Below are 57,671 nucleotides of genomic sequence, written 5' to 3' on the forward strand. Positions count from 1 at the left end.
AGAAGCCACACCGCGATGGTGCCGTATTGCATAGCACCTTAAAACAGCGCTTTTTTAGTAAAGGCGCGCGCCAATTAATTAAAGATTATGTGATATTTCCGTTACTTGCTGGGCCATTATTTTTGTGGGTATTAGCGGGTAACTTAGTAGCAAATTTAATTCGTAACTTATGGACGTCGACCATTATATTTTGTGGTCACTTTACTGAGCAAACCGAAACCTTTAAAGAACAAGACTGTGTAAACGAAAGCCAAGGGCAGTGGTATTACCGCCAAGTATTGGGCTCGTCAAATATTAAAGGGCCGCGTTGGTTTCATGTATTAACCGGGCATTTGAGTTTTCAAATTGAGCATCACTTATTTCCAGATATGCCTTCGTCGCGTTATCAAGAAGTGGCACCGCAAGTACAAGCAGTATTGCAAAAACAAGGCATTGCCTACAATACGGGAGGGTTTTTTAGTCAATATGCCTCGGTGTTAAAGCGTATATTTCGGTATTCTTTTAAATAATGATTAATAAAGTAGCTGTAACGGTAATGCCTGCATTAAATAATCGGTTAGCGTAAAGGCGTTAGCTGATTATTGCATTAAAGTGTTGTAAATGGCTTTTTTGATTAAATAACCACCACTACATGCAAAAAACTCTTCTAATTAATTTAAAAACAGGCTGTTTTGCTATGGTTAAGTAGTAGTTGGTTGTCATACAATGGAGAAAAATAGACCACACAAGAGAGATTAAAATGGCCGCATTTGGTACTGTGTTTATGCCGCAGATGATTCAAGCTCGTTTTTCTGATAATAAATGGAGCGAAAGCTCAATTGTCCCTTCTGATAAGCTTGAACTGCATCCTGGCGCTCACGTTTTACATTATTCAAGCACATGTTTTGAAGGCTTAAAAGCCTTTCGCCATGAAGATGGCTCAGTCTATATTTTTAGAATGGATGCAAACATTGCGCGCATGCAGCAGAGTTCTGAATTGCTTAGTTTACCAAGTGTTGATGGCGAGATGCTAAAAACCATGATTATTGATATTGTGCGCCAATATGCAGATGAAACGCCTTTACCACCGGGCTCTATGTATATTCGCCCAACGCATATTGGTACTGAAGCCGCAATTGGTAAAGCCGCTGCGCCTTCAATGAGCTCATTGCTATATACCTTGTTATCGCCAGTAGGTGATTACTTTAGTGGCGGTGCAACGGCACTGCGCGTATTACTTGAAGAAGATGGTATGCGCTGTGCGCCGCACATGGGCATGATAAAAAGTGGTGGCAACTACGCCAGTGCACTAGGACCAATTTCAGCAGCACGTACTAAGCATCAGGCTGATCAAATTTTATTTTGTCCAGGTGGCGACGTACAAGAAACCGGTGCAGCTAACTTTATTTTAATTGATGGCAACGAAATTATTACTAAAGCGCTCGATAGCACATTTTTACATGGTGTTACCCGTAATAGTATTTTAACCATAGCTAAAGACTTAGGTATGACGGTAAGCGAGCGTAACTTTAGTGTTACTGAGCTTTTAGAGCGCGCAGCTAAACCGGGCACTGAAGCAGCACTTTCGGGTACTGCGGCAGTATTAACACCAGTGGGCACGTTTATTCATAATGATAAAGAATACCAAGTTGGTAACGGCGAAGCTGGCCCAACTACGGCGCGCCTGCGCCAAGCATTGAACGATATTCAATGGGGTAAAACTGCAGATACACACGGTTGGTTAACTAAAATTTAGTTTTTAATTTAACCCACTAAAAAGCCACCTAATTAACTTTAATTAGGTGGCTTTTGTATTTTTGCTATTTAATTAGCGCTTAGGTTAAATAGCTTTAAACCTTAGCGGATTAAAATCTCATTTCTATTTTGCCGTAAACGTAGCGGCCATTAAAACCAAATGGCGAAAAGCTTGAGTACGAAAATAAACGTGAGAATGTAGTTACGTCATCAACTAGGTCGCGGGTTGGATCTGGGTATACATCAAAAATATTATTAGCACCTAAGCTTACCGATACATTGTCAGTTACTGCGTAGGCTACATCTAAATCGGTGATCCATTTAGGTTTTAAAACTTCGTTACGCTGTGCAATATCCGATGGATCTTGGGTTTCGCCGTAGCGAGTATTTCGTAAGGTGGCGCGCCAATCATCCATAGTCCAAACCGCGCTTAAGTTATATTTATTACGCGGGGTACTTACTTCAAAGCGACGTAGTTCGTTACCAGAAAATAAGTTGTCTTGATCAAACCCAGCGCCTTGCAGCTCTGCAGGTGGGGCAATAATGTCTGTTACTTGGTTTTTGCCATAGTTAAAGCCTAAATTAAATGCTACATCGCCGTAGTTATCTGTAATTAGGTTATATGATGCAACCACATCAACACCGCGAGTTTTACTATCAATAGCGTTTAAGAAAAATCGTCCTTGATTAGCCCCTGTACCTTCGAGTAAATCGGCAATAGCAGCGCCAGATAAGTTATTCGACAGTACAATACGGTCATCAATAAGTATTTGATAGTAATCTACCGATAAGCTGAAATTAAAGTCGGTTGACCAAGTAAAGCCTATTCCATAGTTGGTGGCTTCTTCGGCATCTAGGCCAGGTGATCCGAGTGCTTTTGCAACGTTACTGCTGGGTGCAAAAGTACCGGTTTGTGTGGGTTCACCATCAACAAATACAGTAGCAACTGAAGTAAAATGTTGTTGCTGTAGCGAAGGCGCTCTAAAACCGGTTGATACTGAGGCGCGCAGCGCTAAATCTTCGGTTAGTGTATAACGTGTGGCAATTTTACCGTTTAAGGTATCACCAAAGTCAGAGTAATCTTCGTAACGCGCTGCAACGGTTAAGTTCCAGTTGTCGGTAATGTAGGCTTCTAAATCTACGTATAAGCTTACATTATGGCGGCTGTTATCGCTTGCCGATTCAGGGGTAAAACCAGGGAACACTTGCGAGCCTGCTGAACCAAATGGGCCGTTCACTGGATCGGTTACTGCACCACCAGGGCCAAATGTGCCTTGGGCATAAGAGGCTTCTTCGCCTGCTTGAATTTCGTAGCCTTCGCGGCGGTACTCAGCACCTACAGCAATGTTTAAGCCGCTGGCTAAAAAGTCGACATCAACCTCGCGGCTAAAATCAACATTAAGCGTAAGTTGGTCGTAGGTAAGTGTACCGGCATCAAAACGTGTTTGGCTGCTTGGCCCATACGAGGTATTTACGCTATCTATTACACCAAATTCAAAGTCATCTAGCCCGTATACGGCAGATACATCGTAATTCCACTCACTCACAAAGCCTTTAACGCCCAATGCGAGAGAAAAGTCATTTATATCAGAGGTGATAACCGGTAAAAAGCCGTCGGGGTAAATTTCGGTGACGTTACGATCATCTTGCGCGCGGCGGTAAAAACCTCCACCTTCGCCTTCACGTTTACTATAAGAGCCAAAAGAATACAGTTCAGCGTTATTTGTTAGCTCATATCCTGCGTTATAAAAAACAGAAAAGTCTTCTACATTACCATTACCAAAATTATGATTGTAGCGATCCCAGGTTAACTCGCGTGGATCGAGTGCGCCATTTACGGAGCCATCATCTAAACGAGCGTAGTTTTCACGTTGGTCGTAGTCAGAGCGATTGGTTGAATGACGATCGCGATATTCGGTAGATATATTTAAAAAACCATTATCGCCTAGCTCAAATCCCATATTGCCTTGCAGTGTTAACGTTTGACCATCGGTTAATGAACGGTCGCTCCCTTCGTTAAAGGCTAAATTACCATTGGCATCTTCTGATACCGATTTAAGTTCAGGCACGCCATCCATTTCGGTCATGTTTGCGCCATATATAGCCGATACAGAACCGCCACTACTGGCACTTTTAAGTACAATATTAATAACACCGGCTATTGCGTCGGATCCATATTGTGCAGCAGCGCCATCACGCAGTACCTCAATTCGGGCAATAGCATTGGCCGGAATAGCATTTAAATCAACCGATGATGAGCCTCGACCCGTTGAGCCATTTAAATTAAGTAGCGCATTACTATGACGGCGCTTACCATTAACAAGGACTAAGGTATGATCGGGTGCTAAACCACGCAGTTGAGCTGGGCGTACATGGTCACTACCATCGGTAAGTGATGCTTGCGGAAAGTTAAAGCTAGGCAGTAAGCTACTAAGCAGGGCGTTGGTTTCGGTTTGGCCTGAGTTTTTAAGCGAATCGGCACCAATAATATCAATTGGAACTGGGCTGTCCTCTACAGTTCGGCCTAGTCGGCGCGAGCCAATAACACTAATTTGTTCAATATTTGCCTCGGCTTGGGTGTCTTGCTCAGCAGCAGATGCGTACATAGAGCCCAGTAATGCCGCCGATACGCTTAGCGCGCACACAGTGAGTGGCGTTGATTTTTGCAGTTTTAATAATAATTTATTATTCATGTTGATTCCCTCATTCAAAAACGCAGTAAATTAGTTCAGTTAAATTTGCAGTAACAATTGAGCTAATTAAAATTACAGCTTTTAACATATACCCAAGCAGCAAAGGCAGTCAATTGAATAACATTCAATAAACATAATGTTTACTTGAAAGTGAGGGATTAATGATAGAAATTTATTTTATTAGCTATAACTCACTACATTGTTTACTAGATATAACTCACCACTTTATTTTTCCAATGAGCATATCTTTAAACATAACCCAGTCGCCCCACAAACTGTAAAAAGGGTGCTTGAAGGTAGCGGGTCTGTTTTTTTCAAAAAAGAAATGCCCAACCCAGGCAAAACCATAGCCAATTACAGGTAACAACCACAATAAAGGGTATTGCGATTTAAGCACCGCTACGCCAATAACAAAAAGTACTAAAGTGCTGCCAATAAAGTGCAAGCGTCGGCACGTAATATTGCGATGCTCTGTTAAGTAGTAGGGGTAAAATGCTTTAAAGCTATTAAATTTAGGGCTGGGCATGTACTGCTCTTATTTATTAATGCTGTGTAATCTTATTAAAGCCTAAGTTTACACTTGTTTACAGCGACAAGTGGTATTGAACGTATCTAGGTAGACAAACTTGCTTAAAGTTAATAACTTAGGCCTACTATTAAAAATCAATAATAATGGAACGATAAATGTTTAAACAAACCCTAGCATGTGCTGTTCTTGTAGCACTTAGTGGCTGTTCAGAGCCAGCTAATACCGCAACTAATAAAGAAGCTAAAGCACCTATGAGCCAAGCAAATTCAGTAAACTACCCTGTAACTAAAAAGGGTAATGTAGTAGATAACTACTTTGGCGAAACACTGGCCGACCCATATCGCTGGTTAGAAGATGATATGAGCGCAGAGACTGCCAATTGGGTTAAAGCACAAAACAAGGTAACCTTTTCGTATTTAGAGCAAATTCCTTATCGCGATAAGTTAAAGCAGCGTCTTGAAAAGTTAATGAATTACGAAAAAATAGGCGCTCCCTTTACCGAGGGCGATTACACCTATTTTTATAAAAACGATGGCCTGCAAAACCAGTATGTTTTATACCGCAGTAAAGAGGGCGGTGACGTTGAGGTGTTTTTAGATCCAAACACGTTTAGCGACGATGGCACTACGTCTATGTCGGGGTTGTCGTTTTCAAAAGATGGCTCATTACTCGCGTATCAAATATCGGAAGGCGGCAGTGATTGGCGCAAAATTATTATTATAGACACGCAAACTAAAGAGCAAGTGGAGCAGGCTTTAGTTGATGTGAAATTTAGTGGCATAGACTGGTTAGGCAACGAGGGTTTTTATTATTCTAGCTACGATAAACCTGAAGGCAGTGAGTTGTCGGCTAAAACCGATCAACATAAAGTGTACTATCACACTTTAGGATCAGATCAAGCAACCGATAAGCTGGTATTTGGCGCAACCGATGAGCAAAAACATCGTTATGTAGGAGCAGATGTAACGCATGATGGCCGTTATTTACTTATTTCGGCTAGTACTTCTACTTCGGGTAATAAGCTATTTATTAAAGACTTAACTCAAAAAGACAGCGAGTTTGTGACTATTGTAGGAAACACAGACTCAGATACATCGGTTATTGATAACGAAGGTAGTAAGCTGTTTTTAGTGACTAACTTAAATGCCCCAAATCAAAAAGTAGTGACGGTAGATGCAGCTGATCCTGGCCCGCAAAACTGGCAAGACTTTATTCCCGAAACCAAAAATGTATTAAAACTGACTAAAGGCGGCGATACCTTTTTTGCAAATTACATGGTTGATGCTATTTCAAAAGTGAAACAGTACAACAAAAAGGGAGAGCTAATTCGCGATATTACCTTGCCGGGTGTGGGCACAGCGGGTGGCTTTAGTGGCAAAAAAGAGCAAACAACGCTGTATTACTCTTTTACCAATTACAAAACCCCAGGAACGACCTATACGTTTGATGTAACTACAGGGGAGTCGGGTGTTTATCGTAAATCTGGCGTTGATTTTAATAGTGACGATTACACCTCTGAGCAAGTGTTTTATAACTCAAAAGACGGCACTAAAGTACCTATGATAATTACCTACAAAAACGGTATAAAGTTAGATGGTTCAAACCCAACTATTTTATACGGTTATGGCGGGTTTAATATTAGCTTAACGCCAAGCTTTAGCCCAACTACTGCCGCGTGGCTTGAACAAGGCGGCGTGTATACGGTGGCCAATATTCGCGGTGGTGGTGAGTATGGGAAAGAGTGGCACAATGCAGGCACTAAATTACAAAAACAAAATGTATTTGATGACTTTATTGCCGCAGCTGAGTATTTACAAAGCAAAAAGTACACATCTAAACAGCGTTTAGCTCTGCGTGGTGGCTCAAATGGTGGCTTATTGGTAGGCGCAGTTATGACCCAGCGACCTGACTTGTTTCAAGTGGCGCTGCCGGCTGTAGGCGTACTCGATATGCTGCGTTACCATACATTTACTGCAGGCGCAGGCTGGGCGTACGATTATGGAACCAGTGAGCAAAGCAAAGAAATGTTTACTTATATAAAAAACTATTCACCGCTGCATAATGTAAAAGCGGGCATAGAATACCCTGCAACTATGATAACAACAGGGGATCATGACGATAGAGTAGTGCCTTCGCACTCATTTAAATTTGCTGCGCAGTTACAAGCTAAACAAGCCGGTGCAAACCCTACTCTTATTCGTATTGAAACAAACGCCGGACATGGTGCAGGCACACCAACGAGTAAAATTATTGATTTGTACGCCGATATGTATGGCTTTACGCTTTATAACATGGGAGTTAAGTCACTTTAATTACGACCTTTTAAAAGTGAAGTAACCACAAAAAAACCGAGTAAATAAACTTACTCGGTTTTTTATTAATCGTTTATAAGCCACTCATTATTGAACGGGTGAAAACAGCCGTTGATAGGTTTTATAGGCGTATTCATCACTCATACCACTGAGGTAATCGCAAATAATACGCATACCTTGGTTTTGTTTTTGCGCCTCTATGTACTGGGCTTGCGTGGTTTCGGGTAATAACCGCAGCGGATCGCTGGCAAAAGCGGTAAATAATTCAATCAGTAGGTTTTGCCCTTTAAACTCAATTTGTTGCATTTTAGGGTTGCGAATTAAGCGCTGAAACACAAAGTGTTTAAGTATTTGCAGTACACTCTCGTACTGAGTTTCTAGCTTGGCTGTGTATTTTAAAATAGGGCATTCGAACGCTTCGTTTTGCACATCTAAATGAATATGAATGATAAAGGTATTAACCAGTTCGCCTATGGCATCTTTGCGCTCAAAATCATGCTTTGAAAACAGTCGTAAAGTGAGTGATTCAAGCATATCGTTTAACCAGCTAAAGTTAAGCGCCTGCAGTTGTGGTAAAGCATGGGTTTGCCAATCATCAAGAGTAAGTACTTTGGTGGCTATGGCATCTTCTAGGTCGTGTACCGCATAGGCTATATCGTCGGCGTGCTCCATTATGGCGCTATCGAGCGACTTATAGCTGGTTTTAGCGCGGTACTTATCTATTACCATGTGGTTACTTAACAAGCTTTTATCGTTTTGACTCAAGGGCTCTACTATCCAATTGAATATAGCCGCATCGTCGTTATATAAGCCTTTAGCTGGTCGCCAATCGTCTGCTTTAATAAATGCACGCTCAGGGTTTACTTTAGGGATAGTGTGCCAAAGCTTATTTATAAATGCAGGGTATTTTATAAAGCCCAATAAGGTGCGGCGGGTAAGGTTCATACCATGGCCGTCGCTGTATGGTTCAAGCTTGGCAACAATACGCAGCGTTTGCGCGTTGCCTTCAAAACCACCGTGATCGCGCATCATATAATTAAGTGCAATTTCGCCGCCATGACCAAACGGCGGGTGGCCAATGTCGTGTGCTAAGCATAGGGTTTCTAGTAATCCGGTTGACGGAAAATGGCTAAATTCGCTGTGTTGTACTTTTAAATGGCGCAGTATGCCGGTGCCAATTTGCGACACTTCTAATGAGTGAGTAAGGCGAGTACGGTAAAAGTCGTTTAAGCCAATACCCATAATTTGGGTTTTAGCTTGCAGACGCCTAAACGCAGCAGCATGAATAATACGTGAGCGATCAACCTGCCACGGTGAGCGATTATCATTAGGGCGGTGTTTATATTGTTCTATAATTCGGCTTTGCCACTGTTTGTCCATACTACTGACTCGTAATTAGTTAATAACGTTAGAATATACCCATGAACTATAAATTGCGAGTGCACACGTTGTACGGTATTTGCGCAGTTAGTGAAAGTTCGCCTTTATAAAGTGGCTTAGGTATAATAACGCTTCGTATGTATGTGCATTACCCATACATAATTTAAAGTTTTATTGAGAGAGTACATGTTAAAAAACATTATAAAGTTTATATTAGCCGCACTTTTTATTTGGGCACTGGCGTTTCCTTTTTTACAAAGTGACGAGAGTGGTTCAGATGAGCAAACAAGTTCAGAGCAATCTAAAAAGCAAAAGAAAAAAGAAAAACCGCTGCACAGTGTAACGCTACCAAAGTTTTCTGAGTTTGCGGATGTAAAAGATAAAAAGCGGGCATTTTTTAACTTTATTAAACCGCATGTAGAAGCCGAAAATAAAAAGATTTTACAACAACGCGCTAATTTAGAAATTGCTCGAATGATGCTTGAAAACGACTTACCGTTAGATGAAAAACAAAGCAATGATATTGTTAAAATATTAAAGTCGTACGACCTACCCACAACAATAGATAGCTTTACGCTTAAACAAGCACTTCGCCGTGTAGACGTGATCCCTAAAGAACTAGCCCTAATGCAAGCTGCTAATGAGTCTGCGTGGGGAACATCGCGATTTGCACGTATTGGCCTGAACTTTTTTGGCCAGTGGTGTTATTCAAAAGGCTGCGGTATGGTCCCTGGTAGACGCGATACCGGTGCTGCACATGAAGTGGCTGCGTTTAAGTCAGTGCGTGCTGCGGTTAGTTCTTACTTTAAAAATATAAACACCCATAATGCTTATAAAGAGCTGCGATCTATTCGCGAAAACTTACGTTTAGAACAACAACCCATAGCAGCAACATTATTAACGCAGGGTTTAATGTCGTATTCAGAACGTGGTGAAGCGTATATAGAAGAGCTAAACACTATGATTAACCAAAATAGAGCCTACTTTGATGAATAAAAGTGTATTAAATATAGTTACAGTATTGTCGTTAACACTACTGAGTGTTACCGCATTAAATGCCTCTGCTAGAGAGTTTGTAATGTCGTACGATGGCTTTTACGATCGCTTAAAAGTGGTTAATAAAGGTGATTTTCAATATGCGCGAGTTAATTTTTATATTAGCGATATTGGCACTAACGAAGCCTGTGCAATTAAAAGTGGCACAATTTTAACCGAAAATAACGAATACCCGCTCAATTACACCGAACAAGCGCAATTATTACTGCCTTTTGATAAGCAACTTGATACAGATAAAGCGGTTATTGTGGTGCAACCGCAAAATCCGGTACATGACTGTCAGTTAAAATTACAAATAGAAGCGAATGAACTTGAAGGTTTAAGCTTTACTAAACAGTCGTTATTTATTATACACACTGAACTTGACGAACTGTTGGCTGATTTATCGGGATTTTTTGTTAGCAAATTAATGTGGTTTTTATTACCAGAACAAAAAGGCGTAGTTGTTACCTTTAAAAAGCCAATGCATTTTGATGATGAAAGCATTGAGTGTAAAAAATCAGTGTGCTATTTCGCTGTTGCAGACAATTGGCAAGACGATACCAAAGAATTAGCTGATATAGCAGATGTTATAAAAGTAACACCTTGGATAACTAAATAAATATAATTTTATAAAAAATTATTTAAAGCGGCTTTTGCCGCTTTTTTATTTAGTAACCTTAACTCTGGTTAAGAGATTTACTAACGTATTGAATCATAGTTATATTTAGCTTTATTTTCTCTAGCCAGAGATTTTCAGTGAATTCAAAGCAGTTAGCGCTGAAAATAGCTGCTTGAGATAGGTTTATTATCCGCAGTTGAGGTTATTTAGTAACCTTAACTCTGGTTAAGTATTATATTGCGGACGTGTTGGCTTGCGAGAAGAGGGTGTGATCGTATTGGCTAACTACTTTGTCGCGGCCTGTTTCTTTTGCAAGGTATAGGTGTTTGTCGGCGTGTAATAATAGCTCTTTTAAATTTAGCTGGTTAATAGTGGTACTACTAACACCGGCACTAACAGACAGAGGAATGGATTGATCATTACAATAAAATGGTTGCTGACGAATATTAAAGCTTAATTGCTCTGCCAAGGTATTTGCTTGCTCAAGCGTATAACCATTAAGCAATACTGCAAACTCTTCTCCCCCAATTCGCGCTGTTATGCCAATATTCATAAATAATTGGCTGATATGTTGCGCTATCCATTTTAATGCTTGGTCGCCTACATCATGGCCATATTTATCGTTTACACGCTTAAAAAAATCTATATCTAACATAATTAAAGCAAGGGTATGATTTTTATCGGCTGTATTGGCTTTAATGTTTTTACAGGTAGAGAAAAATCCGCGGCGATTTAATAATTGCGTTAACGAATCATTGTTTGCCAAGTTAATCAGCTTAGATTCTGAATTTGCAAAAATAATAAAAGGCAAAATTAAAGCACAGAGTGTGGTAATAAAAAGGTGCGCTATTAATAGGATGTGTAACTGGGGCTTAAAGTCATCATTATTTGAGGTTATAAAGGGGAGCAACAATAAAATAACTTGTCCTAACATCACTAAGCTATGTGTTACTAAGCCTATTATAAGTAATCGTTGCTGTAATTTAGCAACGCAGTGTGTTTTTAATAAAATAAAAGCGCCGTATAAAAATAAAATGGCAACCATAAAGCTTGTTAATATTTGGCTTAAAACATGATTGTATACAAACACGAGTAATAAAGCGCACAAGCCATAAAGGTAAGCCAAAGGCGTTAAGTTTATTACAGCTTTGTTGTTAAACTTATTTAAGCCGATTACAAGTAATAGTGGGCTCAGTATAATAAATAGGTTTGCAAGGTAGTGAGTTAGCCATGGGAGGTTTAGCTGTTCTTTAAAGCTCACAAGTAAAATAGCAGTGGCAAACGAGATACAAGCACCACCAAATAACAAAAAGCTAGTTGTTTTTTTGTGCAGGTAAAAAGAAATAAACAGTATACCTATCAGTAAGTTGAAAATAAAAGATAGGCTAGTTATAGTTGGTAAGTGCAGCATGTTGTAAGTACTCTTAAATATAAAGTGGCAGAGCAATTCGCTGCGTCCGTGTATTATATACTGTTATAAAATTTTAAAAATCGTTGTAAAGCATTGTATTTATAACTAAATAAGTATTTATAAATGCTGAATGACTGTGCTTATACTAAACTCTCTAATGCCGAATCTATGTCAGAAAAGTGAAATCGGTAGTTATGCTCTAATGCTTTTTGGGGTAAAACATATTGTCCGGTAATGAGCAGATCAGCCATTTCGCCCATTAACAGCTTTAACACAAGCGCTGGCATAGGAATTAGAGCAGGACGAGATAACGCTTTACCTAAACTTTTGCTAAATACTTTACTACTTACAGGGTTTGGTGCCGTTGCATTAATAGGCCCAGTCATATTTTTATGTTTTATAATAAATAATATTAACTGCGTCATATCGTCAATATGGATCCACGACATACCTTGCTCGCCATTGGCAATAGGGCCGCCTAAACAGAGCTTAAACGCCGGTAGCATTTTGCTCAAAGCACCGCCTTTTTTTGCTAATACTATACCTGTGCGCAGTAAACACACGCGTGTACTAGTTGATTGAGCTGCTAATGCTGCGTTTTCCCAGTCTTTACAAAGCTGGTGGCTAAACTCATCGTGGGGTTTATTATTTTCTTCATCAATTGGGGTAATGCCTTGGCGACCATAAAAACCAACAGCGCTGCCTGATATAAACGTATGCGGTGGGGTATTGGATGCAGCGATTGCTGCAGATATTTGTTTTGTTAGCTCAATGCGGCTATCGCGAATAATCGATTTTTGCTTATCACTCCAGCGTTTATTTACAATGGGCTCACCTGCGAGGTTAATTACTACATCAACATTATTAAAATCAACCGCTTCTATGTTGGTAACTGCATTTATTTTATGCCCTAAAAGTACGTTTGCTTTTGTGGGGTTACGGCTTAGCACAGTAACACTATGATGATGGGTTAAAAAAGGACAAAGGTGTTGGCCAATTAAGCCAGTAGCTCCAGTAATAAAAATATGCATAACACAGCCTTATTTTTTAATTGCTAGCAAGTGTTTAAAATTTATACTCGCTAGTGCTTGGTTTTGCAAATTTATACGTGTAATGCAGTTTTATGATCACTTAGTAAATATTTCATTTTATTAGCTTTTGCCTTACACTAAAGCCTAATAAAAAATAATAAGGATCATAATATTGGCAAGTTTAACAGGGGTAAATAAAAGCTTAATTATTTTTGCTGCACTAGTTATTGTGCTCGCAGGGATCAAGTCGGCCAGCGCTATTATTATTCCCTTTATTTTAGCGGCATTTATTGCAATTATTTGCAGCCCGCTAATTAAATTTTTTGCTCGCTATCGTATTCCTAAAGGCATTGCTGTTATTTTTGTGGTGCTTATTATTGTAGGGCTAGGAGTCAGCCTTGGCGGCTTGGTAGGGCAGTCAGTTAACGATTTTTCGCAGCAACTTCCGCAGTTTAAAGTTAAATTAAAAGAAGAGTTTGTTTGGCTGGTTGATATAGCGTCGCAGTACAATATTTTAATTAATAAAGACCAAATATTATCTATGTTTGATCCAGGTAAACTGGTTGATGTTGCCACCAATATGCTCGCCAGCTTAGGAGGGGTAATGGCGAATATGTTTTTAATTATTTTAACCGTGGTTTTTATGCTATTTGAAGGGCCGTCACTTAATCATAAAATACATTCGGCGCTTAACGATCCTGATAAAAAAATGAAACAAATTAATCGCTTTTTAGACTCAATTAACTCTTATTTAGCCATTAAAACCTTAGTAAGCTTAGGAACGGGTATATTAGCTGCTGCTTTACTGTGGTTTTTAGATGTCGATTATTTTGTATTGTGGGGTGTATTAGCCTTTATGTTTAATTACATTCCAAATATCGGTTCAATTATTGCTGCTGTACCTGCGGTATTATTAGCACTTATAACGCAAGGCCCTTTAGTTGCTGGTTTAGTGGGAGCCGGATATTTAGTTATTAATACTGTGATGGGTAATATAGTAGAGCCTAAATTTTTAGGTAAAGGGCTTGGGCTTTCTACCTTAGTGGTGTTTTTGTCTTTGATATTTTGGGGCTGGTTATTAGGCTCTGTAGGTATGTTGCTGTCGGTACCTTTAACTATGATAGTTAAAATAGGGCTTGAGGCAAGTGACGAAGGCCGCTGGGTGGCAACATTACTAGGTACAGGCGAAGAGCTTACTGAAAACTAATTTATAGCAAAGTAGTATACTACTTTGCTATAAGCATAACTTTACGGCTATTAAACTTTTAAAGCATTAATAGCCGTATCTGCTGCGTTTATTGTACCTTCTAAATATCCTGCCTCTTGCTGCGCAAATTCACTGCCAACAAAATGAATATTTAAGTTAGCTAACTGTGAGCTTAGCCCCGAGTAGTTAAACTCTGGGTGTTGTGAAGGCCCTGTTTTATCATTTTCATTTGCTACATAGGGGTCAGCTGCCCAGTCTTTAATAAAATACCCCGTTGCCGCGTATACTTCATCGCCATAAAAATAAGCAAGTTGCTCTATACACGCTTGTTTTAATTGCTCAGTGCTTACTGTACTGCGCGTTGAATAAGGTACACCAATAAAGCCAAATAGGGCGGGGTGGCCATTATGACTGGCGCTTGCATCGTGAACTTCTACTAATGGCCCAACACGGCTAAAGCATTGCCCAGATAAGTTTTTATCACGCCAAAAAGCATGTTCAAAAGTTGCTATAAATTTAGCTTGGCCTGCCATCCATGTAGGCACTGCAGTTAAGCGATTTATAAGTGTTTGGTCAGCCCAAAGATCAGGAGTTAAGTGTTGGGTTATCATACGTGGGGGGAGCGCTGCAATTAGTTGCTTTGCGCTAAATTGCTTAACTTTGCCATTGTGGTTAGCGGTTATATGCCAGGTATTTTGTTGTTTATGTAATTTAACAACGTGATGCTCTGTTAGGATTGAAGCCGGATTAAGCTGCTCATACAAGGCTTTAATTAAGCTGTACATGCCGCCTGTTAATCTTAGTAGGTGCATTTCGCCTGCACCTGCTATTTGTTGCGGCTTTAGCGTTTGCGCTGCCTGATATAACACATCGCCTTGTATATATTGTGCAAATACAGGTAAGCATAATAACGAGATAAGTTGTTGAATTTTAGGTTGATGATCAAAAATCCAAGTAGGGCCTAAATCAAAGCTAATAGCACTATTGTGAGTGTCATGTGCTGCTTCAATTCGCCCGCCTAACTGTGGTTTGCTTCTAATAATAGGTGGGGAATATTGCGTTGCTGTAGCAGGTATGCACTATACAACCCAGCTAAGCCGCCGCCAATAATAATAACGGGTTCATTTGTAGTGGGTTTGCTCATAGTAACCTTTTATACCTTTGTGGTTTGCATTGTAAGGCGCTGGACTATTTATTAGTATCGCTACTTATGTCGATATCAATAGCGCAGCACTTATTTTGAATATTAAAGAGGCCGCTTTAAGTCTAAAGTAAATTGCTCTACTAGTGATAACTCGCAGGTTTTATAGGTTATTGCAGCAGTTAAAGCATTAGGCAACTTTAATGAGTAGCGCCATTGGCAACTATGCTTAATATAATTTTCGTTACTGGCAATGCTTTTTATAAACAGCTGTAAAATTTGCGTATTGCCAGTTTCAAATTCTAATTTATTTAACTCAAATTTGCGCTTTTGGATCCAAGTGTTTTGCAGTTGTTTAGCTGTATTTAACTGATCATCTAGGCACTGAATGTAACGCTTAGTAACCTCTGGCGTTGCTTGAGCAGGTAATTTACATGTTTGCTGGGCAAAGCTTACCGAGCTAAAAAATAATAAAGTTAAGCTTAATAAATAAATTATAGAGTTACTTTTTTTCATGGTAATTAAACTCTAGCATAAACTTGGCCCCGCCTAATTGCTCAGACTTAGAAATGGTGAGTAAGCCACGATACGACTTAACTAAGTCAGATACGATTGCCATACCCACACCATGGCCACTTTCGTAGGTATCTAAGCGTGTGCCTCTGGTAAGCAGAGATTCGCGTTTGTCTTGTGGTACACCTGGGCCGTCGTCGCTAATACTAATACACAGGGTTTTACCTTGCGCTACTTTAATGGTTACTTGCGAGCGACATGCTTTACAGGCGTTATCAATTAAATTACCAAGTAATTCCATTAGGTCGGTTTTATCACCTAAAAAGTAATCTTTTTTACCTACTTTACAGTCAAAAATAATATCTTTATCGCGGTATACTTTACCCATAGCACTTAAAATAGAGTCTAAAACAGGTTTAATAACGGTTTGTTTTTTCCAAGTGTCGGAAGCACCTGTAGCAGCACGCTTTAATTGATGCTCGATCATCACATTGATGCGATCTAGTTGTTCTTGTGCATCGGCATCATTTGCCAATGGACTCGACTTTAGTACTGCCAATGGTGTTTTAAGTGCGTGGGCTAAGTCGCTTAATGACGCTCTGTAGCGCTCTTTTTGGCGTTGTTGCGACTCAAGTAATAAGTTTAAATCAGCTTTTATTGTTTGTAACTCTACTGGGTACAAGCCTTTTATTTCTTGTATATCGCCAGACTCTATCGCTTTAATTTCTTTATCTAGGCGCTGTAGTGGCCGGGCACTCCAAATAAAACCAATTGCCATTAACCCAGCAATTGCTATTCCCATTATAAACATCCAGTCAACCAGTGTTTGTTTAAAGCCATCCATAAGCTTTACTAACGCGTCGTTACGTTTGAGTAAAATAAAGCGTGCTTGCTCAGACTGATCAATATTATTGAGAATAACGGTTAAGCTTAATTGCCAATAGCTGGTGTTATTATACTCCACACGCCTAAAGTCAGCGGCGCCGGCTTTGGGCTCAATATATTCTGGCGTAAAATTAACATTCACCGCCGACTCAGAATACCAAATAGGTACATCATCGCGGTATATCATTGCGTAGGTGTCTGAATTTAAATTATTAAGTTCGGGGGTTAAAATAGTGCTGGGCATAATAATGCCGCGCTCTGTAAAGTCGACTTCAGAAATTAGGGAGTACAGATGGGCTTCGAGGTTTTTTTCTGTTGCATCAACCAAAGAGGCATAATAAGCGGTGCCTATAGAGTAAAACAAAATAGGCAGGGCGACTAACAAAACAAAGACAAGGATAAATCCTTGCCTTATTTTTAACGATATTTGCGGTGCTACCACTGGCTTTTAAGCCTGTAGCCGCGTCCTCGTAGTGTTTCTACAGGATTTAGTACGCCTTCAGGATCTAATTTTTTACGTAAACGCAGTACAAATACTTCAATTACGTTCGAATCAAGGTCAAAGTCTTGGTCGTAAATATGCTCAGTAAGCTCTGATTTAGAAATTACCTTTTGCGGATTAACCATGAGGTATTCTAGTACTTTGTATTCGTATGCAGTTAAGCTTAACTCTTTATCGTCAACCCACACTTGCTGCGAGCGAGTATGAATTTTAATTGGTCCTGCTGTCATTTCTGGGTTTGCTTTACCTGCGCTGCGGCGAATTAGTGCATTACAACGGGCAATTAGCTCCTCAACATGAAATGGTTTTGTTAGGTAGTCATCAGCACCGGCATCTAAGCCTTCTACTTTGTCTTGCCAACGATCGCGCGCTGTTAGTATTAAAATAGGAATGGTAATGCCTTGGGCACGGGCTTTATTAATAAGCTCAATCCCGTCTATTTTAGGTAAACCTAAGTCAACCACAGCCATGTCTAAAGGGTACTCAGTGATATGAAAAAGACCCGCTTCACCATCGTGGCATAAATCTACGCTGTAACGTTCTTTTTCTAGAGCATTACGCAGGTTATCTGCTAAGTGTAAATCATCTTCTATAACTAAAATTCGCATCAATCAATCCTTTTTCACTTCGCCAGTTTTTTTATTTATTTTTAAATCTACGACGTGGCCGTCAGATTTTAAAATTCGTACAGTATAAAAATTTATTTTTTCGGTAATTTTTAATGTCGTACCGTCAGTGGTTTCTTTTGCAAGTACTACCGCTTTCTTTTTGCTTATCTCAACGCTATTAACCTTAGTTATTGTATTAGCTTGCAGCGTATTAGCAAAACAAATACAAGCGAAAAAGTTGAGGATTAATAATACGCGCATGACGGGACTCCTAGATCAGAACTACTCAGTTTAGTAAACCGAGTTACCAAAATTCAATTAAATACTTAATAAGAATTTTACGGCAACAGTTTAGTTATTAACGAGTGAACAAACCCTGAATTTTATACTGAGATCATTCAGGGTTAGGTTCATGTGTTATTAAGCAGGGAATACTTTTTTATACGGTTTAACAATTGAGTTTTCGTATACGCCAGCCGCAACATAAGGGTCGGCCGCTGCCCATTCTCGGGCGGCTTCTAAAGAGTCAAACTGAGCAATTACCAGTGAACCGGTAAAACCTGCATCACTTGGATCTTCATTATCGATAGCCGGAAGCGGGCCTGCAGTCAGTAAACGGTTTTGCGAATCAAGTTCACTTAAGCGTGCAAGGTGCGCTGGTCGGGCCTCTTTACGCAGTGCTAAGCTGTTTTCAACATCGATTGAATAAATCATGTACAACATACAGAATCTCATAAAATTTGTTAAATTTATTTAAGTGTATACTAGCATAGCGTTGAAAAATGGTGAATTAAAAGTGTTTGCAGCTTTGTTTACAGTGAGAATATTTTTTTACTGTGTAATTGCTTGAAAAGCGTTGTGTAACACTGGTAGAGTCCCATGGATAAGATAAATAATAACAAGGTTTATACATGAGTGAGAATAGAGAGCATTTTAGCTCCCGCCTAGGGTTTATATTAGCAGCGGCGGGCTCTGCTGTGGGCATTGGTAATTTAGTGGGCTTTCCTGTTTCTGCAACAAAAAACGGTGGTGGCGCATTTTTGCTCGTCTATGCCTTGTTTGTCGCATTTATTTGTTTACCCGTAATGATGGCTGAAATGGCCATGGGCCGTAAAGCGCAAAAAGATCCCCTAGGCTCATACAAAATATTGGGTAACAATGACACAAAATGGAAGTTGGCTGGTTTTTTAGCTGTATTTACTCCTTTTATGATAGCGGTTTTTTATATGGTTATTACCGTATGGATTTTTGGCTATTTAATGCAAACCGCACTTGGTAATTTAGATTCGTTGGCAAACCCTGGACACTTTGGGTTGTTTATTAATAGCTACACAGTATTTGCTTATATGGCAGCTGTGGTACTTGTTGTTAACTTAATTTTGTTAGGTGGCGTAAAGCAAGGAATAGAAAAAGCGGCTAAATTTTTAATGCCGGCATTATTTGTCATGTTAATTGTGTTAGTGGGTTATGTATTAACGCTAGATAACGCGATGGCAGGTGTTAAGTATTATATTATTCCTGATTTTTCTAAAATGAATGCCAGTGTGTTAAATGGTGCGTTAGCGCAAGCATTTTTTTCATTATCGCTTGGTATGGGTATTTTAATGACGTATGCGTCTTATATATCTAAAAAGGACGACATTGTAGGCAGTGCAAAAATGGTCGCGATTACCGACTCATTGGTTGCGTTTGTTGCAGGTTTAATGGTGTTACCGGCTATTTTTAGCTTTGATCCTAATACAGATCCAGCCACGCTTTCTGATTCATCAGTATCGATGATATTTGTATACCTACCTAAAATACTGTTAGCACTGCAACATGATATTGGTTACTTTGGTGCATCGGCAGTGGCGTTTTTATTCTTTTTATTAGTATTTTTTGCTGCAATTACATCACTCGTGTCTATTGTAGAAGTACCTACAGCAACATTAAGCGATCGCAAAGGCATAAGCCGTAAAAAAGCATTGGGTATTTTAACCTTAGCTACGGGCGTACTTACAATTTTATGTACTATGTCGTTTGGTATGATAGATAGCTTAACGTCGTTTACTGGTTACGGCGGTGAAAGTAAGAGCTTTTTTGATGTGGTTTACGATGTATTTTACGACACCATCTTACCGTTTAACGGTTTAATGGTGTGTTTATTTGTAATGTACCGCTGGAAAAAAGCAAATTTAAGTAAAGAGTTGAGCATAGGCTCGCCTAATTATGCAGGCAGCTTTATGGAAAAGTATGTTAACTTTTCGCTTTCAACGTTTATTCCAATTATTTTAGCGACTATATTTATAAACACAGTTGCAACTAAGTTTTTTGGATTGAAATTATTTGGTTTTTAAAAACTGATTAATATTAATTAAGCCGCGTATTTCGCGGCTTTTTTATGTCTGTAATAAATGTACAGCTAATATCAATTGTATTAACGCTGCAGGGTTGACTTGCGTCCTTGTAAGCCTTAGCCTCCCTGACTTTATTTTATATTATGGTTAAATTCCCACGCTTAACTAATTCATTTTGCGTGTATTTAGGAGCATTCAATGAATAAAGCACAACTAGTTACCGCTATGGCTCAAAAAAGTGAGTTAACTAAAAAAGACGCACAAGCAGCACTTACCAGTTTACAAAAAGTAATTACTAAGTCGCTTGCAGAAGGGGATCAAGTACAAATAAACGGTTTTGGTACTTTTGCATTAAGCTATTACCCTGCACGCACTGGGCGTAATCCACAAACCGGTGCTAGTATTGAAATTGAAGGGGCTAATAAAGCGGTGTTTAAAGCTTCTAAAACGTTAAAAGACCTTCTTTAATTTCATTCTCTGTTAAACACTTTTTTATAAAAACGAAAAAGGGCATTTTTAAAATGCCCTTTTTTAATTTCCGTTGGAACTAATTAAAGCGCTGTAGCAGCTTTCATTTTAGTTACAAAGGCTTTTAATTCCGCTGTCATGGTAGGTAAGTCATCAAGGTTTGCTTCGATAATTTTAACCACTGCCGAGCCCGAAATAGCCCCCGCAGCACCGGCATTTAATGCAGCTTTTACATCATCAGGCGTTGAAATACCAAAACCTAATAGCGCAGGTGCGCTATGGTATTCTTTTAATTTAGTTACAATGTTGCCCGCTGGCATTTGCGCTTTTTCGTCAGTACCGGTAACTCCCGCACGCGACAGTAAATAAGTGTAACCTCTGCCATAGGATGCGCATGCGCGAAGCGTGTCGTCATCAGCATTAGGGGTGGCAATAAAGATAGGGTCTACACCGTTTGCCATGGCTGCCTTTCTAAATGTTTTTGACTCATGCAGTGGCACATCGGCCACTAAAATAGAGTCTACGCCGGCGGCTTTAGCATCTTTATAAAAGGTGTCTATACCGCGCTTAAAAACTAAGTTTGAATACAGTAATAAACCAATTGGAATATCTGCATTGTACTGGCGTATTTGTTTAATAATATCAAAGCAGTCTTGGGTGTTAATGTGTACATTAAGGGCGCGAATATTTGCTTTTTGAATGACTGGTCCATCAGCAATTGGATCTGAAAACGGAATACCTAACTCTAGGGCGTCGGCGCCGCCATCAATTAAACTTTTAATAATAGCAATACTTTGCTCTTTACCGGGGTCGCCAATAGTTACAAAGGGTACAAATGCCCCGTGTTTTTGCTCATTTAGGGCTGCAAACATTTTACCGTAGCGATCTGTTTTTACTTGGCTCATATTTGACCTCCTTGCGACAATACATTGTGAACGTGGGCTAAGTCTTTATCGCCTCGGCCACTTAAATTAACCACTATAATGCTTTCATCAGTTAGCGCTTCTGCATATTTAAGTGCATAAGCGAGGGCGTGGCTAGATTCGAGCGCCGGAATAATACCTTCATTTTTGGCAAGCGACTGAAAAGCGTCTAGTGCTTCGGTGTCGGTAATGGCTACATATTGTGCACGACCTGTTTCGTGTAAAAATGCATGTTGCGGCCCAACAGCTGGGTAATCAAGGCCGGCAGATACAGAATACGACTCTTCTATTTGGCCGTCGTCATTTTGCATAATATAGGTGTAAGTACCGTGCAATATACCTTTAGTGCCTTTACAAATGGTGGCACCGTGCTCGTGTGTATCTAAACCTTTACCAGCAGGCTCAACACCAATGAGCTTTACACTTGGCTCGTTAATAAAATCACTAAACATACCAATGGCATTAGAACCGCCGCCAACACAGGCAATAACGGCATCAGGTAGGCGACCTTCAGCTTTTAGTACTTGTTGTTTTGCTTCTTCACCAATAATTTTTTGGTATTCACGCACAATAGTTGGGAATGGGTGTGGGCCCGCTGCAGTACCAAGTAGGTAGTGCGCATCTTGATAATTTGCTGACCAGTCACGTAGTGCTTCGTTTACAGCATCTTTTAATGTGCCTGAACCCGCTGTTACCGGAATCACAGTCGCGCCCATTAGCTCCATTCTAAATACGTTTGGTTGCTGGCGTTCAACGTCTTTTGCACCCATGTAAATACGGCATTTTAAACCCAGCAGAGCACAAGCAAGTGCTGTAGCAACACCATGTTGGCCTGCACCTGTTTCGGCAATAACCTCTGTTTTACCCATACGTTTAGTTAATAACGCTTGGCCAAGTACTTGGTTAGTTTTGTGCGCGCCACCGTGCAGTAAATCTTCACGCTTTAAATACAGTTTAACCTTTGGGTTTTTAATTAAATTACGCGTTAAAGTAAGTGGTGTAGGGCGACCCGCATACTCGTTAAGTAATTTTGAAAGCTCAGCCTGAAACTGTGGATCTTTTTGTGCTTTGTTAAATTCGTTTTCTAACTGCTTAAGCGCAGGGACAAGTAGCTCGGGTACAAACATACCGCCAAACTCGCCAAAATAAGCTGGATTTTTCATTTTAACCTCAATAATTTCTAATACTTGTAAATGCGTTTTGTAACTTGTTAGGGCACTTTTTACCCGGAGACTGTTCCACTCCAGAATTAAGGTCTAGCCCTAAGGCGCCTTGAAAAAGTGCCTCTTTAATGTTCTCAGGATTTAAGCCTCCAGCAAGCATAAAGGGGGTGGTGGCATCACGTAGCACCGACCAATCAAATGTTTTACCTGTACCGCCAGCTTGGGTGTTGCTGTGGGTGTCGTACAAAATGCGATCAACACCATGTACTGGAGTCGGCAATGCATCTTTTATTGCCTGTGCTTTCCAAATTTCGCAGTCGCTAGGTAGTTGTGTACGCAAGGTGGTAATGTAATCGTCACTTTCTTGACCGTGTAATTGCACAGCCGCCAATTTTAACACACTTGCGTACTGGGCTACTTGCTCTATAGGCGCATCTACAAATACCCCAACAAAGTTAAGCGGTGCACTTTGGCTAAGCTCTATGGCGCAGTCTAAGTCGACATAACGAGGCGACTTAGGATGAAAAATTAACCCGCCATATACGGCGCCACTTTCATACGCTGCAAGCGCATCTTGGCTGCGCGTTAAGCCACATACTTTGTTATCGCCTAATATAACTCTTTTGCAGGCTTGTTCTAAATCGCGTTCGCTCATAAGTGAGCTGCCAATTAAAAAGCCATCGCAAAGTGGCGCTAATCGTTTTACGTCTTGGTGGGTGTAAATACCCGACTCCGAAATAACGACTTTATTAGCCGGAATAAGTTTACGTAGCTTTTCGGTGGTGGCTAAATCTGTACTTAAATCGCGTAAGTCTCGGTTGTTAATGCCAATTATTTTAGCATTAAGGGCAAGCGCACGGTGTACTTCTGCTTCGTTACTTACCTCAGTTAGCACCGACATATTTAACGAGTCAGCAACGCTATGCAATGCTTTATAGCTTTCATCGTCAAGTACTGAGAGCATTAATAATATAGCGTCGCCGCCATAAATACGCGCCATATATACTTGATACTCGTCTATAAAAAAATCTTTGCAAATAAGAGGCTGCTCTACTTGGCTACGTACAAACTCTAAGTAATCAAAGCTGCCTTGAAAATACTTGGTGTCGGTTAGCACGCTCATACAGCTGGCATACTTTTTATAAACCGAGGTTATTTCAGTTAAATTAAAAGGTTCTCTAATAAGCCCTTTAGACGGCGATGCTTTTTTACATTCTAAAATAAACTGAATGCCAGGGGCTGCAAGTGCTTTATAAAAGCTGCGAGTTGTTGGCACCGCAAGGTGCTTAAAGCTATCTAGTGGGCGAGCGGCTTTGCGCTCAATTAGTTCTAATTTTTTATCAGCAACAATTTTGTCTAATACATTAGCCATTACTTACCTCAATAATTGCATTTAGTGTGTTCATGGCTTGCCCTGAACTTAATAACGTGTGTACTTGTTGTGCGCCGTCTTTTAGCGATTGCGCTTTACCACTTAGGTATAACAGTGCGGCCACATTAACAATAATAGCGGCATTATGCGCTTCATCACCCTTACCTTGCAAAATAGCAAGAGAGACATTAGCGTTGTATTGTGGGCCTTCACCGGTTAGTTGTTCAAGTGAATAGTTTGCAAGGTCAAAGTCACTTGGGTTAAGCGTATACTCGCTAATGTTGCCATTATTTAACTCAACCACAGTAGTTGGGCCGTGCAGAGCAATTTCGTCGGTGCCAGAGCCATGTACTATCATTGCGCGCTTGGTGCCTAGGGTTCTTAATGTTTGTGCCATAGGTAGGCATAAATTGGGGTTGTATACCCCGAGTAACTGTACTTCAGGCGCCGCTGGATTTACCAAAGGCCCTAAAATATTAAAAATAGTGCGTGTTTTAAGGGCAGTACGTACTCCCATTGCGTGGCGTACGCCTGGGTGGTACTGAGGTGCAAACAAAAAAGTAAAGCCTGTTTGTTCTAAGCAATTTGCCGCTTGTGCTGGCGTCATTTCAATATTGATGCCCAATGCTTTGAGCAAATCGGCAGAGCCTGAGTTACTCGAGACACTGCGATTACCGTGTTTTACCATATTAATACCTGCCGCGGCTGCAACAATAGCAGCGGTAGTGCTAATATTAATTGTATTAGAGCCATCGCCACCGGTGCCGCAGCAATCAGCAAGTTGGTTACGGGTAGTATTAAAGGCAAGCGCATTTTCTCGCATAGACGCCGCAGCGCCAGCTATTTCATCGCTGATTTCGCCTTTTGATTTTAACGCTATAAGCAGTGCGCTAAGCTCAATATCACTCATGTTACCTTGCATTATTTCATCAAACAGCGCTTTAGATTGCGTGTAGCTTAATGATTGGTTGCTTATCAGTTGCTCAATTGCAGTTTGAATGCTCGCATTGTGCATATTAGCACTGAGAACATTAATGTTTTGCTTGGTTTGTATACTCATTATGTTCTCCTTTATTGGCTAGCGGTTAAGTAGGCAATGCTTTGCTGTAATAGCTGCGCGCCGTTTGGGGTTAAAATAGACTCAGGATGAAACTGATACCCTAAAACATTGTCATCATGATGATAAATAGCCATAGGAATATCTTGGTATTGGGCAATTACTGCAATATTATCAGGCACTTTAGTGGCCATTAAAGAGTGATAACGCGCTACGGGCATAGTGCTGCCCATACCGTTAAATACTGGGTGTTCACCTAAATCAATTATTGACGATTTGCCGTGTACGGTTTCCCCAGCATGGCCAATTACGCCGCCATAACTTTGGGTTAAAGCTTGCTGGCCTAAACAAATACCCAGCATAGGGAAGTGACCTTTGGTAAGCGCTATTAAATCCATTAAGCAGCCTGCATTACTTGGTGTGCAAGGGCCTGGGGAAAGTACTAATAGCACTTGGCCTTGTTCTTGGCGCATTTTATTAAAAATAACCTCAGCGCTAATATTGTTTCTGTAAACAACCAGTTCACAGCCAAGCATAGTTAGCTCGTCAACTAAGTTATAGGTAAACGAGTCAAAGTTATCTAAAAAGTAAATTTTAATTGGGTGTTGCTGGCTCATGTTAACCCGCCTCGAAAGTAGATTTAATAGCGGTAATAACCGCTTGTGCTTTAGCACGGGTTTCGTTTGCTTCTGACTGCGGATCTGAATCAAATACCACTCCGGCTCCGGCTTGCACGTAAGCAATATTATTTTTTACAAAAGCTGAGCGAATAACAATGCAGGTATCCATAGCGCCATCACCGGTTAAATAACCTACAGCGCCACCGTAGCTACCACGGCGTTTACCTTCGGTTTGGCGCACAAGTTCTGCAGCGCGTACTTTTGGTGCACCAACTAAGGTTCCCATGTTCATACATGCTTGGTATGCGTGTAGTGCATCAAGCTCTGGCTTTAGCGTGCCGACAACGCGCGACACTAAATGCATTACTTGAGAGTAGCGGTCTACTTTTAATAGCTCTTTTGCAAAGCGAGTACCGGCTACGCTAATACGGGCAACATCGTTACGGGCTAAATCAACTAGCATTAAATGCTCAGCGCGCTCTTTTTGATCGTTTCTCAGCTCAAGCTCGATGCGGCTATCTAAGTCTAGATTTATTTGACCATTCGCAAATTTGCCACGCGCTCGAGTACCTGCAATTGGATACACTTCGACCTGTTTTGATGCCACAGTGTATTTAAGTGCTGACTCGGGTGATGCACCAAATAAAGCAAAGTCTTCGTCGCGCATATAAAACATATATGGGCTGGGATTTTGCTGTTTAAGTTTGCTGTAAGCATGAAGTGGGTCGGGGCAAGGCAGCGAGAATGTACGCGAAGGCACAACCTGAAATATATCGCCATCTACAATATTCTTTTTAAGCTTAATTACTTGTTCGCAGTAAGTCTCGTCGCTTATATCAATAGCAACATCGCATTCGCCGCTTTGTATCTTGGCGCTAAATTGTGCAGCGTTATCGCATAAGGTATTTAAGCGCTCTAACTCTTTACCTACTTCAAAGCAGTTTGCATGTACGTCGGGGCCATTAAATACATTACCAATAAGTTCTGTGGTTTGTTTTTGATGATCAATTACCACTAGTGTTTCGGCTAAATAAAATACGTAATCGGGGCAGGTGTTTTCGCCGTCTGGCACATCACTTAACTGTTCAAAATTGGCTACCATATCGTAGGCAAATACACCGCCTAAAAAAACCGAAAAAGGATTGTTGGTGGTGCTTTTAATACTGTTAATACAGGTGCGCAGTGCACTGAATGCATTATCGGCAACCAACTTACTCGCTTCGTCAATATCATTGTTTGAGCTTAAGTACGCAAGCGTTAATGTTGTCTCGTTTAGAGTGGCTTCGCAGCTTTTTACATTGGCTTGTAAATAGCTTAGTAGCTGTTGCCCATTATTTGATTGAGCTGTAATCGTTACGGTTTTACCCTGGCATACAATACGCAGTGCGCAATCAACTAAAATTAAACTTTTAACACTGTCTTTAGACTCAATTTCGGCCGACTCAAGCAGTAGCGAATTTGGCTTATCAAGTGCGCTATATAGTGCAAGCGGGCTACTAATATAGTCGCGTACTTGCGTAATGCTGGTTACTTCACCTGGTGTGGTAGTTATGTGACTAAAAATCAAACCTCATTCCCTCAAAAAAATAAAACCCCGCAATGCTGTGCAATGCGGGGTTTAAATAACGATATCTAAATTACAAACAGATCATTACCGTCCCGCTAAATTAAGCGCCACCAACGATGTGTAAGAGTAAGATTGTTATTCATGTTTTTTAGCCTCTAATGCTTTTTATTTTTTCCAGTCGTTACTGGTTAAAAAGATACGTTTAAATAATAATTATAAAATTTAGTGATAAAAAAACCCGCACAGTTGCGGGTTTTGAATATTTGTTAGACACGACAATTCATCACCCGGAAATTACGAGTGCCACCACCAAATAGTGTTTAAAGTAGAATTGTTCATTATTGTTAATGCTTATAGTGTCTTTAAGTGGCTACAGTAAAACGTATCATATGCTTTGATGTCAAGTGTTTATTTAAAAACAATTTAGTTAAAAAACTTGTTATACTAATTACCGATACTTTCCACACTTAATTTTAAGTAGTTTTCTTTTGATAAAATATGATTTACATAGCCATACAACACATTCCGATGGGCAGCTAAGCGTTGCAGAGCTATTGCATCGTGCTGTTGATAAAAATATAGATGTGTTTGCTATTACAGATCACGATACTGTGGCGGCCATAAAGCCTGCTCAGCATATTATTGATACCGAAAACCTACCATTATTGCTGATCACTGGAGTTGAAATATCAACCCGCTGGGAAAGCTTTGAAATTCATATTGTGGGGTTAAATATTGATACTGAAAATTCAGACCTAACGGCTTTATTGCTAGAGCAACAGCAAAAACGCGAAACTCGCGCGTTAGAAATAGGTACACGCCTAGCTAAAAATGGCTTTGATGATATTTACGAGCAAGCAAAAGAGCTTGCAAAAGATGCGCAAATTACTCGCGCGCATTTTGCTCGCGCTTTAATAGCACGTGGTGTTGCAAAAAACTTTCCCGGGGTATTTAAAAAATACTTAGGGCGCGGAAAAACCGGTTATGTACCAAGTAGTTGGTGCGATATGAAAACGGCTATTAAGGCGATTCATGCCGCTGGTGGAGTGGCGGTTTTAGCTCACCCTAGCAGTTATCAAATGTCTAATAAATGGCTACGCAAATTATTGGTTGAGTTTAAATCTGTTGGCGGAGACGCAATGGAAGTTGCTCAGCCTCAGCAAGCACCAAGTGATCGTCAATTTTTAGGCGAGTTGAGCCGTGAGTATGATTTGTTGTGTTCACAAGGGTCTGATTTTCATTTTCCGACAAGCTACTTAGAGCTTGGTAAAAATCTATACTTACCTAAGGATTGCCGCGGCGTTTGGCAAGCTTGGGAAAAGCAAGAAGGAGCAGCAACATGAGTCAACTATTTCATATTCATCCAGAGAATCCACAATCAAGGTTAATTCAACAAGCTGCCGATATAATTAAGCAAGGCGGCGTTGTTGTTTACCCTACAGATTCGGGGTATGCCATAGGGTGTAATATTGGTAATAAACAAGCAAAAGAGCGTATTGAGCGTATTCGTGGCATAGAAAAACACCATAACTTTACCTTAGTGTGCCGCGATTTATCTGAGCTTTCTACGTATGCACGCGTAGATAATCAAACCTTTAGATTAATAAAAAACAATACTCCCGGGCCTTATACTTTTATTTTTAAAGGCACTAAAGAAGTACCAAAACGTTTATTAAACGACAAGAAAAAAACCATAGGTATACGCGTTATAGCGCATCCTATTGCGTGTGCATTGCTAGAGGAACTTGGCGAGCCACTCATGTCGTGTTCACTTATTTTACCAGGTGAAGAATACACTGAATCAGATCCAGATGAAATTATTGAGCGATTAGATAAACACGTAGATTTAATTATCCATGGTGGTTATTTAGCAGAGCAAGCAACCACAGTGGTTGATTTATCTGAAGATGAAGTGCAAATTTTGCGTGTTGGCTGTGGTGATACTAGTCCGTTTGAGTAAAAAATAGTGAACGAAGAAAACACCAAACCAATAAGCCCCCCCATTGAAAAGCCAGTGCAGCAAAAGCTGCCACTGGCTTTTTTACATGGTAAAGCCATGGTCGATAAACCGTCTGATTTATATATTCCGCCAGATGCGCTGGAAATTATTTTAGAAACGTTTGAAGGCCCGCTCGATTTATTGCTGTATTTAATAAAAAAACACAAGCTTGATGTTCTCGAATTGTCTATTTTTAGTATTACAGAGCAATACATGAGTTATGTTGAAATGATGACTGAGTTTCAACTCGAACTTGCGGGCGAGTATTTAGTGATGGCAGCCTTATTGGCGCAAATAAAGTCTCGTTTACTGTTGCCCGTACACAAAGAGCTAGAAGAAGAGGAAGATCCTCGTGCAGAGCTTATTAAACGTTTGCAAGAATACGAGCAATTTAAAAAAGCCGCCGAAAACTTAGACGAAATTCCGCGGGTGGGTCGTGATATTTTTGTAGCCCATGCTGCTATGCCGGCGGCTGAAAATATCACTGAGCAGCTTCCTGAAGTGCAACTTAAAGATTTACTTTTTGCCCTGAGCGATATAATGGCGCGCGCTAAAACACTAGAACATCACTTAATTAGCGCCGAAGTACTTTCTACCCGTGAACGCATGAGCCAAATATTGCAGCAGTTATCACATACTCAATCGGCTTTACCATTTAGTGCACTTTTTACTGTTAATGAAGGGCGAAGCGGTGTAGTGGTGAGCTTTATCGCTATACTTGAGCTGGTAAAAGAAGGGTTAATTACCTGCCTGCAAGTGACATCAGATAGCCTTATTTATGTGAGCCTCAGCAAAAAATCGACTCAATAGTTATTAATAAGCACTCAAAAACAACCTCTTTTAATAACGATTACAATTAACAATAGTTATTAAAAAGCTCCGCATGCAAGTCTTATAATTCTCTACTTATTACCTACTAGTTAATAAAATTGGCTGCGTAAACATACTTCTGTGCGTATATGCACGTAAAGTGTTTGTAAATGTTATTCCTATTTATGCTCTTGCGCGATATTGTAGGTGCAATAACATAAAGGAATAGAGACATGTTTAAAAACTCGCCTGCATCTTACGGGCTTATTGCGATTATTTTACATTGGCTAATGGCATTAACTATCTTTGGTTTATTTGGCCTTGGCTTGTACATGGTAGAACTTACCTACTACGATAGTTGGTATAAAGGCTCATTAGACTTGCATAAAAGCATAGGTTTGACTTTAGCTGCGGTGTTTTTGTTTAGAATTTTATGGCGCTCTTTTTCGACTCAACCTAAGCCACTGGGTACTAACAAAACAATGAACCAAATAGCGCACACTGCCCATATTATTATGTACATTATTTTGGCGGTTATTGTTGTAGCAGGCTATTTAATTTCTACCGCAGATGGGCGAGCTATCGAAGTGTTTACGTTATTCAATGTGCCAGCAATAAACTTTACATTTGACGGACAAGCCGATATTGCTGGGGAAGTGCATTATTACGCAGCCTGCACTTTAATTGGTTTTGCTGTACTGCATGCACTAGGTGCATTAAAACACCATTTTATAGATAAAGATAAAACATTAATTCGAATGATTAAACCAATTAACGCTAAAAATTAATAGCTAACCTGAGCTCAGATTAGCTATTAATGTTAACGGGTATTTACCAATAAAAGGATGATTACAATGAAAAAACTACTATTAAGTACCGCGGTATCAGGCGCTATGCTGCTATCGGCAAGTGCTGTAAACGCTGCTGATTATGTGATTGATACACAAGGCGCACACGCATTTGTAAATTTTAAAATAAAGCATTTAGGCTATAGTTGGTTACATGGTCGCTTTAATACCTTTGACGGTACATTTAGTTATGATGCAAAAACACCAAACGCATCACAGATCACGGTAAACATTGATACCACGAGTTTAGATTCTAACCATGCAGAGCGTGATAAGCACTTACGAGGTAAAGATTTTTTAAATGTTAGTAAATACCCAACGGCAACGTTTAAAAGTACCAGCGTAAAGTTTGATGACGACGATTCAGGTGAAGTGACGGGTGAGTTTACTTTACATGGCGTTACTAAAACCATTACCTTTGAAATAGATAAAGTAGGCGAAGGTAAAGATCCATGGGGTGGTCATCGTGTAGGCTTTGAAGGCGAAACTAGCCTTAAGTTAACTGATTATGGCATTGACTACAATTTAGGCCCTGCATCAACTCACGTTGATATTGGTTTATCTATTGAAGGTATTCGTCAGTAATATCTGAAGTAAGCACTTCGATAAAAACGCCACATTATGTGGCGTTTTTTGTTTCTGCTATGCGTGTTTTAAGCTTTATTTTTAAATGCGGAGGTAACCAGCGCATTAATATTTGCGTATAAGCTTGGGTTTGTTTAATTATTTTTAGTTGTTCATTTAACAAAGCAATGTGTTTGGCACCTTGCTGGTTTTTAGTGCAACCTATATAGCCATAACTTAACTCAGGTGACTCTAGAAGGGGTCGCTGTGTTAGGTTTTTATCAAAATTCATAGATTTAGCTAAATAGTAGTGCTCGCTTGGGTAACCTAATAACAAATCAATGCGTTTTAAATTAAGCATATAAGTAAGGCTTGCTAAGCTATCTCGGGTAGGTCTAATAATTAAATTTATATCGGGTGTGGTATTAATAAGTGTGTCTATTTCGTTACCGTAAGAGCGGCTCATAGAAATACCTAAAGTTAACTTATCAGCCGTAATTAAAGAGGCTAACGACACCGCTTTATCAGCAGGTAGCTTAAGTGCTCTACTGAGCTTAATATGCATAGCTACTGCAGGAGAAAGGCCAGTAGTAGAGCTTTCATCAGTAAAGTAAATGCGCTCTTCTCTAAAACTATTTTTATACAGTGACAAAGCACACGTATTGGCTGAGGTATTGGAGAGTTCTTGGATAACTCTGCCCGAAGGTATGAGTATTCTATTAAAAGTAATATTGGGGAGTTGTTTTTCGAGTAAAGAAATAATGCTTTCGTCGCGACCTTGGTGTTTGTTTTCTCCATTTAAAATGTAGTAGGGTGCAAAGTCATGCGTTAACCAGTTAATGGTGTTAGCAATAACTGGTGAGCTGAATAAGCTAAGTATAAAAACAACTAAAAATGCGCGGAGCATTACAAAAATTACCTACTATTATTCTATTAACCTTAAGTGTAGCTAATAAAGTGATAAAAAGTAAAATGCCAGCAACAAGGCTGGCATTTAATTTTCATTATTGCGCTAATAAGTAGGCAAATTATAATCAGTGTAGGTTAGCTGGCTTTTAGCCATTTAACAAATTGACGCGCATCGCTTGCTTTTTGAAACAATGCATTTTTTAAACCTTGTGTATCACTAAAAATTACACGATGTTTGTTTACTGAAATTGACTGCACTGGATGTGCAATTTGGATCATAGACCCGTTATATTTATAAGACATAATAAAACTCACTTTATTCTTGTTATTTATTCTGCGCTATTTTTTATAGCTATATGCAGTTAATAAATTAACGATGTTGTGTTTAGCTTCATTACAGTGTTGACGATCTTTATGACACTTTTGCGATGATAATAAAATCATCTCGGTATTATTTAAGGGGTTCTCGCCGTACAATAACTTAGCTTTTGAATATACGTTTTGCGGGGCTTACTGGATCAGGGTAAATGGTTAACCGCGGTGGTTTATTTAAACCAGAGAGGGAAGGTAACCCAGTTGTATTTTATATGCAAGCTTTTTGTTATATTATTTATGACAGCCACTATCAATAACTTAAAAGGGAAATGATGCAATACCTAGTTATCAGCGATATTTACGGTAAAACACCTTGTTTACAGCAATTAGCTAAGCACTTTAATGCTGAAAACCAAATAGTTGACCCCTATAATGGAGTTCATCAAGCCCTTGAAAATGAAGAGGAATACTATAAGTTATTTATTAAACACTGTGGCCATGACGAATATGCAGCCAAGCTCGAAGAATATTTTAATAAATTAAGCAAACCCACTATTTGTATTGCATTTAGTGCCGGTGCTAGCGCTGCATGGCGGGCACAAGCGAGTACTACAACTACACATCTTAAAAAAGTAATTGCTTTTTATCCTACGCAAATACGTAATTATTTAAATATAGATGCTATTCATCCATGTGAATTCATTTTCCCTGGGTTTGAACCGCACTTTAATGTAGATGAATTAATAACTAATTTATCGGCCAAAAACAATGTGCGCTGTTTAAAAACACTATACCTGCATGGCTTTATGAATCAGCAGTCACAAAATTTTAGTGAATATGGTTACCAATATTTTTTATAAAGTTATAAAAACAGCGAATAGCGAAGCGCATTAAAAATGCCCGGCTGCAAATAATAAGTGCGTATAAAAACCACTAAGATTACTTTTACAGTTTTAATTATTATAAGCTGCGCCAATTCAAAAACTCATTTATTAACAGCTATAAAATGGCAAGTTCTGACTATTCATTACTGTAATAGTCGCTATAAAAAGCAACAGCAGACACGCTTAATTTAACATGCTTTAATCGAGGGTAATGTACTTTTGATGGATGTTAGCTTTGCAGTATCAACATATTAATGTGCCCGAACAGGGGCAAAGCATAAAAATAGCAAAAAATGGCCAATGGCAAATTCCGTTGCAACCTATTATTGCTTACATTGATGGTGATGGAGTAGGCCAAGATGTGATGCCTGTAATGCGAAAAGTGGTTGATAGCGCGATAGCGCATTGTTACCAAGCAAAGCGAAAAATTCATTGGATGCAGGTATACAATGGTGAGCAAGCAGCCAAACTATATGATGGTGATTGGTTTCCACAAGAAACAATAAATGCAGTAAGAGAATGTAAAATAGCGATTAAGGGGCCATTAACGACTCCTTTGGGTGGTGGTTTTCGCTCACTTAACGTTGCACTTAGACAAGAAATGGATTTATTTGTCAATATGCGCACTATAAAAGGCTTTAGTGCATTGCCATCGCCGTTAAAAAATCCTTATTTAACTAATATCACTGTGTTGCGCGATAGCAGTGAGGATGTTTACTCGGGTATAGAGTGGCAAGCTGGTAGTGTTGAAAGCGAAAAAGTACTCGATTTTTTATGCGAAGAAATGGGGGTTACGCGTTTAAGGTTTACCCAAGAATGCGGAATTGGCATTAAAAACATTTCTAAAGAAGGCTCAGAGCGCCTAGTACGTTACGCAATTAATTACGCGCTAAAAAATAACAGCGAATCGCTGACTTTAGTGCACAAAGGTAATGTGCTTAAATTTACTGATGGTGCATTTAAACGCTGGGGCTTTGCACTCGCTAAGCGTGAATACCAAGCCATTGACGATGAAAACGGCCGTTGGTTACATATTCCACGACAAGGGCAGCCACCACTTATAATTAAAGAAGTTATAGCCGATAACATGTTACAGCAGTGTTTAATGCACCCAGAGCAATTTGATGTAGTTGCAACGACTAATCAAAATGGTGACTTTTTAGCAGATATGCTTAGCGCACAAGTAGGTGGAGTAGGCATAATGCCGGCGGCTAATTTAAATAATGAGGTAGCATTTTTTGAACCCACGCACGGTACATTTGCGCGTATTGCTGGGCAAAATAAAGCGAATCCGAGCAGCAGCATTTTAAGTGCGGTATTAATGCTTAAGTTTATGCAGTGGCATGAGGCGGCTAATTTAATAGAAAATGCCTTAGAGCGCACGTTAGCGGCGGGAGAGGTTACGTTTGATTTGCTATCTGAGCCTCATAACTCGATGCCCTTAAGTTGTACAGATTTTGCACTTAGGGTCATCGAGCACTTTTAAACAACACCATTATTAGGCTGCAGATACGTTAACAAGGTTTACGCGATGCGTACATGCACGATTAGTTAACTGCGCAGCACGATGATAAATAGCATGTGCATCTTGGTCGGTATTAAATGTGCCGCTAAGCGTATCCATTAACGCAACTACAATAATGGCCGGAACTTGGCAGCAATGCTCATCCAGAACAGCTTCTGTTGTTTGCGAGTCTACATTGCAATAAGGGTGGTTATTATGCTGATAAGCATTAAGCAATGTTTGCACGTCTAAAACATCATCCGCATTATGTTTAGTTTTACGACAAGTACAGCCAAATTCATCTACTAAAGTGGCAAGTACCTGATAAATATCATCGCTTGGCATCGCCGCTAGTGGTGCTAACTGCTGCTCAATAAATTGATGAAAATGGCTATTAATAAACAATCCGTCTTGTTGGGTGAAGCTTGATGAAGTTTGCATAATTATTACTCTTAGTTAGTTGGCTTAACTTCACTCTAGCGCTAACTCTAGTATTAATAAAATTGTTGTTTTCAATAACTGATATTGATTATATCAATACTGTTAAATTACGACGAATTTTAGTGTGTTTAGCAAGGCTACATTAAGCCTAATTAGCTTACAGTAGCCACAGTTGCTAATTTTACAAACTAGATACAGAGGCTTAACCACACTGGTATAAGTATCTATTATTAGTAAGTTAACAGATAACACTTAACAATAACCTTGTTACACAGGCAATGGTTTAACCACTAACTAACAATAAAGAGACTGCTATGAAAATTTTTGCTCCTGCTATTATTATCACCACATTAATGCTTTCGGCTTGTGGTAATGAGCCACAAGACAACAGCCACACCGACGTAAAAAACACGGCACAAACAGCGGTAATAGTGCATAACTATCAGTGTGAAAGTGGTAATACAATGGCGGTAACTTACCCCTCTACAGACACTGCAACAGTTGACTATTTAGGTACAGAATACGAAATGAAGATTGCTGTGTCGGCCAGTGGTGCGCGCTATATGAATGACAAGTACGAGTTTTGGACTAAAGCATCAGGTACTGGCTCTGAAGGCACGCTGTTTAGCCATATGCAAGATGGTAGCACGGGTGATGCAATTGAAACATGTACAGCGCTATAAGCCTTATTAATACGCATTAAAGCCTAAGTTTAGGCGAATTTAACGAGTAATTTGCAACACCTACTGTGCAAGTTACTCGTTGTAAATTTTATATACCTTTGCACTAGTATTACTACCTGTCGGCAATTGTTTTTGCAAATTCCAGTAGTTCTCTGCGTAACCATTGGTGCGCCGATGCATGATGCAACAATGGGCTCCAGATCATTTTTACCTCAATAGGTACAATTTGAAAAGGTACTGGGCTGATAACCAAGTTAGTATGCGTAGTTAACAGCTTAGCTTGGCGACGTGGTAATGTAGCAATTAACTTATCTGACTGGCACAGTAAACTGGCAATCATATAGTGGCGTGTAAAAACGCGTATTTTTCGAGTTTGTTCTAATTGCCACAGTGCTTCGTCTACCCATCCTAACTTTTGCTTACCAGATTTATTAGTAACAGCGGGCTCAGGCCCCCAACCTGCACGATTTACCCAAATATGTTCGCTTTTTAAGTAATCTTCTAGGCTCGACTGTTGTAAAAATTGATTATTGGGGTGCGTTAAACAACAATAGTTATCGCGCCAAACCGTAGCTTGGTGAAACGAGCGTGGTAGGCCATTAAAGCGGTTAATTGCTAAATCTATGGTGCCTTTTTCCATATCTTGCAGATTTACATCACTTGGGCTGAGTATATCAAAGTTTATTCCTGGGTTTTTACTCAACTGCTCAGTTATAAAAGGGGCGATTAACGTCGACTCTAAATAATCGTTTGCCATAATTCTAAACGTTACTTTGGCACTTGTCGGATCGAATAGCTCAGTGGGCTGAGTAATTTCTTCAGCCATTTTAAGTAATAACTCTATTTCGGGCTTTAGTGCCAGCGCTTTTGCTGTGGGCGCCATAGAGCCTGAAGCCCGCACCAAAAGCGGGTCGTCAAATAAGTCACGCAGCCGCTTTAACGCATTACTCATAGCAGGTTGGGTAAGTGCGAGTTTATTAGCCGCTTTAGAAACACTTTTTTCGTCTATTAGTACGTTTAGGTACACAAGCAAGTTGAGATCGACATTTCTTATATTCATTTAATCAATCTTATTTATTTACTGTATTAATTATCTAAATTAAAGCCTGCTTGCTAAGGTGTAAACAACTAAAAAATAATAGCCGTAATAAGCCTAGTAAATATGCCAGATACAATAACGAATAAACTGCAAAATAGTACAGTGCAAGATGTGATTGCGACTAAGTTAGCGCGCGCCGTTTTTGCTGGGTTTGAAGCTATGTTTGCCACCTTTTTAAATATAACCTTAGGCGCACAAAGCCGCTTTGAACAGCGACAATATCACGAGGTACAAAGTGCTATGCGCGAGCGCTTACAAGTGTATGAGCGCCAAGTTAAAAGTGTAAGTGAAGCGGTAAAGGTTATTGCCTACGCGGAGTTAAGCTGTCCACAGACCTGGCAATTAGCTAAAAATATTTATGGCAACATGGTAAAAAATCATGAAAACGAGCCAATAGCGCATACTTTTTTTAATTCTACCTTTGGTGCTATTTGGGACGATAAAAAAATACGTACTGTGCATTTATTTGTATTAAAAGCTAAATATCGTACTCAACCTCGACCATACGACAGCTTAGTTAAACGTATTTCATTGCAGCATGGCTTTAATAGCGCAATAAAAACGCTGATCACTAATCAGGTTTTTAGAGTGCCATTTAGTAATTTAAACCAAGATGTTGCCACCCTGCAGGCTACTTTAACGCAAGGTGCTAAGCAACAATGTCGACAAGTTTATGAGTTAATAAACTTAAATGACGGCTATATAGAATATGCATATTCACATTTTTATAGAAACAAAGCCTGTTACTTAATAGGCCGATGCATTGCTAAAAATGGCGATAATATGCCCTTTGCTATTGCCATTTTAAATACCCCCAAGGGGCTTAAAATTGATGCGGTAATGATGGGCGCCGACCAGCTAAGTTTACTATTTGGATTTGCGCGCACGTATTTTATGGTCGATACCGACCAACCAGCGCGTTATGTAGATTACTTAAGTGTACTTATGCCGCATAAACAGCGCTTTGAGCTATTTAATGCGATTGGCTTTATAAAACATGCCAAAACAGAGTTTTATCGTTATAAAGTCGATACCACTAAAAATAGCCCCGCGAGCTTTAAGTATGTGGCTGCGCCAGGTACACCGGGTATGGTAATGCTAGTGTTTACTATTGCTGGCTCAGACCATGTTTATAAAGTAATTAAAGATAAATTTAGCGCACCAAAAACCGCCACTAAAGCGCAAGTAAAAGAAAAATACAACTTTGTAAAACAAGCCGATAGAGTAGGGCGACTGGTAGATACGCATGAGTTTAGGTATTTAGCGTTTGATTTGAGCCGCTTTAGCGAGCAGTTACTGCAACAAATGAAAGAGCACATTGGGTCCAGTTTAATTATTTCGGGCAAGGCGCTTATTTTAAAACATGTTTATGTTGAGCGAAAAATGACCCCGCTTAATTTATATATAAATGATTGCGACAGCAAAGCACTTGCACAAGTGATGCTAGATTACGGCAGAGCAATTAAAGACTTAGCCGGTGCTAATATTTTCCCTGGGGATATGCTGATGAAAAACTTTGGTGTTACGCGCTGGGGGCGGGTAGTTTTTTATGATTATGACGAAATTTGCCCACTTACCGATTGCAACTTTAGAGAAGTGCCGCAAACGCAAAATGCGCTAGAAGAGCTAAGTTCAGACTCGTATTTTGATATAGAGCCAAATGATATTTTTCCGAGTCAATTTAAAGTGTTTTTTAGTGCTAATGAATTGGCATTTAATGCTTTTAATAGTCATCACAGCGATTTATTTAACGCCCAGTTTTGGCAAACGTGCCAACAACAGGTACAACAAGGCTATTTACCCGACGTGTATCCATATAAACAAAGTTGGCGCTTTAAATAAGGTGTTTTGATCCCCATATACAAATTACATTAATTTAGTTATGCAACGTTTAGTAATAGCGTTTAGTTATATAAAGCTTAGGAGTGGCAATGAAATACATTTCTCATGAAGATGGCATACTTGCATTTAGTGAAACCAATAAACCGGTTTTAAAGAGCCATGAAGTACTGGTAAAAGTAGCCGCCATTGGTGTAAATCGCGCCGATTGTATGCAACGCCAAGGTAAGTATCCGGCGCCAAAAGACGACAGCCAAATATTAGGATTAGAGTGCGCAGGCATCGTTTGCGATATTGGTGGTAAAGTTGATAAAATTTGGCTTAATAAACGCGTTTTTGCTTTATGTGCTGGTGGTGCTTACAGTGAATATGTTGCGGTTGATGCCAAACAGCTAATGGAGTTACCAGATGACGTGTCTATGAGAGAGGGCGCTGCAATAAGTGAAGTATATTTAACAGCATTTGGTGCTTTGTTTGAATTAGGTAAATTACAAGCTGGGCAAACGGCGTTAATTCATGCAGGTGCAAGCGGTGTGGGTGGTGCTGCAATTCAAATGGCTAAAAGCGCAGGGGCAACTGTGGTTATAACCGCAGGTTCAGATGAAAAATGTGCACATGCCAAAGCACTGGGCGCCGATCATGCTATAAACTATAAAACCACTGATTTTGTAGAATATATGAAGGCTAATAACCTAACGGCTAACACAATTGTAGATCCTGTTTCGGGTAGTTATTTAAACAAAAATGCGGCTGTTGCGGCTATGGATTGCCAAATTGTAATGTTGGCATTTTTAGATGGTCGTTTTGCTGAAGTTGATTTTGCCCGTTTACTGCAAAAACGTATCTCGTTTCATGCATCAACACTTAGAAACCGTAGTATAGAGTTTAAACGCGCATTAAGAGATGATTTTGTAGCGCGTTTTTATAGCGATATTGCAAGTAAAAGCTACGATTTTAATTTATATAAAGTGCTACCTTGGAGCCAAGCAAGCGAGGCTCATGCTATTTTAGAGCGCAATGAAAACGCCGGTAAAGTAGTGTTAAGTGTAGAATAAACCAGTAGTGTAATGTATAGGCATTGTTTATGTCTCTGGTAGTCAATATAATTTAGTTATAACACACATAATAAGGTTAATAATGAATCCAATTATCGCCACTTTAAAAGAGCATAATGTTAGCGACGAGCAAATAGCCGAGCTATTTGAAGCATTAACGCAAAACCCAATGATGGCAATGGCCATGGTGCAACAACTTGGTATACCACCTGAAAAACTACAGCAACTAATGGCAGTAGTGATGACTCAGCCGCACTTAATTAAAGAAGCGACAGACGAGTTAGGTTTAGACTTTTCGAAAGTACAAGCCGCAAAAGATAAGTTAAATCAGTAATCCCTCCGCACTTTTAACCAAGGTATAACCTTATACCTTGGTATTTTAGCTCACCTTAAACATGTTTTGTTACATTAGCAATTGAACTGCTATTGATTTTTAGCGTCTTAGTTTTAGTCGATAAAATGGTGGGAATATTGTATGAAAACACTGATTAAATTTTGGAAAAATAACCGTTCATTAATCATATTTATAGCGTTAATGAGCGTATTTAGAAGTGCAGTTGCCGATTGGTACGAAGTACCTACAGGCTCTATGCGGCCCACCATTGAAGTAGGCGACAGAGTTTTAACAAATAAAATGGCTTACGACTTACGCTTACCCTTTACGCATATACCACTAATGAAGTTAGGCGACCCACAAGCAGGTGATATCATAGTATTTGATTCAAAAAAAGCTGATAACCGCTTAATAAAGCGGGTAATAGGCGTACCTGGCGATACTGTGTCGCTTGAGCATAACGAGCTTATTATTAATGGTAAAAAGCTTAACTATGCTAGTTTGCACAGTAATTTAGGTTCACTTGATAAAATTGAAAACTTAAACGGTCATAAACACTCAATAAGAGTAGCCAATAGAGCGTCGCGATTAGCAGGGTTTGATAAAATCACAATCCCGAATAATTACTATTTAGCCATGGGGGATAACCGCGATAACAGTGCCGATTCTCGCGTAATAGGCTTGATCCCGCGTAGCGAAATGTTAGGTAAAGCAGAGCGAGTAATTGTATCGCTTGATTACGATAACTATTATTTACCGCGAACTGATCGATTATTAAAAGCGCTTGAATAAGCGTGTTTGTATTTTAGCAGCTAAATAAAAACCCGGGTTATACCCATTGAGTTGTATTGCATAAAGTAATAAAACGAATGTAAATTGATGGTAATTATAGTAGCTTGATATTCCTGCTATTTTTTAACACCTGTTCAGCAGAGTCATTAATATGAGCTTAAAGACTAAAAAAAACCCTATATTACTGTTCGATGGCGTATGCAATTTATGCACAGGCTCGGTACGCTTCGTGATTGAGCATGATCCATATAAAAAATTTCGCTTTGCGTCATTGCAGTCAACTGTAGCAAAAAACTTACTTAAGCAGCAGGGAAGTGAAGCTACAAGTAAGCTGGGTTCTGTGGTGCTTATTGACGATAGTGGCATTTGGTTCAAGTCAACAGCGGCACTTCGTACTGCTGGGCAGTTATCGGGTTTATGGCCGTTGTTGCAAGTGTTACTCATAATACCTCGGCCATTACGAGATTGGGGTTATGATTTTATTGGTGCTAGACGTTATAAGTGGTTTGGGCGTACAAATGCTTGTTGGTTGCCAGCAGAGGACATAAGTGATCGCTTTTTAGATTAAATTTATAAATAGACTTTTAACTTTAATACGCAAATGCTAAGGGGAATTAATCATGATAGTAAGAATATTTGATAAGCTAACCTTTGCTGTTGCGTTAATTATAGCGTTGCAAGTACCGCAACTTACGGATCATTATCAGCAACATTTAGCAGGCTTGTATCAGGCAACAAAATGGCAAGTTGATGGTTATAAAGCCACCGCCCAAATGCATGCATTTCCCAGTGTTAAAGCAATGATTGATAGACACTTACGCAATAGCGAGCCAAGTGTTAAAACTGATGCACAACAAAAGCTGTTAACCCTTGATTTATTTGCAGATTTAGAAGGTGGAATGACTATATTTAAACAGGGTAACTTTTTTGAAAAACTAATTTATATGTTTACTCCCACCCGTTTTGATATATTAAAAAATACTATTGATAACTTTAAATTAGGCATACCGCTTACTTTTACCGGTATTGCGTTTGGGCTAGTATTTGGTTTTTTATTAAATCAATTAATTATGCTACCTTTTACAATTTACTCAGTTAAAAAAAGGGCAAGTAAAGTCAACACTATCGAGAAACCAGCCCAATAATAGTATAATCATTTAAATCACCTATATAACTAGGCTCACATATTATGAGAACTGATAGCATTTATGCGATATTTATCGGCAATTTCCCTTTGTTTATTTATGGTTATAAGCATGCTTTTTGGTTGCGCTAGTTATCCTAAGGTTCAAGCCGAACCTAACTATGCATTTAGCAAAACGCAAAATACTAGCTTAGCTAAAGGCATAGCATTAGAGGCGAGTAAACACCCTGCGAGCTCAGGGTTCTATCTACTTGGTGATGGCCTTGATGCATTTGCAACTAGGCTGTTATTAATAGAAAAAGCCGAAATGTCTATTGATGTGCAGTATTACTTATTTCATAACGATACTACGGCCAAAATATTCACTCATTACTTACTTCGTGCAGCCGATAGAGGCGTGCGGGTACGCATGTTACTAGATGACTTTGGCCACGAGAGCCAAGACGCTTTATTTAGTGCCTTGGTACAACACCCTAATGTGTCAGTACGGTTATTTAATCCGTTTTCAAATCGCACTTTACCTTATGTTGATTTTTTAACTAATTTTAAACAGATCAATAGGCGCATGCATAACAAGTCGTTTATTGTTGATAATCAGGCGGCTATTATTGGTGGCCGTAATATTGGAGATACTTATTTTTCTGCCAATATTTACACTAACTTTTCTGATTTAGATGTACTTGGCGTGGGGGAATTTGCCCCGCGTGTGGCCACTGCATTTGATTTATATTGGAATCATTCACTCTCGGTAGCGATTAAATATATAGCGCCTGCATCGAGTGCAGCTAAACTAGAACAAGTACGAAAACAACTCGCTAAAATATATACTAGTGAGCAAAGTAAAGCCTATCTACGGCGTTTAGAGTCACTGGATATTATTGATAATTTGCTACGCGGACAGCTAGCACTTTACTGGGCAAACTCTGAATTAGTATACGATCATCCTGATAAAATAATGAATGTGAGTGATGATAATACCGGTTATATGGCCCCAGCATTAAGTAATTTACTTAATGATGCACATAGTGAAGCATTAATTGTTTCACCTTATTTTATTCCCGGTGATGCAGGCGTTGCAAGCTTAAAACGTTGGATTAATACCGGTGCTAATGTGACCATTTTAACCAATTCGCTCTCGGCCAACGACGTACCCGTTGTGCACGCCGGCTATGCAAACTATCGTGAGTCACTTATAGAGGCGGGCGTTAAATTATGGGAGTTACGCGCTACAGTAAAACCTAAGTCTAAGCCTAAAATTAAATCTAAAGATAAAGCAAAACATAAAAAAATCACCGATTTAGCTGGTTCATCAAAAGCGAGCTTACATGCTAAAACAATGATTTTTGATCGTAATACGCTTTTTGTTGGCTCAATGAACTTAGATCCACGTTCAATTAATTTAAATACCGAAATAGGTGTTGTAATTTACAGTGACAAAATGGCAAGCACAGCAGCAGATATATTTTTAGAAGAGTTACCTCGCCATGCATGGCTATTAGATGTCACTAAAACTGAGAATTGGTGGGGTTTTAATCACGACTTACTGTGGTTAGATGAATCAATTACACCCACTAAAGTGGTAAGTAAAAACTCTGAGCCAGAGGCCAGCACCTGGGTACGTATTCAGGCTTGGTTATTTGGCTACCTGCCTGTAGAACACTTACTTTAATATGTGTTAAATAAGGCGGTAACCCCAATATTAATACTTAATCAGCACTCAGGGTAAGAGGTTTAACAGTTTGAATAGTAATAGTATTTAAGGGTGCTTTTTTACAACAAAAGCGCCTCGTATATCGCCCAAATTAAAACCAGTCGCTTTATCGCTTGGATAAAGCTCAGTTAATTTGTTTTTTACTTCAGGCTTTAATTCACTACCATGGCAGGCTAAGCAAGCCTGCCCAGTAGGAATTGCTTTGACTAAATACCAAGCATCGGCTTTTTGTTCTTGATGTTCAATATTTGCTATAGGTTCGCCATTTTCTTTACGCTGCTCAAAATCGAGCAGTATTGAATTTAACCACTCGTTAGCTTGGTTATTAGGATTGCGCACTTTTAATGATGTACGACTAATTTCCCACTCTTTAGCACTGTGTTGTAGTGCAATAGCTGGCGCACTGATATTACATACTTCAATTGCTGCAACAGGCCCGCTCGCTTTCATGGTACTTACTAAAACATTTTTTAAATCAGTTGAAAATGCTTTAACAGTGCTGCGAGCAAAGTATGCATCGTCGCTATTAGCTAATACGCTTGATGAAACAACCAAGCTGGTAAATAATAAAATAGAGCGCATAATACACCTTTGTACATTAGATGATTCTAATGTACAGCTGAGCAATAATTTATTCAAGCTTTTCTATCGCTAATTATCCGGATATCTGGTTAATTTAAGTACTGTATAAATTATAGCTGAAAAGAGCTTAGCTAAATGATGATAAACCCAAAATATAAATTACATAAAAGGTAGCTAATAATGACAACTAAAAATGATGACAGTGCTATATATGCATTATCGCAGCAAAGTAAACCGCTTGATGATCCGCTAGAAGCAATTAAAAGTATGCGTTTAGAGCAGTTGGCCGTATGTAAGCTAAAAGCAGAAAAAGAGATGCAAACTATGAAAGCAGAATCTACACCTGACAAAAATAAACAATAACGTAAAACAGCTTACTGGATTTGTTTTATGAATAAACACATTACGCTTTCGTTTTTAGCTTGGTTAGCGGCTCTTTTTGTGGGAGCTGCAGGTATATATGGTTTATGGCCTTCACCACAGAGTAAAGTGCTTTTAGCTATTGAAATAATAACCTTAATTATTTTGTTATTTAATAGCGCCAGTATTACCTGCTGGGTATATAAACACACTAAAAACAAACAACAACGTTATATTGCCTTATTATGCATAGCCTCCTTAGTGCTATGCATTTGTGGAGACGTGGTAAATTTTAATTTAAATAATCAATATTACCGTTATAACGAGGTAATTAAGCACGACTATTTAGCTGACTCTGTATGGTTTTTTGTACCCGGATACAGCTTACTCTTTATTGCTGTGTTGTTGGCGAGCCGTAGTTTAGTTATGTATCCATTATATTATGTGGCTGCTTATTTAGGGGGCACGCTATTAATATCGCTGCTTTGTTTTTATTTTATGCATATTCCAGAGGCAGGTTATTATGTACTGCTATTAACCGGGCTTCATAGTTTTGTTATAACCAGTGTGGGATTAATGAGTTTAGTGCTGCTTAATACATATCGCGGGTTAAACGCACCTTTGGGAGTATGGCTGGTTAGTTTAGGGTTAGTATTAGCGGCAATTGCCGATGCATTAATTGGTTTATATTGGATTTATGGGAATAGCGGTGAAGGGTACTTTCCACAAATTAGGTATATAAATTGGATAATTTATATTAGCTCGCAATGCTTAGTTATTCATTTAGCTAAAATAAATATAACCTACAAGCTGGGTTAATAAAAAAGCCGCTAATAAATTCAGCGGCTTTTTACATTAACAAAAATATTAACGCAAATATAAATTTATAAGCAAAGCTTACATTACACGCATGCCAGGCTCTGAGCCGTCGTCTGGGTTAAGAATGTAAATCTCTTTACCGCCAGGCCCTGCAGCTAATACCATGCCTTCTGACATACCAAAACGCATTTTTCGTGGTTTAAGGTTAGCAACCATAACAGTAAGCTTACCTTCAATATCCTCTGGAGCGTAAGCCGATTTGATACCCGCAAACACTTGGCGCGTTTCGCCGCCTAAATCAAGTGTTAGCTTAAGTAGTTTATCGGCGCCTTCTACGTGCTCAGCTTTAGCAATTTTTGCTACGCGTAAGTCTACTTTTGCAAAGTCGTCAAATTCAATTTCATCACAAATTGGCTCTTTAGCCAGTGGGCTATTAGGGTCAATGGTCACTTTTGATTCTAAGCTTTCTTTTGACTCCTCAACCATTTTATTTACTTTGTCCATTTCTACACGTTGCATTAACGGTTTAAATTTATTGATTGGGTGGCTTACTAATGCATTTTGCACACCGTCCCATGCAAGGTCGTCATTTAAGAATGCTTCTACGTTATCGGCCATTTCAGGCAGTACAGGCTTTAAGTAGGTAATTAACACGCGGAATAAGTTAAGCCCTAATGAGCAAACTTCGTGCGCTTCTTGTTGTTTAGTTTCGTCTTTAATGAGTACCCAAGGTGCTGCGGCATCTATAAATTGGTTTGCTTTGTCGGCAAGCGCCATTATTTCACGAATTGCACGGCTAAACTCACGGTTTTCGTAATGGGCTGTAATGCTTGGTGCAGCTGCTTGAAATTCTTTAAGCAACTGGGGTTGCATAACGGTTGCGCTTAGCTTGCCATCAAACTTTTTAGTAATAAAGCCTGCACAACGGCTTGCTATATTTACTACTTTACCTACTAGGTCTGAGTTTACGCGTTGCGCAAAGTCTTCTAGGTTTAAATCAAGATCAACAATGCCGCCGCTTAATTTTGCCGCGTAATAGTAACGTAAATATTCTGGGTTTAAATTATCTAAATAAGTACGAGCTTTAATAAACGTGCCTTTCGATTTAGACATTTTTTCGCCATTTACGGTAACAAAACCGTGGGCAAATACGTTAGTTGGCTTTCTAAAGTTAGCGCCTTCTAACATTGCTGGCCAAAATAAACTATGAAAATAAATAATGTCTTTACCAATAAAGTGGTAAAGCTCAGCGTCTGAATCTGCAGCCCAAAAAGCATCAAAGTCGATACCTTTTTTATCACACAGGTTTTTAAAGCTGGCCATATAACCAATAGGCGCATCTAACCAAACGTAGAAGTATTTACCTGGTGCGTTTGGTATTTCAAAACCAAAGTAAGGCGCATCACGGCTAATATCCCACTGTTGCAGGCCATCAGTAAACCATTCATCAAGCTTGTTAGCCATTTCTTGCTGAATAGTACCCGAGTGTAACCACTCTTTTAACATGCCTTCAAATGCTGGCAGATCAAAAAAGTAATGCTCAGAGTCTTTTAAAATAGGCTCAGCACCAGACATAACCGAGCGCGGGTTAATTAAATCTGTAGGACTATATGTTGCACCACATGAGTCGCAGTTGTCGCCATTTTGATTTTCAGACTTACAGGTTGGGCACGTACCGGTTACAAAGCGATCGGGTAAAAATATGCCTTTTTCTGGGTCGAATAACTGCGAAATAGTGTGCCTTTTAATATGCCCTGCATCGTTTAGGCGATTATAAATAAGCTCACTCAGCTCTTTGTTTTCTTGGCTGTGGGTACTGTGATAATTATCAAACTTAATATTAAAGTCGGCAAAGTCGCGTTGACGCTCAATACTTACTTTTTCTACCGCTTCTTCAGGCGTGATCCCTTGCTTTTGCGCGTTAAGCATAATAGGCGTGCCATGGGCATCGTCGGCGCAAACATAATAGGCTTCGTGGCCTTGTAGTTTTTGAAAACGTGACCAAATATCAGTTTGAATATATTCCAATAAATGACCTAAGTGAGTAGGGCCATTTGCATAAGGTAATGCGCTGGTAATCAGGATCTTTCGCTGTGCCATAATCATTCCGAATTGACGGTTCCTATTAAGGAACGGATGAAAATCATTAATTTATTTACAAGCTAAGCGCTAACAACGCAACAGCTTGTGGATTTGTATTAATTGACTGGTGTTAATGCCCTGAATGTTACATAATTCCGAGGCACTTTTCATCAAAGAAACGTTATTTAATTACTATGTTTGGACTGTCGAAACTATTCTCTTCTAAATCGGTGCAAAAACAACCGATCTTTGCTGCTTTAGCCGCGTATCGTAGTGCCGCTTTTGCTGTGGGTATTGATGAAAGCTTCATTAAGAATATCACCCAAAACGACGATAAATCGCTCACTATTAATTTAATTTTGCCATTTGCTGCACAGTCAGAAATGCCAATGGTGGCAGAGCATGTTACTAACGCTCTCAAGGTGGCAGTAACTGTGTCGGCCACGGTAGAGCTTAAAGAGCCTGCAAAATTTAAAACAATTAAACATATTGTGCTTATTGCTTCAGGTAAAGGCGGGGTGGGTAAATCGACTACTGCTGTTAATTTAGCAGGCGCGCTGCACAGCGAAGGCGCAAAAGTTGGTATTTTAGATGCCGACATTTATGGCCCGTCAATCCCTATGCTTTTAGGCTTGGTAGGCGCAGAGCCCATCACTAAGGATAACAAACAGTTACAGCCTTTTGATGCAAACGGTATTAAAGCACAATCAATCGGCTTTTTAGTACCCAGCGATGACGCCACTGTATGGCGCGGTCCTATGGCATCGGGGGCGCTTAGCCAGCTACTAAATGAAACTGATTGGGGCGAGCTTGACTACCTTATTGTTGATATGCCACCAGGTACGGGTGACATTCAACTTACTATGAGCCAAAAAGTACCGGCAAGTGGCACAGTAATTGTTACCACACCCCAAGATTTAGCCTTAGCCGATGCGCAAAAAGGCATCGCCATGTTTAATAAAGTAAACGTGCCAGTGCTGGGCTTAATTGAAAATATGAGCCATTACATTTGCAGCCACTGCGGCGAGGCAAACCACGTATTTGGTAAAGATGGCGCACAAAAACTAGCACACAAGCACGGCGTTCCTGTTCTATCACATATTCCGCTTGCAATAGATATTCGAGAATACTCTGAGCAGGGCAAACTTATTGCTTGCGATAACACTGCAGCAATAAGCAAAACTTACAGCGCAGCAGCGCGGCTTATAGCCAGCACGCTTTACTATCAACAGCATCACAACTCGGTAGAGATTGTGATTACGGATGATTAATACACCATGAGACTTTCAGATACACATATTAAAGAATACCTAAACGATGGCCGTATTGTTATTGAGCCTGCACCTACAGATGAGATGATTTCGGGTGTTACTGCTGACTTACGCTTAGGTAATAAATTTAGAACTTTTCATGCACATACAGCAGCATATGTAGATTTAAGTGGCCCTAAAGATCAGCTCAATAAAGCCATGGAGTCAATCATGAGCGACGAAATTGTGCTAGATGAAGGCGAAGCATTTTTTTTACACCCAGGCGAGCTTGCACTGGCTATTACCTATGAAAAAGTAACACTGCCAGCAGACATTGTAGGCTGGCTAGATGGACGTTCATCGCTGGCACGATTAGGTTTAATGGTGCATGTAACCGCGCATCGAATTGATCCCGGTTGGAGTGGTAATATTGTTTTAGAGTTTTATAACTCAGGTAAACTCCCTTTAGCACTAAGACCTATGATGAAAATTGGTGCTATGAGTTTTGAAACACTTACAGGCCCTTGTGCTAATCCTTACAATACGCGTAAAGATGCTAAGTACAAAGATCAAAACAGTGCCGTAGCAAGTCGTATTAGCGATGACAGGTAATGATTAAATAAAGCACTTTACTCATCTAACTTATGAAGCGCATAACCCAGTAATTCAAAATATTGGTTAAGCGCTTTATTTGCAGCGTTAATGTGCTCATCATCTGGGTATATTAAATCACTACTTTTTAGCCCACTGACTAAAAAGCTATTTTTTATATGCGGGTGGCTGGCTATACAGGCTTCAAAGCAACGCGCTGCTAGCTCCTCGGGCATACTCATGTAATTCATATTTTTTGCTTTATCGTATTCAATGCACGTTTGTACAAATCGGTTTGCAGCAATGCCCTGTGCATCTAAAAACACGTTTTTGTAAAAGTCATTAAGCGTATTATTGAGCGGATGCGATAAATTAGGCGTGTTTGATAACCACAGTTTAGACGCAAAACCAAAGCGGGGTTTTGCTGCAAATAAATGCTCACTTATATGATGATCAAAAGCATGAAACCATTCATGGGCGAGCGCACCACCGCCGGCATTTTTTGCAAGTGCAAGCGTTTGGCTAGCTGCATTATAATGTGCTTGTACATGCTTTTGTCCGCCAGCACCAAACGCAAAATTGAGTTTACCGCGCAGGCCAATTGCTTTAGGTGGTAAGTGCAGTATTTGTGCTAAGTCGGCAAGTGCATCATAAATTAAATTTGCACTAATGTAGCGCTCTTCTTTGTTTACCCATTTACCTACCACCATAGATCTAAAACCAAAAGTGTCTCTTATATCGCTAAAATCAACTTGATCGTCAAAACGATAATCGGGACCTTGTCGGCTAAAGCCGCGTTTTAATCTATTTTGATAGTTACGCATCGCTAATATCATTTATAAAAACTAATCATAAATTATAAGTAACGTGCTTTTACGTGAGCAGGCATGTGATGGGTTTGTTTTTGTATTAATTCATCAAGTAAATTATAAAGTGGGGCAGGGTTTAACTGTTCAATAAGCTGTAAGCTATGTGCAACGGCCTCAAGCGTTGACAAGCTATCTGCGCGGGGAGCTTTACGTATTGTGTAACGATTTTTAGGTAAATTAGCAAAGCTTACAGTTTGAAACCGTTGCAGTAGCGAGCTTAGCTGTAAAATTTTATAGGCTTTTTTCCATGTACCATCAATAACAATTAAGTGCGTAATAGGCAGTAGTGTGTTTAGCGCGTCGTTATTATCTAAATTTATAGCCTGCTCATTAGGGTAAAGTAAAACGGTTGAGCTGGCAGGTAGGGCACGAAGCTGCGCAAAGTCGTTATTACTTTCGCCTTTGATTATTTGGCAATCAGCTAGGCATAAATTTAATAGTTTAGCCGTGTTTTTTGTTACTTTTTCTTCACTAGGGTGCTGTAAAATAATTACTTTTACTTTATTGTTAATAGAGGTTACAGCACTGCAAATACAAGTATTAAGTGCGAACAAACAAAAATTACACAGTGGGCGAGCCATTTAAACTACTTTTGGTGAAGGTACATTATGAGTAATTATACATTTATAAGGTAATTAAGTTGGATTTTTTTACGCTTAGCTATAGAGTGTTATAGATTAAGGTTAATTAAGTATAGATTGTTTTTAAGGGTTAAAATATGACAGAAGTAAGTATTAACGAAGCAGCATTAGAGAGTATGGAATCGTTATTAGGTGAGCAATTTGCAGCTACTCTCGACTTTTGTTGTGTGGAATTTGAGCGCTTAGGCTCAGAAGTGTTGGCCACAATTGGGCAAGATAAAGAAGCGTCGGTGCGCCACGCTCATAGTTTAAAGTCGAATGCGGCTCAATTTGGTGCCGATAGCTTGGCCGCGGTAGCGGGTGAAATTGAACAAAGTTTAAATAACGATAACTTAGCTCAAGCCACTGCTGCATCAGCGCAGTTAATGACGCAAGTGGCGCAATCTCAAACGCTATTAAATAACTGGTTGGCATCACGTTAAGCAGATAAGTAAAGGCGTAGGTTTAGGCATTAAACATGAATTTATTTCAGTATTAAGTTACTAAATTGACTAGTGTTTTACGTCTTTACTAAGTTATTCTAAGGGTTATTCGTGCCCTTTAGAGGTAGTAATGTCAGAAATTAAAATGAGTCATAAATTAGACGGTGTCTGTTATGACATTCGCGGCCCTGTTTTAGTCCAAGCTAAAAAAATGGAAGACGAAGGCCAAAAAGTTTTAAAGCTAAACATTGGTAATCCGGCTGCGTTTGGCTTTGATATGCCAGAAGATATGCACCGCGATATTATTCGCAATTTATATTCAGCCCAAGGTTATTGTGATTCTAAAGGGCTTTATTCGGCGCGGGTGGCTATTTATCAGCATTATCAACAACGCGGTTTATATAATTTAGATGTAGATAACATTTATATTGGCAATGGCGTTAGCGAACTGATTCAAATGGTTACGCAGGCATTGTTAAATAATGACGATGAAGTGCTGATCCCCGCTCCCGATTACCCTCTGTGGACCGCTGCAGTAAAGCTCTCTGGTGGCAATCCGGTGCATTATTTATGTGATGAAGAGCAAGATTGGTTTCCGGATATTGCTGATATAAAAAGTAAAATCACCTCTAAAACCAAAGCATTAGTATTGATCAATCCAAATAACCCGACAGGGGCTGTGTATAGCGATGATTTACTGCAGCAGTTAATTGACATAGCGCGTGAGCACAAGTTACTACTGTTAAGTGATGAAATTTACGAAAAGATTTTATACGACGGCATTACGCATAACTCAATTGGTGCACTGTGCGACGATGTGCCTATTATTACCTTTAACGGTTTAGCAAAAACGTACCGTGCTGCTGGCCTAAGAATGGGCTGGATGGTGTTAAGTGGGCGTACGTCGGTTATGAGTGACTTACGCAAAGGCCTAGAAATTTTATCATCTATGCGTTTGTGCGCTAACGTACCTGCTCAATATGCCATTCAACAAGCATTGGGCGGAGTACAATCAATCGACAACCTAATTAATCCAGGCGGGCGTTTGTATGTACAGCGTGATATAGCGTGGCGCGGGCTCAATGCAATAGAGGGTATTAGCTGCGTAAAACCAAAAGGTGCCTTATATGCTTTTGCTAAAGTAGATACTGCGCGCTTTAATATTAAAAGCGATGAGCAAATGATGTTTGATTTACTCAAAGCTGAAAAAATATTACTGGTGCATGGGCGTGCATTTAACTGGCCTGAGCCTGATCATTTTAGATTGGTGTTTTTACCCAACAAAGATGATTTAACGGATGCGATGACTAAAATGCAGCGCTTTTTTAAAGATTACCGACAAGCCTAACTTTTAAAACACACAAAAAACGAGCCAATTTAGGCTCGTTTTTACTTATGCTAAAGTTAATATAATTGCTATTAATAGGCTTTATCAACACGTACGCTGTTATCGTTTAAATACACCAGCCTTACACTATCGCCTTTGCTAAAGCGCATTGATTGGTCTTGATTTTGAACCACCATAAATTGGTCGCCATTTTCAACTTGTATTAATAACTCTACTAAACGAGTTTGTTGGTAATGGCTTTTTTGCTGTTGATTATGCGCTACATTGCCGCCTATCACTGAGCCCAAAATAGTAGCAACGGTACGCCCGCTACCACCGCCTAACTGATTACCAACAACGCCGCCAAGCAAAGCGCCGCCAAATGTTTTCCAACCATTGCTTTGATCTTGTACTAGCTCTTGCTCAGTAATATTACGCACTGATTGCACATCGCCAAATAGCACTTGTTGTACTGCTACTGCTTTATTGCGCTCGTAATTAGCCAATGCAGGTGCGCTAATCGTAAGTAATGTACACATTAATACAGTAATCGCTTTCATAATTAACTCCTATTGACTACCAGCCAAAGGTTGATTTTTCTTTCGTTTTACGAATTTCTGTTTCGTCAGCCCATTCAACTAAGCCACTTTCCATATCCATTAAACGCATGGTAAATTTATAGTATACGTCTGATTTGTCAGCATTGGATTTAACTATGCTTGATAAGTTGCCGTACAGCATATACTGCGCACCAATTTGTTTACCAAATGCCACAGCAGTCGTGGGGTTAACTAATGCATCTTCGTTTTGAAATTTAAGCTGCTCACGTATAGCTTCAACTCGGGTCATATCAACAAATCTAAATTTTCCGCTACGCAGTAACTGAGTTGAAATAGAGTCGGTGATTGATTCGGTATCAATGTGCTCGCTGGTTTTGTTTTTAATTCTTTCAACAAATATCACAGGGCGTTTATTGGCGGTCATGGTGCCAACAACCGGAGAGCTTAATAGTGAATCGGTCATTTGGCTGGCTACTTTTTGTAAATCGGTAGAGCCAAAGTTAATGTCAGTGGTTTCTACGGCTTGTGCGTCGCCATAACTAACTACCGCTTTATTTGCACAACCACTTAATACTAATGCACTTAAACCAATAAGCGCGTAAGTTGAAGCTGTTTTGAATTTTTTACGTATGATCATTGTTATTTCCTTTATTCTTTAAATTCTTGCGCATCGGTAGACACTTCTCTTACTGCTAATGAGAAGGTAACTGCATCTGGGCTGGGTGCTAGCCCTGGTAATTGTGTTTGTGCAAAGCCAAATAAGGTAATTGCTTGCCAAGGGGAGTGATTACCCTTAATAACAAAGCCGTCTTTGTCGTACCAATTAAATTGATACTGTAAGTATTGCGACTTTTTATATTGGCTTGCTAAGGTAACTACCACGTCAGTTAATTGGTTTGTTTGACGTGTTTTTACGTCACTAATAGCTAGTTTCTCACCAAGCTCTGGGTTATCAACACGTAGTTGCTGATTAAATGTTTTATTACCTTGCTCAATTACTATACCCGATGTGTCTGGTTTGCCAGCACAGGCACTGAGTATTAAAACCGCAAATAATGGCATTATGTATCTCATAATCGCTCCTAGAGTTGTACTACATGATAATTAAAGTAGTTATTTATAGAGGTTAGATAAATTAAGGTTAACCTTTGCTTACTAACGGTAAAATTTATTGGCGCTTGCGTGCCTATGGTTAATGAATGCGCGCCGCTGTTTAAGCTACTTCGCGCCACACTTATTTGATTTGGTAGCGTGAGCCAACTACGTGTATCGGCTTGCTCAGAGGCTAAGTTATAAATGTTCGCAATTATATTACCTACGTCTCCGGTGCTACGAGCCAGTTCGGCTCGTACTTTTTCTTTGGCGACTAAACGTAGTATTTGCCGCGCTATTCTGGCAGGTATTTGATCTTCTAACGTTTTAGCAGCCAGTGATTCTATGTGCACTAGCGGGCTTAATACTAAGTTTTGGGCATTAATACTGATGTTATTAATGCTACGAACATAGGCGTTGTCTTTATAAACTGGCATGGCTAAGCTATAAAAACGTGCATTACCGCCAGAGGTAAAAATAGGTAAACGTAATTTAAATTCGTGTTGCTTAGGCACTAAGCCTTGTTCAAATAATATAACTACTTCGCCTTGTTCAGACGGTATATTTGCTGCCTCACCAAAGCGCTTTTTAAACTCACTTAGGTCTTGATCAAAGCCTTGTTTTTTAGCAAGGCGAAGTACATCACGTTGCAAATAAATATTGTTGGGTTGTATTTCGAGTGCTTTTTTATAGTCAATGTAGGCATCATCATACTGTTTACTGCTTTGGTACAATAAAGCGGATAAATAAAAAGTATAAGCATTTTGAAAGCCATTTTTAACGTCTCGGGTAACCTTGCTCATACTTGGATAATGCTGCTGCGCTTCTTTTGTAGCGGAATCTAGCGCTGCCTGATTTTGAATAAGTGCGTCTACTTGTACTTTATTAGCCCGCCTAACTTCAACTAATGCACCTTCAACATCATTTTTATATACGTAATTAAGCGCTTTATAACTATGCAGCATGCTCATTTCATAAGGGGCGGGTATATAAGTAATAGCCGAGTCGTTGGTAAATAAAGCATTACTTTGTTCAAGCCCACTACTGAGCTGAACTTTGGCAGCCTCGCGCTTGTTTTGTACTTGTTGATAAACGTTTTCAAATTGGCTTTGCGCATCGGTTTGCATATTAGCTAAGTCGGCAAGGCGCGCTTGCTCTAATTGATTAAGTAAGTAGCTACTGTGCATACTACTATTTTTAGCAATAAGCGACTGCGCTTGCGCTATGTTGTTACTCTCTATTGCTTGTCTTACAGGGGTTACTTGAGTCGCATAGTCATTAAATAGATCGCTAAATCCTATGGTACTACAACCACTTAAAATAAAACAAAAACTAAATATTAAGCTACGGCGCACTGAGCACTCCTTTAAATTTACTTAATAAGATTAACATACACCCATTAAAAAAATATGTGAAATATTGTAAAAAAGCGTAGCATAACTGCCGAGCAGTGAACGAAGCGTTAATCGTATTAATATTGTAATGTTATTATAATAACTAAATCTAAAAATCATTAAATTAGCAGTGTTAACTGTACTTATTTTAGCTAAGGATTGTTTTTGAAAACAACGTTGTACACTTTAAGTGCTTTAATTGCGTTTGCCGCTAACTCTTTATTGTGCAGAATGGCGCTCGCACAAGGGTATATAGATGCATGGAACTTTACTGTTATTCGCTTACTTAGCGGGGCTGTATGTTTAGCCATTATTATGCTGCTTTATACTAATACTACAAAACGTAATGGTACGTTTAATAGCGAAATATTAAAAGATACAGGAAGTTGGCGAAGTAGTATTAGTTTGCTTGTTTATGCATTGTGTTTTTCTATCGCGTATATAGAGCTTGATACCGGCACTGGTGCACTTATTTTATTTTCCGCGGTACAACTTACTATGATTGGCTGGGGAATTTATAAAAAAGAGCAATTGAGTCTATTACAATGGTTGGCATTTATAAGCGCTTTTGCCGGTTTTGTTTATTTAATGTTGCCCTCTGCAGCAATACCTTCATTATTTGGAGCGACCCTTATGGCCATTAGTGGCATAGCGTGGGGTGTGTATAGTATACGAGGCAAAGCTTGTATATCACCACTGAGAACCTCTGCATTTAACTTTATTCGCAGCTTAGTTGCTTTGCCTATATTGCTAATAATAGGTATGGGTTATATAAAAAGTATCCGCATAGAAGGAGTGTTACTTGCATGTGCCAGTGGCGCAATAGCTTCAGGTATTGGTTACAGTATTTGGTATACGGCAATGCCAAAATTAAAAAGCACCCAAGCAGCAGTGGTGCAGCTATGTGTACCTGTGCTTGCTGCCATTGCGGGCGTGGTGTTTTTATCTGAGCAGTTAACCGTGCAATTTATAGTTGCCTGCAGTGTTATTTTGGGGGCAGTGCTGGTATTTACGCTCAATAAAAAACAGCCCTGTTAAACAGGGCTAACGTTTATTATAAAGCGCTCATAAAGCATGGGTAAGTTGGCTAAAATAGCCTCTTTGGCTAATAGGTCACTATTACTTATACACTCATGCAGTACTTGCAGACTAAGCATATTAACCAGTAATTGCGACTGCTTAATATGGCTAATATGCCAAAGCTCGGGGGCTACACCACCTAAGTCATGCTGATAAGGCCGATAAAACCCAAATAGTGCTAAGTTAGCATCTAGCCAGTCGCTCAGTGGAGCAAATGGGCCGTTTTGTTGATATTCATCGGGCGTGAGTTGCAGCTGGTAATCATCACTCACTGCCGCTTTATCAAACACATCTAAATCGGTCCCTAAATGATGCCTACTTGCGCCAGGCAGTGCAGAGTAGAGCATAATGGCAATACATTTATCTATATCGCTTAAGCTATCTAATTCAACAACTTGCTGTTGTTTATTATAAACAGGGCGTGCACCTGAAAATTTAGCGTTAAAAATAGCCGCTTGGCGGTTAAAGTCACGAAAGCTGGAAGCTATTGTAAGCTCAAACCCTGCTGTTTTTGCGGCACTTTGCAGTGCTAAAAAATCATTAACGATATTGCAGTGCAAAC

59 protein-coding genes and 1 pseudogene (2 of these 60 cut by a window edge) are annotated in these 57,671 nt (G+C 39.5%); 30 read left to right on the plus strand and 30 right to left on the minus strand.

Going from position 1 to position 57,671, the window contains the following annotated elements; genetic code table 11:
• A protein-coding gene (locus H5058_RS04470; RefSeq protein WP_182677056.1) for an acyl-CoA desaturase crosses the window boundary here: on the plus strand, positions 1-509 show its 3' end. It extends 544 nt beyond the left edge of the window; the window shows 509 of its 1,053 coding nt (coding positions 545-1,053); its start codon lies off the left edge, out of view; it ends in the stop codon at positions 507-509.
• Positions 510-733: 224 nt separating this feature from the next.
• Positions 734-1,735 carry a branched-chain amino acid aminotransferase gene (locus tag H5058_RS04475; protein WP_254910712.1) on the plus strand — a complete coding sequence of 334 codons (1,002 nt, stop codon included), beginning with the start codon at positions 734-736 and terminating at the stop codon, positions 1,733-1,735.
• A gap of 109 nt (positions 1,736-1,844) precedes the next feature.
• On the opposite strand, the gene H5058_RS04480 is transcribed toward H5058_RS04475, so the two are convergent.
• Positions 1,845-4,427, minus strand: coding sequence for a TonB-dependent siderophore receptor (locus tag H5058_RS04480; RefSeq protein ID WP_011327954.1), 2,583 nt, complete (start codon positions 4,425-4,427; stop codon positions 1,845-1,847).
• A gap of 217 nt (positions 4,428-4,644) precedes the next feature.
• A complete protein-coding gene (locus H5058_RS04485) occupies positions 4,645-4,953 on the minus strand; it encodes a DUF962 domain-containing protein (RefSeq protein WP_011327955.1) in 309 nt (102 codons plus the stop codon).
• A 158-nt stretch (positions 4,954-5,111) separates the two neighbouring features.
• Between H5058_RS04485 and H5058_RS04490 the strand changes: the two genes are divergently transcribed.
• Complete coding sequence (locus tag H5058_RS04490) at positions 5,112-7,268, plus strand: prolyl oligopeptidase family protein (protein WP_182677058.1); 2,157 nt, start codon at positions 5,112-5,114, stop codon at positions 7,266-7,268.
• Positions 7,269-7,355: 87 nt separating this feature from the next.
• Here H5058_RS04490 and H5058_RS04495 read toward each other — a convergent pair whose 3' ends face one another.
• Complete coding sequence (locus tag H5058_RS04495) at positions 7,356-8,648, minus strand: anti-phage deoxyguanosine triphosphatase (RefSeq protein ID WP_182677060.1); 1,293 nt, start codon at positions 8,646-8,648, stop codon at positions 7,356-7,358.
• A gap of 186 nt (positions 8,649-8,834) precedes the next feature.
• Here H5058_RS04495 and H5058_RS04500 point away from each other — a divergent pair, with 186 nt between their 5' ends.
• Together H5058_RS04500 and H5058_RS04505 are read left to right on the plus strand one after the other, a co-directional pair.
• Complete coding sequence (locus tag H5058_RS04500; protein WP_089368164.1) at positions 8,835-9,644, plus strand: glucosaminidase domain-containing protein; 810 nt, start codon at positions 8,835-8,837, stop codon at positions 9,642-9,644.
• Positions 9,637-10,305: a DUF2987 domain-containing protein gene (locus H5058_RS04505; protein ID WP_182677062.1), complete on the plus strand. Its 669-nt coding sequence runs from the start codon at positions 9,637-9,639 to the stop codon at positions 10,303-10,305. The genes H5058_RS04500 and H5058_RS04505 overlap by 8 nt, the downstream gene beginning before the upstream one ends.
• A 232-nt stretch (positions 10,306-10,537) precedes the next feature.
• Here the strand turns inward: H5058_RS04505 and H5058_RS04510 are convergent, their stop codons facing one another.
• Entirely contained in the window at positions 10,538-11,716 is a 1,179-nt protein-coding gene (locus H5058_RS04510; RefSeq protein ID WP_182677064.1) for a GGDEF domain-containing protein, read from the minus strand.
• A gap of 140 nt (positions 11,717-11,856) precedes the next feature.
• The gene (locus H5058_RS04515) at positions 11,857-12,747 is read right to left on the minus strand and encodes a TIGR01777 family oxidoreductase (RefSeq protein ID WP_182677066.1); all 891 of its coding nucleotides are present in this window, start codon (positions 12,745-12,747) and stop codon (positions 11,857-11,859) included.
• Positions 12,748-12,919: 172 nt separating this feature from the next.
• Between H5058_RS04515 and H5058_RS04520 the strand changes: the two genes are divergently transcribed.
• The gene (locus H5058_RS04520; RefSeq protein ID WP_182677068.1) at positions 12,920-13,954 is read left to right on the plus strand and encodes an AI-2E family transporter; all 1,035 of its coding nucleotides are present in this window, start codon (positions 12,920-12,922) and stop codon (positions 13,952-13,954) included.
• A gap of 50 nt (positions 13,955-14,004) precedes the next feature.
• On the opposite strand, the pseudogene H5058_RS04525 reads toward H5058_RS04520, so the two are convergent.
• The 6 genes and pseudogenes from H5058_RS04525 to H5058_RS04550 all read right to left on the minus strand — a co-directional run bounded on the left by H5058_RS04525 (position 14,005) and on the right by H5058_RS04550 (position 18,326).
• Positions 14,005-15,098: pseudogene (locus H5058_RS04525) on the minus strand (flavin monoamine oxidase family protein).
• Between the two features lie 102 nt (positions 15,099-15,200).
• The gene (locus H5058_RS04530; RefSeq protein ID WP_182677070.1) at positions 15,201-15,611 is read right to left on the minus strand and encodes a hypothetical protein; all 411 of its coding nucleotides are present in this window, start codon (positions 15,609-15,611) and stop codon (positions 15,201-15,203) included.
• On the minus strand, positions 15,598-16,935 hold the full coding sequence (locus H5058_RS04535; protein WP_011327965.1) for an ATP-binding protein: 1,338 nt from the start codon (positions 16,933-16,935) through the stop codon (positions 15,598-15,600). The genes H5058_RS04530 and H5058_RS04535 overlap by 14 nt, the downstream gene beginning before the upstream one ends.
• Complete coding sequence (locus H5058_RS04540; RefSeq protein WP_007375447.1) at positions 16,929-17,603, minus strand: response regulator transcription factor; 675 nt, start codon at positions 17,601-17,603, stop codon at positions 16,929-16,931. Before H5058_RS04540 ends, H5058_RS04535 begins: the two co-directional genes overlap by 7 nt.
• Positions 17,604-17,606: 3 nt before the next feature.
• Complete coding sequence (locus tag H5058_RS04545; protein ID WP_011327966.1) at positions 17,607-17,864, minus strand: PepSY domain-containing protein; 258 nt, start codon at positions 17,862-17,864, stop codon at positions 17,607-17,609.
• A gap of 159 nt (positions 17,865-18,023) precedes the next feature.
• The gene (locus H5058_RS04550; RefSeq protein WP_058373227.1) at positions 18,024-18,326 is read right to left on the minus strand and encodes a YciI family protein; all 303 of its coding nucleotides are present in this window, start codon (positions 18,324-18,326) and stop codon (positions 18,024-18,026) included.
• Between the two features lie 188 nt (positions 18,327-18,514).
• Between H5058_RS04550 and H5058_RS04555 the strand changes: the two genes are divergently transcribed.
• Both H5058_RS04555 and H5058_RS04560 read left to right on the plus strand, forming a co-directional pair.
• Positions 18,515-19,939, plus strand: a complete 1,425-nt coding sequence (locus H5058_RS04555) for a sodium-dependent transporter (protein WP_182677072.1) — start codon at positions 18,515-18,517, stop codon at positions 19,937-19,939.
• Positions 19,940-20,137: 198 nt separating this feature from the next.
• Positions 20,138-20,407, plus strand: a complete 270-nt coding sequence (locus H5058_RS04560; protein ID WP_058373229.1) for an HU family DNA-binding protein — start codon at positions 20,138-20,140, stop codon at positions 20,405-20,407.
• Positions 20,408-20,490: 83 nt separating this feature from the next.
• Here H5058_RS04560 and trpA read toward each other — a convergent pair whose 3' ends face one another.
• The 6 genes from trpA to H5058_RS04590 are packed head-to-tail and all read right to left on the minus strand — an operon-like array spanning position 20,491 to position 27,109.
• Positions 20,491-21,312, minus strand: coding sequence for a tryptophan synthase subunit alpha (gene trpA, locus H5058_RS04565; protein WP_182677074.1), 822 nt, complete (start codon positions 21,310-21,312; stop codon positions 20,491-20,493).
• A complete protein-coding gene (gene trpB, locus H5058_RS04570) occupies positions 21,309-22,493 on the minus strand; it encodes a tryptophan synthase subunit beta (RefSeq protein ID WP_011327971.1) in 1,185 nt (394 codons plus the stop codon). The genes trpA and trpB overlap by 4 nt, the downstream gene beginning before the upstream one ends.
• A gap of 7 nt (positions 22,494-22,500) precedes the next feature.
• The gene (gene trpCF, locus H5058_RS04575) at positions 22,501-23,865 is read right to left on the minus strand and encodes a bifunctional indole-3-glycerol-phosphate synthase TrpC/phosphoribosylanthranilate isomerase TrpF (protein WP_182677075.1); all 1,365 of its coding nucleotides are present in this window, start codon (positions 23,863-23,865) and stop codon (positions 22,501-22,503) included.
• Positions 23,858-24,925, minus strand: coding sequence for an anthranilate phosphoribosyltransferase (gene trpD / locus H5058_RS04580; protein WP_089368172.1), 1,068 nt, complete (start codon positions 24,923-24,925; stop codon positions 23,858-23,860). Before trpD ends, trpCF begins: the two co-directional genes overlap by 8 nt.
• 11 nt (positions 24,926-24,936) lie before the next feature.
• On the minus strand, positions 24,937-25,539 hold the full coding sequence (locus H5058_RS04585; RefSeq protein ID WP_182677077.1) for an aminodeoxychorismate/anthranilate synthase component II: 603 nt from the start codon (positions 25,537-25,539) through the stop codon (positions 24,937-24,939).
• Between the two features lies 1 nt (position 25,540).
• Entirely contained in the window at positions 25,541-27,109 is a 1,569-nt protein-coding gene (locus tag H5058_RS04590) for an anthranilate synthase component 1 (RefSeq protein WP_182677079.1), read from the minus strand.
• Positions 27,110-27,597: 488 nt separating this feature from the next.
• On the opposite strand from H5058_RS04590, the gene H5058_RS04595 reads away from it, so the two are divergent.
• From H5058_RS04595 to H5058_RS04615, 5 genes are all read left to right on the plus strand, one after another.
• On the plus strand, positions 27,598-28,452 hold the full coding sequence (locus H5058_RS04595; RefSeq protein WP_182677081.1) for an RNase RNM: 855 nt from the start codon (positions 27,598-27,600) through the stop codon (positions 28,450-28,452).
• Positions 28,449-29,069 carry an L-threonylcarbamoyladenylate synthase gene (locus H5058_RS04600; protein WP_011327977.1) on the plus strand — a complete coding sequence of 207 codons (621 nt, stop codon included), beginning with the start codon at positions 28,449-28,451 and terminating at the stop codon, positions 29,067-29,069. Before H5058_RS04595 ends, H5058_RS04600 begins: the two co-directional genes overlap by 4 nt.
• Before the next feature lie 96 nt (positions 29,070-29,165).
• Entirely contained in the window at positions 29,166-29,918 is a 753-nt protein-coding gene (locus H5058_RS04605) for a ScpA family protein (protein ID WP_259398616.1), read from the plus strand.
• A gap of 233 nt (positions 29,919-30,151) precedes the next feature.
• Positions 30,152-30,706: a cytochrome b gene (locus H5058_RS04610; protein ID WP_011327979.1), complete on the plus strand. Its 555-nt coding sequence runs from the start codon at positions 30,152-30,154 to the stop codon at positions 30,704-30,706.
• Between the two features lie 66 nt (positions 30,707-30,772).
• A complete protein-coding gene (locus tag H5058_RS04615; RefSeq protein WP_182677083.1) occupies positions 30,773-31,351 on the plus strand; it encodes a YceI family protein in 579 nt (192 codons plus the stop codon).
• Positions 31,352-31,385: 34 nt separating this feature from the next.
• On the opposite strand, the gene H5058_RS04620 is transcribed toward H5058_RS04615, so the two are convergent.
• Positions 31,386-32,237, minus strand: coding sequence for a transporter substrate-binding domain-containing protein (locus H5058_RS04620; RefSeq protein ID WP_011327981.1), 852 nt, complete (start codon positions 32,235-32,237; stop codon positions 31,386-31,388).
• 137 nt (positions 32,238-32,374) lie between these two features.
• The gene (locus tag H5058_RS04625; protein ID WP_007375427.1) at positions 32,375-32,542 is read right to left on the minus strand and encodes a hypothetical protein; all 168 of its coding nucleotides are present in this window, start codon (positions 32,540-32,542) and stop codon (positions 32,375-32,377) included.
• A gap of 344 nt (positions 32,543-32,886) precedes the next feature.
• On the opposite strand from H5058_RS04625, the gene H5058_RS04630 reads away from it, so the two are divergent.
• Positions 32,887-33,414 carry a hypothetical protein gene (locus tag H5058_RS04630; RefSeq protein ID WP_182677085.1) on the plus strand — a complete coding sequence of 176 codons (528 nt, stop codon included), beginning with the start codon at positions 32,887-32,889 and terminating at the stop codon, positions 33,412-33,414.
• 259 nt (positions 33,415-33,673) lie between these two features.
• Positions 33,674-34,924 (plus strand): NADP-dependent isocitrate dehydrogenase, encoded by a 1,251-nt coding sequence (icd, locus tag H5058_RS04635; RefSeq protein WP_041454683.1) that lies wholly within the window; start codon positions 33,674-33,676, stop codon positions 34,922-34,924.
• A gap of 12 nt (positions 34,925-34,936) precedes the next feature.
• Here the strand turns inward: icd and H5058_RS04640 are convergent, their stop codons facing one another.
• Entirely contained in the window at positions 34,937-35,383 is a 447-nt protein-coding gene (locus H5058_RS04640) for a hypothetical protein (RefSeq protein ID WP_086995586.1), read from the minus strand.
• Positions 35,384-35,697: 314 nt separating this feature from the next.
• On the opposite strand from H5058_RS04640, the gene H5058_RS04645 reads away from it, so the two are divergent.
• A complete protein-coding gene (locus H5058_RS04645; protein WP_011327986.1) occupies positions 35,698-36,066 on the plus strand; it encodes an MliC family protein in 369 nt (122 codons plus the stop codon).
• 112 nt (positions 36,067-36,178) lie between these two features.
• Here the strand turns inward: H5058_RS04645 and H5058_RS04650 are convergent, their stop codons facing one another.
• Positions 36,179-37,126, minus strand: a complete 948-nt coding sequence (locus tag H5058_RS04650) for a LysR family transcriptional regulator (RefSeq protein ID WP_011327987.1) — start codon at positions 37,124-37,126, stop codon at positions 36,179-36,181.
• 102 nt (positions 37,127-37,228) lie between these two features.
• Between H5058_RS04650 and aceK the strand changes: the two genes are divergently transcribed.
• From aceK to H5058_RS04685, 7 genes are all read left to right on the plus strand, one after another.
• Positions 37,229-39,007: a bifunctional isocitrate dehydrogenase kinase/phosphatase gene (gene aceK, locus H5058_RS04655; protein WP_011327988.1), complete on the plus strand. Its 1,779-nt coding sequence runs from the start codon at positions 37,229-37,231 to the stop codon at positions 39,005-39,007.
• 89 nt (positions 39,008-39,096) lie between these two features.
• On the plus strand, positions 39,097-40,059 hold the full coding sequence (locus H5058_RS04660) for a zinc-binding dehydrogenase (protein WP_086995580.1): 963 nt from the start codon (positions 39,097-39,099) through the stop codon (positions 40,057-40,059).
• A gap of 82 nt (positions 40,060-40,141) precedes the next feature.
• Positions 40,142-40,393, plus strand: coding sequence for a DUF2999 domain-containing protein (locus H5058_RS04665; protein WP_058373242.1), 252 nt, complete (start codon positions 40,142-40,144; stop codon positions 40,391-40,393).
• 141 nt (positions 40,394-40,534) lie between these two features.
• Positions 40,535-41,185 (plus strand): signal peptidase I, encoded by a 651-nt coding sequence (gene lepB / locus H5058_RS04670; protein WP_182677087.1) that lies wholly within the window; start codon positions 40,535-40,537, stop codon positions 41,183-41,185.
• A 151-nt stretch (positions 41,186-41,336) separates the two neighbouring features.
• Positions 41,337-41,753, plus strand: a complete 417-nt coding sequence (locus H5058_RS04675; protein WP_182677089.1) for a thiol-disulfide oxidoreductase DCC family protein — start codon at positions 41,337-41,339, stop codon at positions 41,751-41,753.
• A gap of 52 nt (positions 41,754-41,805) precedes the next feature.
• Positions 41,806-42,330, plus strand: coding sequence for a DUF2937 family protein (locus tag H5058_RS04680; RefSeq protein WP_089368178.1), 525 nt, complete (start codon positions 41,806-41,808; stop codon positions 42,328-42,330).
• A 111-nt stretch (positions 42,331-42,441) separates the two neighbouring features.
• Positions 42,442-43,998 (plus strand): phospholipase D family protein, encoded by a 1,557-nt coding sequence (locus H5058_RS04685; RefSeq protein WP_182677091.1) that lies wholly within the window; start codon positions 42,442-42,444, stop codon positions 43,996-43,998.
• An 87-nt stretch (positions 43,999-44,085) separates the two neighbouring features.
• On the opposite strand, the gene H5058_RS04690 is transcribed toward H5058_RS04685, so the two are convergent.
• On the minus strand, positions 44,086-44,622 hold the full coding sequence (locus H5058_RS04690) for a DUF3365 domain-containing protein (protein ID WP_182677093.1): 537 nt from the start codon (positions 44,620-44,622) through the stop codon (positions 44,086-44,088).
• Positions 44,623-44,802: 180 nt separating this feature from the next.
• Between H5058_RS04690 and H5058_RS04695 the strand changes: the two genes are divergently transcribed.
• Complete coding sequence (locus H5058_RS04695) at positions 44,803-44,985, plus strand: hypothetical protein (protein ID WP_182677095.1); 183 nt, start codon at positions 44,803-44,805, stop codon at positions 44,983-44,985.
• A gap of 27 nt (positions 44,986-45,012) precedes the next feature.
• Positions 45,013-45,801, plus strand: a complete 789-nt coding sequence (locus H5058_RS04700) for a hypothetical protein (RefSeq protein ID WP_182677097.1) — start codon at positions 45,013-45,015, stop codon at positions 45,799-45,801.
• Positions 45,802-45,879: 78 nt separating this feature from the next.
• Here H5058_RS04700 and metG read toward each other — a convergent pair whose 3' ends face one another.
• Positions 45,880-47,901, minus strand: coding sequence for a methionine--tRNA ligase (gene metG, locus H5058_RS04705; protein WP_011327998.1), 2,022 nt, complete (start codon positions 47,899-47,901; stop codon positions 45,880-45,882).
• Positions 47,902-48,077: 176 nt separating this feature from the next.
• On the opposite strand from metG, the gene apbC reads away from it, so the two are divergent.
• Together apbC and dcd are read left to right on the plus strand one after the other, a co-directional pair.
• Positions 48,078-49,154, plus strand: a complete 1,077-nt coding sequence (gene apbC / locus H5058_RS04710; RefSeq protein WP_182677099.1) for an iron-sulfur cluster carrier protein ApbC — start codon at positions 48,078-48,080, stop codon at positions 49,152-49,154.
• A 6-nt stretch (positions 49,155-49,160) separates the two neighbouring features.
• Positions 49,161-49,745, plus strand: a complete 585-nt coding sequence (gene dcd / locus H5058_RS04715) for a dCTP deaminase (protein ID WP_011328000.1) — start codon at positions 49,161-49,163, stop codon at positions 49,743-49,745.
• Between the two features lie 17 nt (positions 49,746-49,762).
• Here the strand turns inward: dcd and H5058_RS04720 are convergent, their stop codons facing one another.
• Positions 49,763-50,548: a CLCA_X family protein gene (locus H5058_RS04720; RefSeq protein ID WP_182677101.1), complete on the minus strand. Its 786-nt coding sequence runs from the start codon at positions 50,546-50,548 to the stop codon at positions 49,763-49,765.
• A gap of 32 nt (positions 50,549-50,580) precedes the next feature.
• Complete coding sequence (locus H5058_RS04725) at positions 50,581-51,174, minus strand: tRNA-uridine aminocarboxypropyltransferase (protein ID WP_011328002.1); 594 nt, start codon at positions 51,172-51,174, stop codon at positions 50,581-50,583.
• A gap of 137 nt (positions 51,175-51,311) precedes the next feature.
• Between H5058_RS04725 and H5058_RS04730 the strand changes: the two genes are divergently transcribed.
• Positions 51,312-51,656, plus strand: a complete 345-nt coding sequence (locus H5058_RS04730; protein ID WP_011328003.1) for an Hpt domain-containing protein — start codon at positions 51,312-51,314, stop codon at positions 51,654-51,656.
• A gap of 130 nt (positions 51,657-51,786) precedes the next feature.
• Positions 51,787-53,004 carry a pyridoxal phosphate-dependent aminotransferase gene (locus H5058_RS04735; RefSeq protein ID WP_182677103.1) on the plus strand — a complete coding sequence of 406 codons (1,218 nt, stop codon included), beginning with the start codon at positions 51,787-51,789 and terminating at the stop codon, positions 53,002-53,004.
• 71 nt (positions 53,005-53,075) lie between these two features.
• On the opposite strand, the gene H5058_RS04740 is transcribed toward H5058_RS04735, so the two are convergent.
• Genes H5058_RS04740 through H5058_RS04755 form a run of 4 tightly spaced genes read right to left on the minus strand, consistent with a single transcriptional unit; the run spans position 53,076 to position 55,990 of the window.
• Positions 53,076-53,543, minus strand: coding sequence for a glycine zipper 2TM domain-containing protein (locus tag H5058_RS04740; protein WP_182677105.1), 468 nt, complete (start codon positions 53,541-53,543; stop codon positions 53,076-53,078).
• A 16-nt stretch (positions 53,544-53,559) separates the two neighbouring features.
• A complete protein-coding gene (gene lpoB / locus H5058_RS04745; protein WP_182677108.1) occupies positions 53,560-54,180 on the minus strand; it encodes a penicillin-binding protein activator LpoB in 621 nt (206 codons plus the stop codon).
• Between the two features lie 11 nt (positions 54,181-54,191).
• Positions 54,192-54,617 (minus strand): YcfL family protein, encoded by a 426-nt coding sequence (locus tag H5058_RS04750; RefSeq protein WP_089368187.1) that lies wholly within the window; start codon positions 54,615-54,617, stop codon positions 54,192-54,194.
• Between the two features lie 8 nt (positions 54,618-54,625).
• Entirely contained in the window at positions 54,626-55,990 is a 1,365-nt protein-coding gene (locus H5058_RS04755) for a COG3014 family protein (RefSeq protein ID WP_182677111.1), read from the minus strand.
• A gap of 204 nt (positions 55,991-56,194) precedes the next feature.
• Here H5058_RS04755 and H5058_RS04760 point away from each other — a divergent pair, with 204 nt between their 5' ends.
• Positions 56,195-57,067, plus strand: a complete 873-nt coding sequence (locus H5058_RS04760; RefSeq protein WP_182677113.1) for a DMT family transporter — start codon at positions 56,195-56,197, stop codon at positions 57,065-57,067.
• On the opposite strand, the gene H5058_RS04765 is transcribed toward H5058_RS04760, so the two are convergent.
• A protein-coding gene (locus H5058_RS04765; protein WP_182677115.1) for a M15 family metallopeptidase crosses the window boundary here: on the minus strand, positions 57,064-57,671 show its 3' portion. Its footprint extends 76 nt past the window's final position; only the last 608 of its 684 coding nucleotides appear in the window; its start codon lies beyond the right edge, outside the window; it ends in the stop codon at positions 57,064-57,066. The genes H5058_RS04760 and H5058_RS04765 overlap by 4 nt on opposite strands.

Origin of the sequence: Pseudoalteromonas sp. SR45-4, assembly GCF_014163535.1 — a bacterium.
In the GTDB taxonomy this organism is placed as follows: domain Bacteria; phylum Pseudomonadota; class Gammaproteobacteria; order Enterobacterales; family Alteromonadaceae; genus Pseudoalteromonas; species Pseudoalteromonas nigrifaciens.

Bases quoted from the DNA above. Each gene is read 5' to 3' on its own strand.
- H5058_RS04480 (WP_011327954.1), bottom strand. From the start codon at position 4,427: ATGAATAATAAATTATTATTAAAACTGCAAAAATCAACGCCACTCACT.
- H5058_RS04485 (WP_011327955.1), bottom strand. From the start codon at position 4,953: ATGCCCAGCCCTAAATTTAATAGCTTTAAAGCATTTTACCCCTACTAC.
- H5058_RS04490 (WP_182677058.1), top strand. From the start codon at position 5,112: ATGTTTAAACAAACCCTAGCATGTGCTGTTCTTGTAGCACTTAGTGGC.
- H5058_RS04495 (WP_182677060.1), bottom strand. From the start codon at position 8,648: ATGGACAAACAGTGGCAAAGCCGAATTATAGAACAATATAAACACCGC.
- H5058_RS04500 (WP_089368164.1), top strand. From the start codon at position 8,835: ATGTTAAAAAACATTATAAAGTTTATATTAGCCGCACTTTTTATTTGG.
- H5058_RS04505 (WP_182677062.1), top strand. From the start codon at position 9,637: ATGAATAAAAGTGTATTAAATATAGTTACAGTATTGTCGTTAACACTA.
- H5058_RS04510 (WP_182677064.1), bottom strand. From the start codon at position 11,716: ATGCTGCACTTACCAACTATAACTAGCCTATCTTTTATTTTCAACTTA.
- H5058_RS04515 (WP_182677066.1), bottom strand. From the start codon at position 12,747: ATGCATATTTTTATTACTGGAGCTACTGGCTTAATTGGCCAACACCTT.
- H5058_RS04530 (WP_182677070.1), bottom strand. From the start codon at position 15,611: ATGAAAAAAAGTAACTCTATAATTTATTTATTAAGCTTAACTTTATTA.
- H5058_RS04540 (WP_007375447.1), bottom strand. From the start codon at position 17,603: ATGCGAATTTTAGTTATAGAAGATGATTTACACTTAGCAGATAACCTG.
- H5058_RS04545 (WP_011327966.1), bottom strand. From the start codon at position 17,864: ATGCGCGTATTATTAATCCTCAACTTTTTCGCTTGTATTTGTTTTGCT.
- H5058_RS04550 (WP_058373227.1), bottom strand. From the start codon at position 18,326: ATGTTGTACATGATTTATTCAATCGATGTTGAAAACAGCTTAGCACTG.
- H5058_RS04555 (WP_182677072.1), top strand. From the start codon at position 18,515: ATGAGTGAGAATAGAGAGCATTTTAGCTCCCGCCTAGGGTTTATATTA.
- H5058_RS04560 (WP_058373229.1), top strand. From the start codon at position 20,138: ATGAATAAAGCACAACTAGTTACCGCTATGGCTCAAAAAAGTGAGTTA.
- trpA (WP_182677074.1), bottom strand. From the start codon at position 21,312: ATGAGCCAAGTAAAAACAGATCGCTACGGTAAAATGTTTGCAGCCCTA.
- trpB (WP_011327971.1), bottom strand. From the start codon at position 22,493: ATGAAAAATCCAGCTTATTTTGGCGAGTTTGGCGGTATGTTTGTACCC.
- trpCF (WP_182677075.1), bottom strand. From the start codon at position 23,865: ATGGCTAATGTATTAGACAAAATTGTTGCTGATAAAAAATTAGAACTA.
- trpD (WP_089368172.1), bottom strand. From the start codon at position 24,925: ATGAGTATACAAACCAAGCAAAACATTAATGTTCTCAGTGCTAATATG.
- H5058_RS04585 (WP_182677077.1), bottom strand. From the start codon at position 25,539: ATGAGCCAGCAACACCCAATTAAAATTTACTTTTTAGATAACTTTGAC.
- H5058_RS04600 (WP_011327977.1), top strand. From the start codon at position 28,449: ATGAGTCAACTATTTCATATTCATCCAGAGAATCCACAATCAAGGTTA.
- H5058_RS04605 (WP_259398616.1), top strand. From the start codon at position 29,166: ATGGTCGATAAACCGTCTGATTTATATATTCCGCCAGATGCGCTGGAA.
- H5058_RS04610 (WP_011327979.1), top strand. From the start codon at position 30,152: ATGTTTAAAAACTCGCCTGCATCTTACGGGCTTATTGCGATTATTTTA.
- H5058_RS04615 (WP_182677083.1), top strand. From the start codon at position 30,773: ATGAAAAAACTACTATTAAGTACCGCGGTATCAGGCGCTATGCTGCTA.
- H5058_RS04620 (WP_011327981.1), bottom strand. From the start codon at position 32,237: ATGCTCCGCGCATTTTTAGTTGTTTTTATACTTAGCTTATTCAGCTCA.
- H5058_RS04625 (WP_007375427.1), bottom strand. From the start codon at position 32,542: ATGTCTTATAAATATAACGGGTCTATGATCCAAATTGCACATCCAGTG.
- H5058_RS04630 (WP_182677085.1), top strand. From the start codon at position 32,887: ATGCAATACCTAGTTATCAGCGATATTTACGGTAAAACACCTTGTTTA.
- H5058_RS04640 (WP_086995586.1), bottom strand. From the start codon at position 35,383: ATGCAAACTTCATCAAGCTTCACCCAACAAGACGGATTGTTTATTAAT.
- H5058_RS04645 (WP_011327986.1), top strand. From the start codon at position 35,698: ATGAAAATTTTTGCTCCTGCTATTATTATCACCACATTAATGCTTTCG.
- H5058_RS04650 (WP_011327987.1), bottom strand. From the start codon at position 37,126: ATGAATATAAGAAATGTCGATCTCAACTTGCTTGTGTACCTAAACGTA.
- aceK (WP_011327988.1), top strand. From the start codon at position 37,229: ATGCCAGATACAATAACGAATAAACTGCAAAATAGTACAGTGCAAGAT.
- H5058_RS04660 (WP_086995580.1), top strand. From the start codon at position 39,097: ATGAAATACATTTCTCATGAAGATGGCATACTTGCATTTAGTGAAACC.
- H5058_RS04665 (WP_058373242.1), top strand. From the start codon at position 40,142: ATGAATCCAATTATCGCCACTTTAAAAGAGCATAATGTTAGCGACGAG.
- lepB (WP_182677087.1), top strand. From the start codon at position 40,535: ATGAAAACACTGATTAAATTTTGGAAAAATAACCGTTCATTAATCATA.
- H5058_RS04675 (WP_182677089.1), top strand. From the start codon at position 41,337: ATGAGCTTAAAGACTAAAAAAAACCCTATATTACTGTTCGATGGCGTA.
- H5058_RS04680 (WP_089368178.1), top strand. From the start codon at position 41,806: ATGATAGTAAGAATATTTGATAAGCTAACCTTTGCTGTTGCGTTAATT.
- H5058_RS04685 (WP_182677091.1), top strand. From the start codon at position 42,442: ATGCTTTTTGGTTGCGCTAGTTATCCTAAGGTTCAAGCCGAACCTAAC.
- H5058_RS04690 (WP_182677093.1), bottom strand. From the start codon at position 44,622: ATGCGCTCTATTTTATTATTTACCAGCTTGGTTGTTTCATCAAGCGTA.
- H5058_RS04695 (WP_182677095.1), top strand. From the start codon at position 44,803: ATGACAACTAAAAATGATGACAGTGCTATATATGCATTATCGCAGCAA.
- H5058_RS04700 (WP_182677097.1), top strand. From the start codon at position 45,013: ATGAATAAACACATTACGCTTTCGTTTTTAGCTTGGTTAGCGGCTCTT.
- metG (WP_011327998.1), bottom strand. From the start codon at position 47,901: ATGGCACAGCGAAAGATCCTGATTACCAGCGCATTACCTTATGCAAAT.
- apbC (WP_182677099.1), top strand. From the start codon at position 48,078: ATGTTTGGACTGTCGAAACTATTCTCTTCTAAATCGGTGCAAAAACAA.
- dcd (WP_011328000.1), top strand. From the start codon at position 49,161: ATGAGACTTTCAGATACACATATTAAAGAATACCTAAACGATGGCCGT.
- H5058_RS04720 (WP_182677101.1), bottom strand. From the start codon at position 50,548: ATGCGTAACTATCAAAATAGATTAAAACGCGGCTTTAGCCGACAAGGT.
- H5058_RS04725 (WP_011328002.1), bottom strand. From the start codon at position 51,174: ATGGCTCGCCCACTGTGTAATTTTTGTTTGTTCGCACTTAATACTTGT.
- H5058_RS04730 (WP_011328003.1), top strand. From the start codon at position 51,312: ATGACAGAAGTAAGTATTAACGAAGCAGCATTAGAGAGTATGGAATCG.
- H5058_RS04735 (WP_182677103.1), top strand. From the start codon at position 51,787: ATGTCAGAAATTAAAATGAGTCATAAATTAGACGGTGTCTGTTATGAC.
- H5058_RS04740 (WP_182677105.1), bottom strand. From the start codon at position 53,543: ATGAAAGCGATTACTGTATTAATGTGTACATTACTTACGATTAGCGCA.
- lpoB (WP_182677108.1), bottom strand. From the start codon at position 54,180: ATGATCATACGTAAAAAATTCAAAACAGCTTCAACTTACGCGCTTATT.
- H5058_RS04750 (WP_089368187.1), bottom strand. From the start codon at position 54,617: ATGAGATACATAATGCCATTATTTGCGGTTTTAATACTCAGTGCCTGT.